A 56634-nucleotide genomic window follows, 5' to 3' on the forward strand; every position below is an offset into this window, starting at 1 on the left:
GAGCTGCTCATCCGTGAATCGTGCCTTCATTTGTCCGTCCTTTTGTTGGGCGGACTCTACACTAATCTGGAGGAGTTTTAGGGGCTCAGGTCACGGATCACACAGTGTCATCTATCGACCCTCCACAGCGCAGGATGTGAACGCCGTTTTTGCCATCACTGAAAGCGCGGTTCAACGCCTGAGCCCTTCCCCTTACGCGCCAGAAGTGGTGGCAACCTGGATGGCCAACCGCAGCCCAGACTATTACAAGGCCGCTTGCGCCGCAGGGGCGGTTTGGATCGCTGAGCTGGACCGTGAACCTGTGGGCTACAGTCAGGGCGTCCCGGGTGAGATCCTTCGCCTGTTTGTGGCAAGCCAAGCCTCGGGGCGTGGGATTGGTCGAGGCTTAATGAAGAAAGCGCTGGCGCAGGCTTTGCAGCGCGCACTCGTAGGCGGATACACGCAGCCCGTTCAGGAAACTGTACCAAGCACCACACGTTGTGTCCGCGTGTCCTCCAGCCTGGGTGCCGTATGCTTTTATCAAAAATGGGGATTCCGCGAAGTTGCACGCGGCTCTGTCCCGGGTCGTGAGGCTTTGCCTGCCATTGAGATCGTCCGGATGGAAGCGGAATTCCCTCTGTAGCTGCCGCGTTCACCACGCGCCGCCCCTTTCGCCCAGACCACCAACGTCTCCCGCCCCCTGCCCCTGCGCTCTGCTTTTGCAGATCACCGGTTCAGGCGTTGGGCGTGGCACCGGGCCTTTGGCCCGGTGCCACGCCCAACTGGCCAAGGGGATTTTACATCCCCACAGGCCGGGCGGGAGGAGTTCGATTGCATCTTTTCAATAGGTCGTGTATTGAGACGTAACTGCAGCTGAAGACCGTCCAAACGCGTGATCAAATATCCTACATCAAGTCGGTTTCGATATCAGCTTCCGTTCTTAAAAACCGCGGATACCTCTTTGAAACGCCTGCCCAGATAGTAACGCACATTTCAATCTTCGCCCTACATCAACAGGTTAGCCGCCCCGTCCACAAAGACCCGAGGTCGCAGTATCAACCCTTCCAAAAGCTGGCCTGACACCTATCTGCGGAATGCGGTAGGCACGTTTGGTCTTGTGCCAACACTCGCAGAATGTCGTGAAAGGTCTTCGACAGTTCCAGAAGTTGGGCCTCACACCGAGCGGTAAGGTTCAATGCGTATCGTATTTCCCTATCCGTCAATTTCAGCTCAACTCGGCCGTCCTCAAGCCGACACTCATGAAAATAGTAGAGGTCATGACACCTCGCGCAAGCGGTGACGTAAGCATGAAGCATCCACATCCCCTTGGATGCCAAAGTACCACTCAGCAAATGATGGGCCAAATGTTCAGTTACGCAATAACAGCCGCCAAACAGGCCGTGTTGATCGCTGGAACGGTTGCCAGCAACCAGTCTTTGAGCGCATTCCATTGCGCGCCATCAGACGCGTCTATCGCGTCGCTCGCAGTGTCCAACATGATGCGACCGGCCCCATACTCAGCAAAGGCACAATAGATCACGTGAGACAGGCAAGGCAGAATGCGGTCTCTTGCTTGCGCGTCCGTTTCTGACATGTTCCAAAGCCGAGGCAAAGCTGCAAAGATTACTGGGTAAAGCGTTTCCCGGTGGTAGAGTTTCTCCCAAAACAGATCCTCCGCTAACCCGTTGTCCCAGCGCACCAAAAGCTGATTGAGAACGCTTGAGACGTCTTCGACGCCGCAAGCACCCGGTAGGCAACGCCAAATCTCATGATCCAAATCTATTTTCAACGATCAAAGCGTGCCTGAATTGCCAGAAAACGATTGGACGACATAAACGTAAAAAACCCGCAGGACGTGCAGGAGTATCCTTTATGTCCAATTTGACCATAACCACTACTCTAGTGGCAGTTCAAAAACCGCTGTGGCAAGTTGCAGCGCCCGTGCGTTCTGGTCCGCACGTCCTGAACCAAGCCCCATGTGGTCGATCTCAACCCAGAGGAAATACGTGACAACATCCTGAATGCTATCCCCGTGTTGGCGCATCTTGATCGCCTGCGACATATAGCGATCATACTCATCCTCGAAGGGTTGGCCCTTCCAGCCTCCCATAATTTCACTGAGGCCAATTGGGTCCCAAAGGGTCCAAGCCAGCTCCCTCGCCTTCTCGGCAACACCGATGGATTGTTCCATGCGCCTTTACCCACGTTTGATGCAACCGCGCCGTCTTGTGCTAAAAAAAGCTCCCGCACGGTTTCGCGTGCGGGAGCTTTTTTCACCAACCCACTGGGTTAGATCAGAACCCCTGCGGGGTTGGGTGATCTTTGTAGATCTCGATGATCTTGGCCACGGCCGCTTCGGGTGCCAGCTCTTCGCTTTCGCCGCTACGGCGCGACGTCAGTTCGACCACGCCGTTTTTGAGACCACGAGGCCCCACGGTAATGCGCCAGGGCAGACCGATCAGATCCATGGTCGCGAATTTGCCACCGGCGCGTTCCTTGCGATCATCATACAGCGGATCAAGTCCGGCGGCGGTCAGCTGCGCGTAAAGGTCATCACAGGCTGCATTGGCGGCCTCGTCCCCTTGTTTGAGGTTCACGATCCCACAGTGGAACGGGGTAACACCTTCGGGCCAGATGATGCCATTGTCGTCGTGGTTGGCCTCAATAATGGCGCCCAGCAGGCGAGACACACCAATGCCGTGACTGCCCATGTGCACAGGTTGTGGCTTGCCTTCACTCGCTTGAACAGTAGCGCCCAGCGCTTCGGAGTATTTGGTGCCAAAGTAGAAGATCTGGCCGACCTCAATCCCGCGTGCCACGCGACGGCGCTCTTCGGGCACTTCGTCAAACAGCGCCGCTTCATGAGTTTCATCAGTGCGCGCGTATTTGGTGGTGAACTCTTCCAGCACGCCCTGGCACTCTTCAACGCTGTCGTAGTCAATCTCACGATCGCCAAAGGTCAGATCGGTAACCGCGCTGTCATAGAAAACTTCACTCTCGCCTGTTTCAGCCAGCACCAGGAATTCATGGGTATAGTCGCCACCGATGGGACCACCATCCGCACGCATCGGGATCGCCTGCAGACCCATGCGTTCATAGGTGCGCAAATACGTCACCAGATGGCGGTTATAGGCATGCAGCGCATCTTCCTTGGTCAGGTCAAAGTTATACCCGTCCTTCATCAGGAACTCACGGCCGCGCATCACGCCGAACCGCGGGCGGATCTCGTCGCGGAATTTCCACTGGATGTGGTAGAGCGTCAGCGGCAGATCTTTGTACGAGCTGACATGGGCGCGGAAGATGTCGGTGATCATCTCTTCGTTGGTCGGGCCAAACAGCATGTCGCGATCGTGGCGGTCATTGATGCGCAGCATCTCTTCGCCGTAGTCATCGTAGCGCCCGGATTCCTTCCACAGCTCTGCAGGCTGCATCGTTGGCATCAACAGCGGGATGTGACCGGCGCGCATCTGTTCTTCGTGCACGATGCCTTCGATCTTTTTCAGAACCTTAAAGCCCAGCGGCAGCCAGGAATAGATCCCAGCCGAAGATTGTTTGATCATACCAGCGCGCAGCATCAACCGGTGGCTGACAATCTGGGCCTCAGAAGGGTTCTCTTTGAGAACCGGCAGGAAGTAACGGGACAGGCGCATCTTGGCTCCATCAAATGTGTCTTGAGGTTTGAGGAGTGGTTTAGAAGCTGCGTGCACGCGGGGCAAGGGCGGAGATACGCAGGACAGCATTGGCAGGCGCGACAGGATTGCGCTAGACTCGCGTCAAAGGTGATTTGACGGGCGATGGAATTTGAGGCTGTGCTGAACGCAAACATGGAAGAGATAGTGCGTGAAATCCTTCTGGATTTGGACGAAAACGAAGACGCAATCGGAAAAAACGAACCCAAAGAATTCCCTCCCATGCTCGGCCTTGGAGACGGGAACGTTGTCTATGTAACACGAAAGACAGTAGAGCTCGCGAACCGACTGCGTCGTGCAGTTTATTCAATAGAAACAGATCCCAAACAATTCTTTACGCATAAAGACTTCAAAAACGTTGTGGAGCACGCTGTCGCCAATACCCTTCTCGAAGTTAGGACAGGCGGAAACACTGAAGAAAACTGCCAGTCGTTTTTAAAACATTTCGAGAACTATGTCGGCGACTCGATCGACAAAATTAAGGACCAGGGTGGGCGAGAGTACTGCTTTGGCTGTTCGCTGGTTAGCGAACCAAACGTATCTCCCTTCGATATTGGGTCTGTGCGATTTGAACCGCGTGCAGTTTGGTTGGAACGCAAATCAACCGAAAAGCGCACTTCCAAAATAGGGGCACGCAGCAGGGTTATCGAGATCACTCAAGGCGAACTACCATCACAAATATCATCATCTACCAAACGGCGAATTTTGAGACATTGGAACGGAGAAACACTTCGTCCCCGGCGCCCCTCCAAAGACTCATGCACAGAGGGGTCGATCCTTAACGCCGTAGGAGAATTTCCCTATGTAAGCACTGTAACAATGCCCGGCCTTGGAAGTGATCTGAGCTACACACGCGCGCCAAAGGCAGTCCAAACAGCTCTCACCGGGATTTCTTTGATGTGGACACAGCCCTCAAGTGCGCTTCAAGGGCTATCGTTTTCATATCGCGCAGAGCAGAGAGACAGCCCCATTTTGTTTTTCACAAAAAGCGGCTTAGCGCTCGGAGGGGTGCATCAATACGTTAGGCCCTACGCCTCTTACATAGACGAAACACCGTTTGAAAAAATGCTAACAAGGTTTGACCCCGTTCTTAAATCCGTGGGGGATGTAATTGAGTGGAATTTGTCGCCAAAGGGTCAATACTCGAATCCAGCTGTTCGCGGTGTGCTTTCCCAAGCGCTTTATTGGTTTCGAAACGCTTGCATTGCCGAAATGGACCTTGTGGCAATTACGGGATTTGCAACCTGTTTGGACATCCTATCGCTAGGTCAATATGAGACTCAACGCTTGGCCCTTATCAGCAAGATGTGCGAAGCCGATCCCGACAGCGAATTTCTGAATGACGGAACGACCATCAAAGAGTTCTTAAAACGCGTATTTGACGGGCGCCGGAGAATGCTTCACGGCCCATTCAGCGGCAGCGGAACGCAAAAGTGGGACGACCAGTTTACGCAGGACTGGATCGAAGTTAGGTCCCAAGTCGAATACCTAGCAAGGTCGTGCTTAGTCGGATGCTTAGATTGGGCTTTTCGTAACCCAAGCCAAGATACCCCAAATAGCTTTGTAAAATAAGCGTTCAATGACAAGTCCCCGCGCCTGACTTTAGGGAGGTGCAAAGCGCCTTCGTCGTACTGAAAGCACGCCTATGGCGTGACGGGAAGGTCAGGCGTTGCCCGCCTTTGGCGGGCTGGGTGCAAGGAAACTACCCCATCCCCAGCAAATCCCACTCTGTCCCCGGCTTATCCACGCCCGTCTGATCTGCGGGACTTGCAACCGGGGGCGTGGTCGGGGAGAAATGGCGCGTGGATTTGTAAATTTAGCCTCAAGGAGCCGTTATGGCCTTGCCTGCGAAGAAACAGTTTCAATATTGGGGCGTTGCGGCGGTGGTTTTTGCCGTGGTCATGTGGGCGCTTGGCGATGTGCTGCTGCCCTTTATCCTAGGCGCGGCGATTGCCTATATGATCGACCCGGTCGCCGACCGGCTGGAAGACTGGGGCCTGTCGCGCACCGGGGCGACGGCGGCGATTACCATTGGCGCGCTTGTGGTCTTTTTGCTGGTCCTGCTGATCGTGCTGCCGACCCTAATTGGTCAGATGATCGATCTGGTGCGGGTCCTGCCAGATGTGCTGGGCAATCTGCGCAGTTTCGCGCAAGACCAGTTCCCGCAGATCTTTGACCAGCAAAGCCGGATCCATCAGATCCTTGAGACCTTTAGCACGACGCTGCGCGAGAAATCCGTGGTGATCCTTGAGACCGCGCTTGGCTCGGCGGTGTCCTTGTTGAATGTGCTGGTGCTGTTGGTGATTGCGCCCGTGGTGTCGGTCTATCTGTTGTTAGACTGGGACCGGATGATCGCGCGTATTGATGCCTTGCTGCCGCTGGATCATGCGCCGGTGATCCGCAAGTTGGCGGGTGATGTGGACGCGGTGATTGCCTCCTTCATTCGTGGCATGGGCACGGTCTGTCTGATCCTGGGCACCTATTACGCGGTGGCTTTGATGGCGGTGGGGCTGAACTTTGGCCTGGCGGTTGGCTTTGTGGCGGGGCTGGTGACGTTCATCCCCTACCTCGGCTCCTTGATTGGCGGCGCGCTGGCCATCGGGCTGGCGCTGTTTCAATATTGGGGCGCGATCGAGGTTGTGGATGGCGATACGATCACCCATGCCACCGACTGGTTCCGCATCGGCGTTGTCGCGGCGATTTTCATTGCAGGTCAAGTGGTTGAGGGCAACTTCCTCACCCCGAAACTGGTCGGAAATTCGGTCGGTCTGCACCCGGTCTGGCTGCTGCTGGCCCTGTCGGTGTTCGGCGCGCTGTTTGGCTTTGTCGGCATGTTGGTCGCGGTGCCGATTGCGGCAGCCCTTGGGGTTCTGGCGCGGTTTCTGGTGGATCAATATCTGGACAGTCGCCTGTATCGGGGCCTGACCATTCACGAACGTCTGGCCGAGGAAATCGCAGAGGCGGCGGCCGAGGACGAGGCCTGAATGGCCCAACAGCTCAGCTTTGATCTGCCGACAAAACCGGCGCTGGAGCGGGAGGACTTCTTTGTAGCGCCGTCGAATGCGATGGCGGTGGCTTTGCTTGATCCGGCGTTTCACTGGCCCAGTGGCAAGATGGTTCTGACCGGACCCAAAGGTGCAGGCAAAACCCACTTGGCCCATGTCTGGGCGCGCCAGTCCGGGGCTTGGGTTATCCCTGCCCATGCCTTGCCCCATGAGGACATCGCCACCCTCTCCGAAGGTCCGATGGTAGTAGAAGACGTCCCCGATATTGCGCTGGACCCCGCCGCACAAGAAGCGCTGTTTCACCTTCACAATCTGGTGCTGGCGGCAGGTCATGCCCTGATGATGACCGGCCGGCCTGCGCCAAACCATTGGTCGCTGACCCTGCCCGATCTGCAAAGCCGGGTGCAGGCGGCAACCCACGCCGAATTGCAGGCCCCCGATGATGCGTTGCTCGCGGTGGTGCTGGCAAAACTGTTCAATGATCGCCAGATTGCCCCAAAACCCGACGTGATCCCCTATCTGGTGGCCCATATGGATCGCACCTTTGCGGAGGCCGCACAGATTGTCGCCCGGCTGGATCAGCTGTCGCTTAGCGAGAAGCGCAGCCTGTCGCGCCCCTTGGCCATCCGGGCGCTGTCGGATCTGGCGTCACCGGGGCAAGATGAGCTTCCCCTCGAATAATGCACAGTTTATGGGCAAATGCGGTGGCCTGCCCAAAAGTTTCACGCTAGTTTGAGGGTGATATGACCCTGCCACGAATCCCGGATCTGCCATGAACGAAGCCTCCGAAATTGCAACAGATTGGGGAGGTTACGGCCCTCCGTTGTTTAACAACCCGGATGTGCGCGCCCTGTCGCGGGTGGGTGTGGTGGATGTTGGCTCCAACTCGGTGCGGATGGTGGTGTTTGACGGCGCGGCGCGCAGCCCCGCTTATTTCTTTAACGAAAAGATCATGTGCGCGCTTGGCGCGGGCCTGTCGGAAACCGGTAAGCTGAACCCCGAGGGGCGCGAACGGGCCTTGGCCGCGATGCAGCGGTTCAAGCTGTTGGCGGATGGGATGAAGCTGCCGCATCTGACTGTGGTCGCCACTGCTGCGGTGCGGGATGCCCAGGATGGCGCCGATTTCTGCGCCGATGTGTTGCGCGAAACCGGCTTGGTGATCCATGTGATCGACGGCCCGGAAGAGGCGCGCCTGTCGGCGCAGGGCGTGCTGCTCGGCTGGCCCGGTGCCTATGGGTTGATCTGCGACATCGGTGGCTCCTCACTGGAGCTGGCCGAGATCCAGGACAATACGGTGGGCCGGCGCGTGACCTCAGATCTCGGGCCCTTGAAGCTGAAAGAGATCAAGGGCGGCAAACGCGGACGCCAAGCTCATATTGACGCTGTTGTCAGCACGTTGAAAACACAGATGGGTCCCCAACGCGACCGATTGTTTCTGGTTGGCGGCAGCTGGCGCGCGATTGCCCGCATCGATATGGAGCGGCGCGGCTATCCGTTGAAGGTCCAGCATGAATACCGGATGTCGGTAAAGGCCGTGCAGGCCACAGCGAAATACATTGCCAAGGCGGATCTACAAGAGCTGCGCCGGACCTGTGGAATTTCCAGCTCGCGGATGTCGCTGGTGCCCTATGCAGCCGAGGTTCTGTCGCGGCTGGTCAAGACCTTCAAACCGCGAGACATCGCCATCTCAAGCTATGGCATCCGCGAGGGGCTGCTGTTTGAACAGATGCCACAGGCGTTGCGCGACCGTGACCCTCTGATTGAGGCCTGCCGGTTTGCCGAAGACAAGGACGCGCGCCTGCCCGGTTTTGGACGTGCGCTTTATGATTTTGTGCTGCCGCTGTTTCCCCGCGCAGATACATCCAAGAAACGGCTGATCAAAGCGGCCTGCCTGCTGCATGACGTGAGCTGGCGCGCCCATCCCGATTACCGCGCCGAGGTCTGTTTTGAGAATGCAACCCGTGCCAATCTTGGCGGTCTGCGCCATTCTGAACGGGTGTTTGTGGGCCTTGCACTGACGTCGCGCTACAGCAAACGCCGCCCGGCCGCGCGTTTTCGGCAGTTGTTCGATCTGATCGACGACAAGCAGCGCCAAGAAGCAGAAATCCTGGGACGCGCCATGCGTTTCGGCGCCATGCTGGTGGTCAGCACCGACACTGAAATCGGCACGTTCAAATGGCAGCCACGCAAAAAAGTGCTGGAGCTGCGGCTCGACAAAAGCACCGCGCCGATGTTCACCGAAACGGCAGAGGCACGGTTCAAATCGCTCTGTGACGCGCTGGACGCCGAAGGATCACTGCGCGTCGGCCGTTAAGGTGATTTCACGGGTCTCTACGCCCGGTTTTCGGGGCGCAACGATGCGGTCTGCGCCCTAGATCTCGATATCTGTGCTGTCGTCCTTGTCGTCCCGGAGCGGGTCATCACGCTGTTTTTTGCGGATGATGATATCGCCGTTGGGCAGCATCTCGGGCAGCTCATAGACATTCCAATCCTCAACCTTGGCCGCGATATCGGCCAAGGCAGGCCCCATGGTGGAGAGGAATTCGCCCATGGACGGACCGATCTCCCCCATCAACTCCTGAACGCCCTCCAGCGCGGGTGCCATCTCATCCCGCAGGCCACGCAGGAACAATTCGGCGCCTCGTTCCATCAGGGAGCCACCGCTGTCAGCCTCCGCTCCGGCTTCGGGCGCGTCATTGGAGAACAGGCTTTGAGCATGGGCCTGGGACGGCGTCAGGGCTGTTGTTGATAGGGTCAGCGCGGCAAGGATCGTCGCGGACAAAAGCGCATGGCGCATAGGCTGAAACAGGTCGATCACGGTCTGCTCTCCTCTGTGAGGTTGGTGCAAAAGATCATGCGCCCTATATAGGCCGATTGCGCCGGTATTCACAGATGATTTCGCGGGGAAATCGCCGCTGCACGCGCCCACTGTCTGCCTTTGAGTGTTATGCCCGCCAAAAGGGTTTAGCCGTCTCACGCAGCACATCCGCGCGGGTCAGGCCTGCATCCTGCAACGCACTGTCAGGCGCATGCAAAAGATCACGGGCCAGCATGCGACGATATTGGATCCGCTGGATATAGAGCGCCAAACCGTGTGCCTGCGGGCAGACAGGCGTTGTGGATTGCGGAAACGGGCGTGGGAAAGCGATGACCTGCGCCATGGGCCTTATGTCCTTTTCTTCACACTGATGTCTTGTGAGCTTGGTATATCTTGTGGATTATTGGAGAAAAATCGAATTATTCGCACATAATTCGTGAGGAATAGGAACATACGGATTGTCACATCTTCCGCCACTCACCGCCCTGCCCGCCTTTGAAGCCACCGCCCGGTTGGGGTCGGTCACGGCGGCGGCCAGCGAGCTGGGGCGCACCCATGGCGCGGTGAGCAAGCAGATCAAACATCTGGCGGAAGACCTGGGCGGTGATCTGTTTCGCAAATCTGGCACCGGGCTGGTTCTGACTGAACGCGGGGCGCGGCTGCAGGAGGCGTTGTCACCGATGCTGCGCAGGCTCGGGGAGCTGGCGACAGAGTTGCGCCGTGGGTCTGAACAGCAGGTGTTGCGGATTGCAGTTGGCGCGACCTTTGCCACCCGCTGGCTGACCCCGCGCCTGCCCCGGTTTTATGCGACCCACCCAGAGGTGGAGATCACTTTGCTCATGTCAGGTTTGGTTGCCGGGCAGCCGCGATATTCGGGCCAGGATTTCGACATATTGCTGAGCTATGACCGTTTGCGCGGCCCGGTTGGGCCCGGCTTTCATACGGTGGTCATGGGGGATGCAGCCTATGGCCCTGTCTGCGCGCCTAACTACCCGTTTGAACCGAACGCGGCCGGGGGCCAGGTGGCGATGCGCTTCAGCCATGCCGGAGGGCCATCGGCCTGGGCGGCGTGGGAAGAGATTTCCGGCCGTCAGATCCACAGCCCCGAGATGCGCGAACACCCGCACCATATTCTGGCACTGGAGGCTGCCGCTGCTGGCATGGGCATGGCATTGACCGAACGGCGTTTGGTCGCACAGGACCTAGAGCAAGGACGCCTGATCGCACCACTGGGATTTGTGCACGGTAAGGATGGGTTCCTGGCGGCCTTGCCCAACCATCGCCCCGCGCCACAAGCGGCAGAGTTGTTCCTCGATTGGTTAAGGCAAGAGGCACGGGCGTAAGACGCGCCGTTTTGGATGTCTCGCCCAGCCGCAAACAAACCCTCCCGCGCCCGCAGGTGCCTGCCTGCGGCATGACCCCTTGGCGGCCTTGGGCCGGGCAGGCAACCCTGACGGGTTGCCTGCCGCGCGGACCCTTTGGGTCCGCGCCACGCCCAACGGGAACCGCTGTGCTCTGGCACAGCAGGTGACGGGCGGGAGGGCACGATTGCGAACGCGTTCGCAGGCCGCTGTTGTGTTCAGTTGATCTGAAGATCCAGCGTCACGGGAAAGTGGTCCGAGGCCTGCAGAAGCGCTGTGCGCAAGGCAGTATCGGCATAGATCTCCGCATCGTCGAACGGGTGCCAGATCCGCCACTGTGGGTCATGCCTGCGCAAACCGGGGGAGATCATCACATAGTCCAGCAAAGCGCCAAAGAACCGTTTTCGAACCCGGTCAAAAAACCGCGCAGTTGCGGGCAAGCCGGTTGGCCTTTGCTGACACAGGATCTGTGCGTGGGGGTCAAAGAGCTCTTCCCCCATAACAATTTCAACCGAGGATCGACCAAACAGCGCCTCATATTCATCCAGACCTGGGCCATCATTTAGATCGCCCATCACCAAAAGGTCGTGGCCCTGTTCCAAATGCCAAGCTACCCTGCGGCGCAGCCAGATCGCCTGGGCCAATTGCTTGCGTCGATTGGCAATCGAGATCCGCATGACATCTTCGTCCGTTCGCGCGCCGTGTGGCGCCTTGGACTTCAGATGGGCGCCAATCAGCTGCAGTGTCTGACCGCCAGGGGTGGTGATCTCCAGCTCAAGCGGTGGTTTGGAGAAACGCACCTCGTCCACCTTTTCGTCCACGTCCAGATCGAGTTCGAACACGCCATCAAACTGCGGTGCACTGGCGTGGCTGCGTGGGGTGTGACGCGCAGTCAGCACGTCCGGGTCATAAAGCAGCGCGATCTCTTGCTGGGTGTCATTGGCAAAGCCGATTGCGGCCCGTCGCGCGCGGATGCCAGCCCAACTGGCAAAATGTTCCAGCGCGCGAATGGTGTTTCGACTGCGTCCCGTATCCGGGGCCTCCACCACCAGAACCGCATCAGAATCAATCGCTTGAAAGACGGTCGCCAACGCAGCGGCTTGTTCGGCACGTGTGACGTCAAACCGGCTTGAGCGTGTTCCATTAAGGATCAGCGCATCGTCCCGATCAAACAGGGTGGCGAACCATTCGACATTATATGTGGTGAGACGCATGACCACCGCAGCCGTTAATCTGATCCCAGGCGCGGTTGATGTCGATCATCTTTTTCTCCGCCAGGCGCACCGCCTCTTCGGGCACCCCGCGTGCCATCATGGCATCGGGATGAGTTTCGCGCACCAGGCGGCGCCAGTGTTTGCGGATCTCATCCTTGGAGGCCGTGGGGCTGACGCCCAGCACCGTGTATGGGTCGCGCGGAGCATCCGGCACAAACCGCGCGCGCAGGGCCGAGAATTGCTGAGATGTCTGACCAAAGATTTCGCTCACCTCTTCCAGAAAGGCGTTTTCGCCGGGGTGATAGAACCCGTCCGCCATGGCGATGTGAAACAGACCTTCCATCAGATCACATAGCGTGGTCGGGTCATCGGCAAACATCGCCTGGATGCGACGGGCATAATCTTGATAGCCTGCAACATCTTGGCGGGCGAGGTTAAAGACCTTTGCCGCGCCTGCTTCATCGCCCGGAGCAATACGAAACACCTCGCGAAAGGCCGTCACCTCATCCCGTGTGACCAGCCCGTCAGCCTTGGCCATCTTGGCCCCCAGCGCGACAACCGCGATGGCAAATCCGACCGAACGTTCAGGCGGTGTGCGCAGATGTTCGAACACCTCAGACAGGCTTGCGCCCTTGGCCAGGGCGGACAATGCGTCGGATATGCGGGTCCAGAGTGACATGTGGTGATCATATCTGCTGGCGAATGTGATGTCAGTGGCCAAAGCGTCGCAAAGCGGGGAAAACTGTGCTGCCGATCAACGTGCGTGCTTTGATGTCCGTGCGGTCACAAGATGCGCAATCCGTGAGGTGTGTCGATCTCAGCCCTTAGGCCGGGCGCGCCGACCTCAAACACCACGCGATTGTCTGTGATCCCTAGAGTTGTTTGTAATTCAATGGCTTGTGGGTGGAACACAATCAGGCGACGCAATCGGCATCCTTTTGGAGACAGCCGTGCGGCCGGATGTGATCCTTGCCAGGACAGCACGGCGGGAAATAGATTATCATAGGGAAGACGGCCGCAGTCCGGCACAAACATCTGCCAGCGCAAATCACCGCGCGCCAGCGCGATCTGTGACCCGGCCTCCGGCCAGCGGGTGGCGGCCTGTTGCGGGAAATCCGTGCGGCAGGCCCAGTTCGACAGGTGGGCGGGGCCGGAAAATTGGTCCAAAGCGTACCAACAGGGGCTGTATTCAGGAACAACGTCGGGCTCTTTTGCGATAGCCTCAATATAAATCCCGCCCTCAAGGTGGAGGAGCGCGTTATGGGTGCCAAAGACCGCATGCTGGCCCCCGGGCTGCATTGCAACCCCAAGGGCCTGTTCCACATGGCCCCGTGCATCCGCCAATGTCTCCCCAGCGACAACCAAATGATCCAATTCTAACATCAACCTACCCTCAGTTCATGAGTTTTCGGAACTCGATCATGAAGGTTTTAGCAAAAAAGCCAAGGGCCCCCTCCCGCCCGTCGCCTGTCCCACAAAATGTGAGACGGCTTGCGTTGGGGGTGGCGCATTTGCGCGCTCGGACGAGCGCGCAAATGCGCGGCAGGCGCGCCGGGGTTTCCCCGGCGCGCCTGCCGTGCCCAAGGTCGCACAGAAGCTGTATGTGCCAAAGGCATGTACAGCTGCGGGCGCGGGAGAACGTCCCTGCCCGTGCCCAGACGTCGCGTGTGTTAGGCGCGGGCTTCGCGGATCAGTTTGAGGATATCCTCAGCCGCTTCCGGAATATTGGTGCCGGGGCCAAAAATTGCCTTCACACCAGCACCATAGAGGAACTCATAGTCCTGCTGCGGGATCACGCCACCGCAGATCACGATGATGTCGCCTGCGCCCTGCTTCTTCAGCTCTTCAACCAACTGAGGTGCCAGTGTCTTGTGCCCCGCTGCCTGAGACGAGATCCCCACAACATGCACGTCATTGTCGATGGCGTCTTGTGCGGCCTCTTCCGGCGTCTGGAACAGCGGACCTACGTCCACGTCAAAACCGATATCGGCAAAGGCGGTTGCAATCACTTTGGCCCCGCGATCATGCCCGTCCTGCCCCATCTTAACTACCAACAGACGCGGGCGGCGGCCCTCTTCTTCGGCGAAGGTCTCGATGGATTTCTGGATGGCGGCAAACCCTTCGTCGCCCTCATAGGCTGCGCCATAGACACCTGCCAAAGTCTTCACCTCCGCCGAGTGGCGGCCGAATTCCTTTTCCATTGCCATGCTGATCTCTCCAACAGACGCCCGTGCGCGGGCGGCTTCGACGGCGGCTTCCAACACATTCCCCCCCTCTTTGGCGCGGCGCGTGACTTCGTCCAGGGCGGCCACACAAGCCGCCTCGTCCCGACTGCTGCGGATCTGGTCGAGACGCGCGATCTGGCTTTCCCGTACCGCAACATTGTCCACATCCAGAATGTCGATCGGGTCTTCTTTGTCTTTACGGTATTTGTTGACGCCGACGATCACCTCTTCGCTGCGATCAATCATCGCCTGGCGACGCGCGGCACTTTCTTCGATCCGCAATTTCGGCATGCCCGAGGCGACGGCTTTGGTCATGCCCCCCATGTCCTCGACCTCTTCCATCAGGGCCCAGGCTTTTTCGATCAGATCATTGGTCAAGCTTTCCACGTAGTAGCTGCCCGCCAGCGGGTCGACCACATTGGTGACGCCGGTCTCTTCCTGCAGGACCAGCTGCGTGTTGCGGGCGATGCGGGCCGAGAAATCCGTGGGCAGCGCAATCGCCTCATCCAGAGCATTTGTGTGCAGGCTTTGGGTGCCGCCCAGAACCGCCGACATCGCCTCATAAGCGGTGCGAACCACGTTATTGTACGGGTCTTGCTCCTGCAGCGACACGCCCGAGGTCTGACAATGGGTGCGCAGCATTTTGGAGCGTTCATTCTTGGCGCCAAAATCGGTCATAACCCGGTGCCACAGGGTCCGGGCTGCGCGCAACTTGCCGATTTCCATGAAGAAATTCATCCCGATGGCAAAGAAGAAGGACAGGCGGCCGGCGAATTTGTCGACATCCATTCCCGCATCCATCGCCGCGCGCACATATTCGCGCCCATCCGCCAGCGTATAGGCAAGCTCCTGCACCAGGTTCGCGCCAGCTTCCTGCATGTGGTAGCCGGAAATGGAGATCGAATTGAATTTCGGCATCTCGTTAGAGGTATATTCGATGATGTCCGAGATCAGCCGCATCGAGGGTTCGGGCGGGTAGATATAGGTGTTGCGCACCATGAATTCTTTTAGAATGTCGTTCTGAATGGTGCCGGACAACAGCGCCTTGTCGTGACCCTGCTCTTCGCCTGCGACAATGAAGGACGCCAGAATTGGGATCACCGCACCGTTCATGGTCATCGAGACCGAGACTTTGTCCAAGGGGATGCCGTCAAAGAGGATCTTCATATCCTCGACACTGTCGATGGCAACGCCGGCCTTGCCCACATCGCCTTCCACCCGCGGGTGGTCGCTGTCATAGCCCCGGTGGGTTGCCAGATCAAAAGCGACCGAGACACCCTGTTGGCCTGCCGCCAGATTACGGCGGTAAAATGCGTTGGATTCCTCGGCGGTGGAGAAGCCGGCGTATTGGCGGATCGTCCAGGGACGGCCGGCATACATTGTGGCTTTTACCCCGCGGGTAAAGGGGCCTTTGCCCGGCAAGGAGCCCATATGAGGGAGCTCCTTGGTGTCATCTTCGGTATATAGCGGCTTGACCTCGATGCCTTCGAGCGTGTTCCAGGTCAGGTCGTCAAGCGGGCGTCCGCGCAGCTCTTTTTCAGCCAGATCCCGCCAATCGTCGGTTTTGGTCATTGGGCCTTCCTCGTGTCAATGTTCTGCGGAATGTTTTTGAATCTCCCGCTTGGTCTTGGTTGTCTTCGGCAATCCGGGCGAGCCCATCGGCTCCAGCCACCAGCCACATGATATCGTCGGCGTAGGCCTCGCGCAGGAGCGCGGTTTGCTCGGCATTGAAGGGGCGCCACAGGCCAAATTGGTCCGCCAGTTTGGCCGCATCCTGATCCATCAAATAGGCCGACAGTTCCTCCACACGCGGAGAGCGCGCCAGACGGATGCGAGCGTGGGCACGCGGGGCACGCATGCCGGTCATCGAGCTGAGCTGCGCATTGGGGCGTCCGCCAAAGGTTTCAAAAGGTTGCACCCAGATGTTCACGTTTGGTAGTGCGGTTGCGATATCGGTGATCACATCGCGCCAGCTGCGCTGCGACTTGGCATAACGGTCCAGCATGTCTTCGGTTGGGAAAGGAAAGCCGCGCGCCACACCATAGGTCAGCGCCGAGGTCCAATAGTGATCAAGGGCGCGGATATTGACCACGATGTCGGTCAACTCCCCATCAAAGGCGGCGCCAAATCGGTTGAGACGGTCGCCCGCATCCGCATAGAGCGTGCCCAGATGCAGGTTCTGGCGCATCGAGCCGAGGATGTTTTCATCCGAGACCACCAGCTGGTCAAACCCCGTGGCACGTTCGGCGGCAAGTTTCAGTTTGATGCGTCCCCGTGCGCGCTGGTTGGCGTCGCCCTTGGGCAGCAGTTGTGGCCCCGGCAGGACCCCTTGGAACAGGCCAGAGCGGGTCACCTGCGGCCCCCAATAGGCGATGCCGTCATGGGCGGTTTGCGCGCGGTTCTGGCGCATATATTCCTGGAATGTCGTGGTGGCGCAGCGATGGGCGCCGATGTGCAAAAACACTTTCATGGTCGGACCGGTCCTTCTGCCGGAGGCTGTCAAAGCAGCAAAGAATGCGAAACTGTTGCCAGCTTGTTCCGCAGGTCCTTCCAGGATGGTTAACACCATGTGTTTTTTTCGGGGCTTCTGCACATCGCCCATCGCATTTTGGTCATCATGGCATATATTGGAAACAACAGGAGGACCCATGAGACCCCTATTACCTATTGTTTTGACTGCTTTTCTCAGCCCTGTCTTGGCCCCTGCAACTTGGGCCAGTGACGCCACAATGCCGCCAGAAGACGCCTTGTTTCTGGAGGAGTTTGATTCAAATTTGAACGAATTTTTATGGAAAAAGCGCCCGATTGTTGTTTTTGCGGACTCCGATGCGGATCCGCGATTCCAAGAACAGCTGGAGCGGCTACGGTCGCAGGAAGATGCGCTGCGGGAACGGGACGTGGTGATTTTGACCGATACGGATCCAACTGAGCGGTCGGAGCTGCGGCGCAAATTGCGCCCACGCGGCTTCCAATTGGTGTTGGTTGGCAAGGATGGCGATGTCAAACTGCGCAAGCCGTCTCCATGGACAGTCCGGGAATTGAACCGGACCATCGACAAGATCCCATTGCGGGTGCGCGAGATCGAGGAGCGGCGGGGCGAGTAGATCACTTGCCGTCCCCCCGCGCATAAAACAGCCAGCGGTTCTCGCTGTCGACGACGATCATCGCCTGTTCTTCGGGATCAAAAACCAGGTCGGCGTTTTCATCCAAAAGCGCCTGCCGGTAATAGGTCTGCAAGGTTTTGGTCATACAGTTCTTGGCAGCGACACCAGATGACACCAGCCCTATCCCCCGGTGCAGGCTGACATTCATCAGCTGTTCGGTGACTGAATTCGGGCTTTCCCCCTTGATGTCAAAGAACACTGGCAGGTCCTCATCCAGCACCCTCTGTACCTTTTGCAAGGTCCGCGCACGGGTAACGGTTGATGAAATCCGGGTGGACTTCAAATCAAAGACAGCCGCAGAACAGCCGATGTCCGCGTAGAAATAAAGGGTTTCTCCCAGGTTCACCCAATCAGAAAGCCGGGTACGAACGTCGTCTTCTTTTTGTTTGGAACACCCTGCAATCACAAGCAAGATCAGCCCGGCACCAACGGCGCGTGCAGCGGTTCGACCGCGTGCGGCCACCCGTTGCCGAGCCCTGGCCAACGACCAGGACATCTTATTGTCAGGCACAACACCCCTCCATTTACTCGGACAGGGGCAAACAGAGCGCCCCCGATAATCCCCAGACCCACCAAGGTCTTTCCCAAAGGTAAATGCTGTTTGTTTACAAGGGGTTAAAGGTAAAATTTTACGTAAACGAATTTGTGCAGGTCTGGCTGCGCGCAAAATCGGCGGCCGCGCCGCGCGCCCATGGGATATCGGCGCGAGAATATCGCGTGAAATCCTGGGGTTAGAGAGCGCGGCGCAGGTCATGGCTTTATTCGAACTCCATAATCACGTCGTCAACGGCAAGGCTGTCACCGGCAGTCGCGTTAATTTTAGTTACGACACCCTTTTTTTCTGCCCGCAGAATGTTCTCCATTTTCATGGCTTCGACGCTGCACAGCGCCTGCCCCTCTTGGACTTCGTCGCCGACCGCAACATTGACCGCGACGATCAGGCCCGGCATGGGGCACAGGAGCAGCTTGGAGGTATCCGGTGGCAGTTTCTCGGGCATCAGCTGCGCAAGCTCTGCCTGACGCGGGGTGCGCACATGGACCTTTAGCTCGGCGCCACGGCTGCGGATGGTGAAGCCATGGGTGATCTTGCCCACTTTCATCACCAAAGGCGCGCCGCCTGCGGCCACCACGGCCAGCTGGTCACCCGGTGTCCAGTCCGAGGTCACGCGGATGGTATTGCCATCCTCAAACCGAACCGTGGATCCGCCGGGATCTGCGTCGATGGACATCGAATAGGTCTGCCCCTGCAAGGCAACGACCCAATCGGTGCCCACTTTGCGTTCGTGATTGTCCATCCGGCCCGACACCTGGGTGCGGCGGATTTCGGCGACGCGGTGCATGGCGGCACAGGACGCGGCGATGCGTTTCAGGTCGGCTTCGGGCAGGTCTACTCCGTCAAACCCGTCGGGATATTCCTCGGCGATAAAGGCCGTGGTCATATCGCCCGAGACGAATTTTGGATGGTCCATCACTGCCGACAGGAATGGTAGGTTGTGGCCAATGCCTTCGACTTCAAAACTGTCGAGCGCCACGCGCATCGCCTCGATCGCCGCATCGCGGGTTGGAGCCCAGGTGCAGAGTTTGGCGATCATCGGGTCGTAGAACATCGAGATCTCGCCGCCCTCATAGACGCCGGTGTCGTTGCGGATCACCACGTCGCCTGCATCGCCAGGTGCCACGCCCGGCGTATATGCTGCGGTTTCCGCCGGAGGACGATAGCGGGTCAGACGCCCAATGGAGGGCAGGAAGTTGCGATAGGGATCTTCGGCATAGAGACGGTTTTCAATGGCCCAGCCGGTCAGTTTTACATCGTCCTGGGTGATGCCCAGTTCCTTGCCTGCGGCGACGCGGATCATCTGCTCCACCAGATCGACGCCCGTGATCAGCTCGGTCACCGGGTGTTCCACCTGCAGGCGGGTGTTCATTTCGAGGAAGTAGAAATTCTTCTCTCCGTCGACAATGAATTCCACGGTGCCAGCCGAGGCATAGCCCACCGCCTTGGCCAATGAGACCGCCTGTTCGCCCATGGCGCGGCGGGTTTCTTCGTCCAGAAACGGGCTCGGCGCTTCCTCGACCACTTTTTGATTGCGGCGTTGGATCGAACATTCACGCTCGCCCAGATAGATGCCATTGCCGTGGCTGTCGCACAGAACCTGAATTTCGATGTGGCGCGGCTGGGTGACGAATTTCTCGATAAAGATCCGGTCGTCGCCAAAGGAATTGGCCGCCTCGTTCTTGGAGGACTGGAACCCTTCGCGGGCTTCTTCGTCATTCCAGGCGATCCGCATGCCCTTACCGCCGCCACCAGCGGAGGCTTTGATCATCACCGGATAGCCAACTTCGTTCGAGATTTTGACCGCGTCTTCGGCGTCCTCAATCAACCCCATGTAACCGGGCACAGTCGAGACGCCGGCTTCCTGCGCGATTTTCTTGGAGGTAATCTTGTCCCCCATGCTTTGGATCGCACCCACCGGCGGACCAACAAAGGCAACACCGGCGTCGGCCAGAGCCTCAGCAAACTTGGAATTTTCCGACAGAAAGCCATATCCCGGATGCACCGCTTGAGCGCCCGAGGCATTGACCGCCTCCATAACCTTGTCGATAACAATATAAGACTGGTTGGCGGGCGGCGGGCCGATATGGATGGCCTCATCCGCCATTTCGACATGCAGCGCTTGCTTGTCCGCGTCCGAATAGATGGCAACGGTCTTGATCCCCATTTTGCGCGCAGTCTTGATGACGCGACAGGCAATCTCCCCCCGGTTGGCAATCAGGATCTTGTCAAACATCGGCTCTCCTTCGGCTCGTTGGTCTGAACGCAAAAAACGCCGCGCCCGGTTGTCCGGGCAGCGGCGCAGTTTGCGAATGTAGGTATGTGTGAGGTGTTGCGCGCCCTTTAGCAGCGGCGCGGGTATTCCTTGCAATAGATGACATTGGCCGCAGCCCCAACAGCTGCGCCTGTGACCAGGTTACCTTGGAGCAACGCGGACCCAACGGTCCCCGCTGCGGCGCCAACGACCGCCTGTTCGCCGGTTGTCTCACCACAGGCCGCAAGGCCCATGCTGCTGACGACGGCCAATGCCAACCAGGACCGCCCTTTTGTATCCTGCACTGCTTCGATCCTTTCTGCATCGTCCCGAGGGATGGCAGAGAGATTGCAGGATGCGAGACATCAAACAAGGGCACCCGGGCGGGCGCTGTCATCTGTGCGAAACTCTGCGCAAATGGCCCAGAGCGTGGGCGAAGCCCTGCCCAAATTGGCCTGCGCATAGGGTTTTTATCACCTAAAACGCCGGGGCGGCTGCTCCCGAAGGAGAAGATATGAAGCAGCCGTAGCCCCATTATCGGTGGCCCTTGCCGTCAAAGATTTCCGGGAAGGACGCGCGCGCAATGGCTTCGTCGATTTGCAGCTCGGCGTCATAATCGGTGGGATCAAAACCGTCTTTGTCGACGGCCACGACTTCGCGCCCGAACAGCCAGCTGAGCCGTCCGGCGTCGAGGTTGCCGCGCTCAAACGGCTCGGTGCCGAAATGTTCCCACAGCGCCAGCATAAAGCCTGCGTCGGCGCGCCGATCTGGGGGGCGGCGGTCGGGGAAACGTTCGCGCGGCGTCAAAGGGGTGGCCCCTTTGGGATTGGCGCGACGGATGATGAATTGGAAATCTGTGCCGGCCAGACGGCCGGGGAATCCGCGATGCTTTAGCATGGTGGTGCCTTTCGACCGGCACCCAGCGGAGCGGCGGGGGCCGGCCGCAGGGCCGGTCCCCTGAAGGGTTTATTTGTATTTGCCGGTGTAGGTCGGCTCTTGCGAGATGGGCTCGGGCTCAACCACAACGAATTCTTCTTGACGGTTGCCACAGGCGGCAACGGCAGCCAGAACGCCAACAACGGCGAACAGTTTGATGCTCTTGGACATTTCAGTCTCCTGGTAACTTGCGTGAAACTGACGAAACCTTGTGGCTCCGCGCGCCTCAACCAATGATGGTGGGTCGGCAAGACCGAACCCGCGGCAATGTTACATGAGCCATTTGCAAAATTACATACCCCCCGCACAAGAGGACGCGCCTGTGACGGCAAAGCCGCAAAAAACTGCCGACACTTAGAGAGAACCACCAGATTTAGAAGAGACATCAGAAGCCCCCCCCATATGCAAGTGTTCGCATCTGTGCTGTAGAGTTCGAAAAACTGGGTCGCTGACGGGTCCGTATCGCCAAAGGGCACCAGTCGATCCGACAAAGAGATCGCGATCCGTTCTGGTTGCAGCTGATGGGCCTTCACATAGGTCAGTGCGACAGTGGTACAAAGGTGATCCATATCCGCCGTCGTGCGGTCGATTTCAAAACTTGCTTTGGTGTGAGCAATCTCGGGTGCAATAAATCGAAATCTAAGCCACAGCTCACCAAGTGTTTTATCCTGTAACACTTCTGCAAGTTTTACGGCCTGCCCCGAGGGAACGGTGAAAATTTCATCAGCTGTTTGCGCACTTGCTGCGAGCGGCACAACACAACCAATAAGGGCAGAAAATGCTGTGGAAATCAGGGGAAATCCGCAGCCCCGGCACCCTGCAATAGGGCCTCCTCCAGCCGGGGCTGCAGGCGCTGCGCTGGCCGCGCGCGCTGTGCTGTAAAGGCGTGACGTGATCATGGCCGCGATTCGTCCCTGTTGTCAAACGCCGTGACCACGAATCGCGAGGAATTACGTGTTTTTACGATAGGTGACACGGAGTCCACGAACCGCACGCTTAGGTTGAAGTCGCATGCATTCCCAAGGGGATAAGTCACAGAATTATGACATGAGAGATACATTATTTCTTGCCCGCCCTACGATTCGAATGAGCCACCCAACGGCCGCGTTTGCTTTGATTCTCCAACAGATCAGAGATTCGGTCCGCCGTGCCCGGAGGAACTTTCCCAAGCACCCGCCCCCCTGCGGTCACGCGCCACCCCTGCCCCTGCGCCTCAAGGCGGACGACAGGAGAGTACCCACGCATAGATTGCAGCATCCGCCACATGTCCTGCCGGATTTGATGGGCCAGGCGCACGGGATTGCCCGCAGGCAAATCCGCCTGTGCGGCGACGTCAAACCGCGGCGGCTGTTCACAGCAGAGGGTGATCACCTCTCCTGTTTCGCTGTGTTCACGAAGGATATGCCACTTGCGGTTTCTCATAATTCAAAGCGGAATGTTGTCATGTTTCTTCCACGGGTTTTCGAGTTTTTTGTTGCGCAAAGACGCAAAAGCTCGGGCGACGCGGCGGCGGGTGGATTTGGGCTGGATCACCTCGTCAATGAAACCGCGTTCGGCGGCAACAAAGGGATTGGCGAAACGGTCCTCGTAGTCCTTGGCGTGGGCGGCGATCTTGTCTGCTTCGCCCAGGTCCGCACGGTGGATGATCTCAGTCGCGCCTTTGGCCCCCATCACTGCGATCTCGGCCGTGGGCCAGGCATAGTTGAAGTCCCCGCGCAGGTGTTTGGAGGCCATCACGTCATAGGCACCCCCATAGGCCTTGCGGGTGATGACGGTGACTTTGGGCACTGTGGCTTCGCCGTAGGCAAACAGCAGTTTCGCCCCGTGTTTGATCACACCGCCATATTCCTGCGAGGTGCCCGGCAGGAAGCCCGGAACATCCACAAGTGTGAGGATCGGGATTTCGAAGCAGTCACAAAAGCGCACGAAACGCGCAGCCTTGCGGGAGCTGTCAATGTCCAGACAGCCCGCCAGCACCATCGGCTGGTTGGCAACCACGCCCACGGTCTGCCCCTCAAGGCGCATGAAACCGGTGATGATATTGCCGGCAAAATCCTGCTGGATCTCGTAAAAATCACCTTCGTCGGCGACTTTGTGGATCAGCTCTTTCATGTCGTAAGGCTGGTTGGGGTTTTCCGGGATCAGCGTATCCAAGCTGGTTTCGATCCGGCCGGGTTCGTCAAAGAACGGACGCACCGGCGGCTTTTCACGATTGTTGAGCGGTAGGAAATCGACCAGACGGCGCACTTCGGCCAGCGCTTCAACATCGTTTTCAAAGGCACCATCGGCCACGGATGATTTCTTGGTATGGGTCGAGGCGCCGCCCAGCTCTTCGGCGGTGACAACTTCATTGGTGACGGTTTTAACAACGTCGGGGCCGGTCACGAACATATAAGAGGTGTCTTTGACCATAAAGATAAAGTCGGTCATCGCCGGGCTGTAGACTGCGCCCCCCGCGCACGGCCCCATAATGACAGAGATTTGCGGGATCACACCGGAGGCCATGATATTGCGCTGGAAGATCTCGGCGTAGCCCGCAAGCGCATCGACGCCCTCTTGGATTCGCGCGCCGCCGGAATCGTTCAGACCGATCACCGGCGCGCCGTTTTGGATGGCCATATCCATGATCTTGCAGATCTTCATCGCATGGGTGTCCGAGACCGAGCCGCCCAGAACCGTAAAATCCTGGCTGAAGACATAGACCTGACGCCCGTTGATGGTGCCCCAGCCGGTGATCACGCCATCGCCGGCCGGTTTGTTGTTCTCCATGCCAAAATCGGTGCAACGGTGAGAGACAAACATGTCGAACTCCTCAAAGCTGCCTTCGTCCAAAAGCAGCTCAATCCGTTCGCGCGCCGTCAGTTTTCCGCGCGCATGCTGGGCGTCGATACGTTTTTGTCCGCCGCCGAGGCGCGCATCGTTGCGCCGCTCGTTGAGTTCAGCAAGGATGTCTTTCATGGCCGGTATCCCTCTTAGATTCTGCGCCGACCATAGACCTGCCATCGCCGGGACCAAAGTTAAAACTCGCAAATTTGCAAATACTTCGCGGTGTAGTATTGCAAAGTTGAATAATTGCAAACCACACACCACTGCGACCAGCCTATTGAGCGCACGTCAGGCCCCATACACAGCCCCCTGCGCATGCGAGCACAGTATATTCGCTTCCCTCCCCGCGCGCTTAACGATAGCCTAACCCAAATCGTTTAGTTGCTTTGTTAAGCACAAAATCTCCTGCCGTGAAATGAGCCCCGAATGTCAGCCAAGACACCCCCACATATTGCCACGCTGATCCTGCTGACAGGCCTGGCCGCACTGAGTTTGAATGTGTTTCTGCCCTCGCTGCCCAGCATGGCCGCGCATTTCGAGGTGGACTACCGCGTCATGCAGCTGTCGATCTCGCTCTATCTGGCCTTTAGCGCCGTGGTGCAGATTGTTGCGGGCCCGATCTCGGACAAGATTGGCCGCCGCCCGGTGGTTCTGTGGTGCGGCGTTGGCTTTATGGTGATGACCCTTGGCTGTATCTTGGCCCCCAATGCGACCGCGTTTTTGGTGTTCCGTATGGGACAGGCGATCAGTGCGGCCATTCTGGCCCTGTGCCGCGCCTCCATCCGTGATGTGCATGACACCGAAAAAGCCGCCAGCAAAATCGCCTATGTCACCATGGGCATGGCCGTTGTGCCAATGTTCAGCCCGGCGATTGGCGGCGTGGTTGATCGTTACTTTGACTGGACCGCGAATTTTTGGATCCTGTTTACCATGGCGGGCGCAATCCTGGTGGTGGCCTATTTCGACTTTGGTGAGACGAAATCCAAAAGCGGCAAGACCCTGGCCGACCAGTTTCGCGAATACCCGGAGCTGCTGCGATCACCTCGGTTCTGGGGCTATTCACTGGCCGCGGGCCTGTCGTCGGGTGCGTTCTTTGCCTATTTGGGCGGCGCGCCTTTTGTCGGGACCGAGATCTATGGCCTGCGCCCCGATATCTTGGGCATTTTGATGTCCGCCCCGGCGATCGGCTATTTCTTTGGCAATTTCGCCTCCGGAAAGTTCTCCCAACGGGTGGGGGTGAACCGGATGATCTTTATCGGCTGTCTGGTCAATCTGTTTGGCGTCAGCGTCTCGGCCGCGTTGACGGTCACTGGGGTCGACAGCGTCTATACCTTCTTTGGGTTGATGAATTTTGTCGGGCTCGGCAATGGGATGGTGATCCCCAATGCCACCACTGGCGCGATTTCGGTTCGCCGGCACCTGGCCGGTAGCGCATCGGGACTGGCGGGCGCGGTGATGATCGGCGTCGGTGCTGTGCTGTCCGCACTGGCGGGACGGGTATTGGTTCCGGGCTCCACCGCCCTGCCCCTGTTGCTGATCATGGGCGCGACGGCTGTGGCGGGCGTGATATCGATCCTGATGGTGATGCGACGCGAGCGCCGCTTGGCACTGGCGCTTTGATCAGTCGGGCGTTCATGCGCCCCCTTGCCCTGCATGATTTGCAATTATACAGTTTGACGAATTGACATTTGCAAAGGCACACCGCCATGGCCACTCCAAAGCTCTATGCCGGGGCAAAGCTGCGTGAGATGCGCGCCAAGCTAAGCCTGACCCAAAAGGATTTTGCCGCCAAACTGGGGGTGTCCCTGCCCTATTTGAACCAGATGGAGAACAACAACCGGCCCGTCTCAACCACGGTTGTTCTGGCCTTGGCGCAGGAGTTCGGGCTGGATGTGACTGAATTGTCCACCGGCGACAGCGAACGTCTGGTCAGCGATATGCGTGAGGCGCTGGCTGATCCGGTCTTTGCCGAGACCATGCCACCACTGGCGGATCTGCGGCTGGCGGCCTCCAATGCACCGGCCCTGGCGCGGGCCTTTCTGGCGCTGCACCAATCCTATCGGCAAAACCACGAACGCCTTGCCTCACTGGATGAAGCTTTGGGGCGCGAGGATGCGCGGCTGCAGGCCTCCCCTTGGGAAGAGGTGCGCGATTTCTTTCACTACTGCGACAACTACATCGATGCCGTGGACCGTGCGGCAGAGTATTTCAGTCAGGACACCACAACCCCGACTGAGATCCGCGCCAAGGCCGTGACCGCGTTGGAGAACGCCGGGGTCACGGTTGCGCTGCAGGATATGGAGGGCGTGCGCCACTATGATCCCGAGCACAAGATCCTGCAGCTGTCGCAACTGGCCGCGCCCGAGACGCAGGTGTTCCATTTGTTGATGCAGGTGGCGCTGTTGCAGCAAAACGGGTTGCTGGAGGCGACGCTGGATTTCGCCAAATTTCAGAGCGAGGAAGCCCGCTCCATCGCCAAAATCGGTCTGGCAAATTATTTTGCCGGGGCGGCGCTGATGCCCTATGGTCGGTTTCTCGCCCATGCTCAGGAAGTGCGCCATGATCTGGAGCGGCTGACCATACGGTTTGGCGCTTCAATCGAACAAGTTGCTCATCGCCTGTCGACCCTGCAACGCCCCGGTGCCAAAGGGTTGCCGTTCTTCTTTGTCCGGGTCGATCAGGCCGGAACCATCACCAAGCGCCACTCGGCCACGCGGTTGCAATTTGCCCGTTTTGGCGGGGCCTGCCCCCTGTGGAACGTGCACCGCGCGTTTGAAACACCCGGTCAGTTCTTGCGCCAACTGGCTGCCACTCCGGACGGGGTGCGCTATATCTCATTGGCGCGGGATGTGTCGAAATCCTCGGGCCGGTTTGGAGCGCCGCTGCGTCGCTATGCAATTGCGTTGGGGTGTGAGGTCAAACACGCAAGCCTGCTGGTCTATGCGGATGGGATGGATGTTGACAATGCGGCAGCCTATGAACCCATCGGCATCTCCTGCCGGATCTGCGAACGCCGCAATTGCCATCAACGCTCGGTCCCGCCCTTGGAACGCCGCCTGCAAGTGGACACCAACCAACGCGGCACCTTGCCGTATGAGGTGAACTGAGGGGTTGTAGGCAACCAAAGCAATCAGACCCAACGGCGCGGTGTCTATCGCACCGCTGGGTCTGAATTATAGTGTTAGTCTGCGTCCAGAAGCCCGGAGCGGAAAATGAGGCCTGCAGCAACCGCACCGATGATTGGCGCCACGATAAACAGCCAGACCTGTGACATGGCTGTGCCGCCAACAAAAAGCGCCGGCCCGATAGAACGCGCGGGGTTCACAGAGACCCCGGTGACATTGATGCCCACCAAGTGGATCACCACCAGCGAAAGACCAATTGCCAGCCCTGCCATAGCAGTTGGCACCCCAGAGCCTGTCGCACCCAAGATGACAACGAGGAAGAGGAACGTGGCCACCACTTCAAAGATGAATGCAGCCTCTATCGCGTATTCGCCGAGGTAGCCCGCCCCCCAGCCGTTTTGGCCCAGACCATTGACGGCAACGGAATAGTCCGTTTTGCCAGACGCGATCATTAGCAGCACCGCTGCGCCTGCGATCCCGCCTGCAATTTGGGCAACGATATAGGGAATTGCTTCGCCGATCGACATCCGCCCCGATACGACAACACCTAATGTGACCGCTGGATTGATGTGACAGCCCGACACGCCGCCGATGCCATACGCCATACCGATCAGGGCCAAGCCAAAGGCAAAGCTGATGCCGGTGATACCAATTTCCGCACCGGCGATGACTGCAGCTCCGCACCCAAACAACACAAGCGTGAACGTGCCTAGAAACTCTGCTAGTGGTTTTTTCATCGTTAACTCCTCCGCAATGCCAGAGCGCGTCGCTCTGGTCTTGATCGCTAAAGCAGTTTGACCGCGAAACAACGGGGAATTTCGCGGGGCCATTAACATTGGTTTTGAACGCATTGCGGCGTTTGTTGGCGCAACGCGCAGTGGAAAGGCGCCCAATCCTTGGCTCACAGCCGACCTGAGCCGCACACCACCCCTCTACCAAAAGCGGCATCAAACCAAGGCTTCGATGCCACCCAAGTGTTCTCAAAAAGCTCTTACGCGGCAGAGAGGATCGACCAGATCTCATCCTTCAGGGCCGCGCGTTTTTTGCGCAGGATGGTTTCGGCCTCTTGGCTGATCGGCTCTGCGTTGACCTCGGCTCGGTGCACGGCGCGGTTGACCTCATGGTAGCGTTCGGTGAGTCGGGCAAACCGGCGGTCCGAGGCTTTTAGTGCGCTGATGACCGCTACTTTGTCCGGAAATTCGGCGGCCAGTTCGTGGGGCGTATGGGACATGGGCGTCTCTCCTCTTTGATCCTTCGCAGTGAGAGTACCGCCATGCCCCGCGGCGCGATTTGATCCGGGTCAAGGCGTTGCGATTTGTGCCTCGCCCTGGTTACCGCTGCGCCATGTTCCAGTTCGGATTGAACCAGGGTTCAGCGTTGGAGGATGGCAGGCGGCGGCCCAGGATGTGGTCGGCGGCTTTTTCACCGGTCATGATCGAGGGGCCGTTGAGGTTGCCGTTGGTGATCCGTGGAAAGATCGAGCTGTCGGCGACCCGCAGACCTTCGACGCCGATGACGCGGCATTCGGGGTCGACCACGGCCATTGGATCATCGACGCTGCCCATCTTGCAGGTGCCACAGGGGTGATAGGCGCTTTCGGCGTGTTCGCGGATGAACCCGTCCAACTCGTCGTCGCTTTGCAAATCATCGCCCGGCTGGATTTCATGTTTGATGTAGGGGGCCATCGCCTCTTGGCCAAAAATCTCACGCGTGAGGCGGATGCATTTGCGGAAATCCACCCAGTCCTGTTCGGTCGACATATAGTTGAAAACGATACTGGGCGCGGCGTTTGGATCTCTGGAGGCCAACGTAACCGCACCGCGCGAAGCAGAGCGCATGGGGCCCACATGGGCCTGAAACCCGTGACCTTCGGCGGCGGCCTGCCCGTCATAGCGCACGGCAATCGGCAGGAAGTGGTATTGGATATCCGGGTAGTCGACGCCCTTGTCGGATCGGATGAAGGCGGCGCTTTCGAACTGGTTTGACGCCCCCAGCCCGGTCTTGGTGAAGAGCCATTGTGCCCCCACCAGCGCCTTGCCAAACAGGTTCCAGTATTTGAACAGGGTGATCGGCTGGGTGCAGGCCCATTGGAAATAGAACTCCAGATGGTCTTGCAGGTTCTGCCCCACGCCGGGACGATCCGCGATCACGTCGATCCCATGCTCAGCCAGATGCGCGGCGGGGCCAATCCCGGAGAGCATCAACAGTTTGGGCGAGTTGAGCGAGGAGGCCGAGACGATGACCTCAGCATGGGCCTCGATCACCTCGACCTTGCCATTGCGTTCCACCTCAACCCCGGTGGCGCGACCGTCCTTGATGACGATCTTGCGGGCAAAGGCGCGGATCAAGGTGCAATTGTCGCGTTTTAGCGCCGGTTTCAGATAGGCGTTGGCGGCGGACCAGCGCTGACCTTTGTAGACGGTCATCTCCATCGGGCCAAAGCCTTCTTGCTGTTCGCCGTTATAATCAGCGGTCACCGGATAGCCGGCCTGTGATCCCGCCGCGACAAAGGCCGCGTGCAGCGGGTTGTCGCGAGGGCCGCGGGTGATATGCAAGGGTCCGTCGCTGCCGCGCCAATCGGGATCGCCGCCGTGGCCGCTGTCGTGCCAGTGCTCCATCCGTTTGAAATAGGGCAACACATCGGCATAGGCCCAGCCCTGCGCGCCGCTGTCGGCCCAGTGGTTATAGTCGCCTGCGTGGCCGCGCACATAGACCATGCCGTTGATCGAGGACGAGCCGCCAATGACCTTGCCACGCGGTGTCACCAGCTCGCGGTTGTTGAGGTTGGGTTCGGGCTGGGTTTTATAGCCCCAGTCGTAACGCGCCATGTTCATCGGATACGACAGCGCGCCGGGCATTTGGATAAAGGGGCCCGCATCGGTGCCGCCATGTTCGATCACAATCACCCGCTTGCCCGCCTCGGACAGGCGATAGGCCATGGCGCAGCCTGCGCTGCCCGCTCCCACAATCACGTAATCGGCGTTCATTTCGGCTCCTAGAAGAGTATTTGATGCAGGATGCGACCGGGCAACAGGGTGAAGGCGCCGGCCAGCAGCAAAGCGTAGATAAAGAGGTTGCGCATATGGCGACGGTGGGCCGTGATCTGCCCAAGGCGCGCGCATTTGATGGCCTGCCACAGTCCAACAAGCGTCAGAATGGACAGGAGGTGGATGGGTGAGAACGGCCCCAACAGGCGGATCTCATTGATGAAAAAACTGGAAACGGCAACCGCTACCATCAGGGACACCCACATCCAGCCCGCCACCCGGTGGGGCAAGGTCCCCTTGGGCAGTGCAAACTGTCCCACCCCCAGGCCAAAGGCAGCAAGTGCCGCATAGGCATGCAGGGGGATGGGCGATGTGGCCTGGGTGAGCGGGCCGAAGTCCATTAGAACGCGGCTTCCACGTCTCCCATGCGCACGTAGACCGATTTGACCTGGCTGTAGTGCTGGATCGCTTCTTTGGAGTTTTCACGGCCCACACCGGAGGCTTTTACCCCACCAAAGGGCGCTTCGACTGGGGCGTCATTGTAGGAGTTGATAAAGCAGCTGCCCGCCTCCAACGCGCCAATCACCCGGTGGGCCCGGCTGAGGTCGCGGGTAAAGACACCGGCCGACAGGCCAAATTCGGTGGCATTGGCGCGGGCGATCACCTCTGCCTCATCCTCGAAGTCAAGGACCGCCATCACGGGGCCAAAGATCTCTTCGCGGGCGATGGTCATCTCGTCCTTGACATCGGCGAAGACGGTCGGCGCGACAAAGAAGCCCTCCATCGCGGCGCGCTCCCCGCCACAGATCAGACGTGCGCCTTCGGCTTTGCCCTTCTCAATATAGCCCAGCACAATGTTCATCTGCGCCTCGGACACCATGGGGCCAAAGTTCGCCGCCTCATCCTGGGGGTCGCCTAAGACGGCAGTGGCGACGCGTTCTGCCAGACGGGCCAGGAATTTTTCCTTGATGTCTTTATGCACAAAGACGCGAGTGCCGTTCGAACACACCTGACCGGAAGAGTAGAAATTGCCGTTGATCGCACCGCCCACGGCGTTTTCGATATCCGCGTCGTCAAACACGATCAACGGGGATTTCCCGCCCAGCTCCATGGTGACGTGCTTCATGCCTTCGGCGGCGGCGGCATAGACTTTCTTGCCGGTGGGCACCGACCCAGTGAGGGAGACTTTGTCGACGCGGGGATCGGTGACCAGCGCGCCGCCGACCTGTCCCATCCCCTGGATCACGTTGTAGAGCCCGGCTGGCAGCCCGGCTTCATGCAGGATCTCGGCAACTTTGAGCGCGCACAGCGGCGTGGTTTCCGACGGCTTAAAGACCATGGCATTGCCACAGGCCAGCGCTGGCGCGCCTTTCCAGCAGGCGATCTGGGTCGGGTAGTTCCAGGCGCCGATGCCCACACAAACCCCCAACGGCTCGCGCACGGTATAGACCCAGTCCTCACCCAGTTGGATATGTTCACCGGTCAGGGTCGCGGCCAGACCACCGAAATACTCCAGTGCATCCGCGCCAGATGTGGCATCCGCGACCAGCGTCTCTTGCAGCGGTTTGCCGGTGTCATAGGTTTCCAGCACCGACAGTTCGTGATTGCGGTCACGGATGATGTCGGCGGCGCGGCGCAGGATGCGACCACGTTCGGTGCCGGTCATTTTGCCCCATGCGACCTGTGCGGCCTGCGCGGCCGTGATCGCCTGATCGACAATTGCCGGGGTTGCGGCATGAACGGTGGCGATCTGCGCACCAGTGGCGGCATAGATCACGGGGATCTTCGCGCCTGCGGTATCCTCGACATATTGGCCGTTGATGAAATGACTGGCGACAGGTTGAGCCGGATGCGTCATGTCGAATTCTTTCCTTGTTCAAACGTTCGCGCCGCGCGCACGCGGGCTGCTTGGGACGGTGCATATCGAAGAGACGTGACAGATGTCCACGTCGCTCGGAGATGAACCAAAACACGCCGCCCCCAACAGGGCGACGTGCATAGAATTTGGAGCGATCAGTGGACCGCTTCGATCTTGTCGAAATCGAGGGTGTTTTCCTCGGGCGATGCGGTGATCGCCATGACTTCGCTGCGCTTGGTGGCAACGATATAGATCAGGCAAGCCACATAAAGGCCGATCACCACGGCACCGATCCATTGGATCTGCAACCACTGGCTTTGGAAAGCGAGGGTCAGCGCAAACAGCACCGCCGCATTGCCGATCACATATGGCACGGTGCCAAACCGTTTGGCCGTAAGGTTCAGGTTGTCCGTGTACAGACGGATCAGCGAGTCAAACGAGTTGATCACAAAGATGATGCCCACAACTGCCATCGAGACATTGATCATGGTGGTCGTCGCGATAACGTTCAGGTGGTAATAGTAGAGCACCGAGAACCAGATTCCGAGCGGGATCGACGGGAAGATCAAGAGCGCGGCAAGCACCTGCCAGGTCTTCAACCCGCCGACAAAGCGCGAAGTAAACTGGCCGATCATGATGGACCATGCAAACCACCAGAACAGGTAGAACTCATGGTATTCGGTCAGCGGCAGCACGAATTTGTGGATATTGGCAAAGTAGCCGCCGATGTTGGAGGCGGTCCCCAAGAATTCGCCAAAGCCCATGCCCGCATAGGCCCACATGCCCAGGATCAAAGTCAGGAACAGCGCAGTTGAGCCGACCGACAGGATGCGCACATATTTGATATCCGTGGATGAGAACGCCGCAAACAGGATCACCAAAAAGGTCACCACATAAAACGCCGGGATCACGGTTTCGCCGTCGCCAATAAAGGTCGCGTAATATGGCAGGTAGACAAGGAACAACGCCCCGGTAAAGGCGCAGGTGCCGATGATGACGATATTGTTGATCAGCTTCACCAGCGGGATTTCAAAGAACTTCACCCGCGGTTCGATGACACAGAAATAGAACGTCGTCAGGAAGTAAAAGCCCCAGATCAAAAAGCCCCAAAAGCCAAATTCAAGCGCCAGCGGGTTGGTGAACCCATAGGCCGGCTCGGTCGCGGTATCCGCATAAAGCGGGAAATCCCAGGCGAGCGGGAACATGATCAGCCCCACATCGAGGCCAGAGGTGAAAAGGATCGCGACAAAGGTGAACAGCGGCACCGGCGTGACACCCACAACCGACACGTTCCACCATTTCACAGTGCAAAAGATCACCAGCGCAAACGCCAGCAAGATCCCGAATGAAATCAAAAGGGTCATCAAGTCCTCCCCGTTTATGGGCTCTTCGCGCAGGATCACGCGGGCCATTTTGTGGACTTGGCCCCACGATATATCAGGTTTTCTAAATTAACCAAAATATTTTTTGAATGATCATTTAAGTTTTCATATTACCCCTCAAGCATTGAAACCGCCTCTCAATCCGGTAAAACTTGGCCCATGGGCAGAAAACGAATTCGCGACATCCGCAATAAAGAACTGATCGAGGCGACTATTGTCGCGGTGCACCGCCACGGGTACGGCGTTGTTACCATGGCAGAAATCGCGCAAGAGGCCGGGGCGTCGGCGGCCTCGATCAATTATTACTTTGGTTCAAAGGAAGGGTTGATGGAGGCCACGATGCGCCATCTGTTGACCAAGCTGAAAGTGGCCATGATCCAAGGCTACACCGGGACCAAAACGCCCAAAGAGCGGCTTTATGCGGTGATGGATGCCAATTTCGCAGACGATTTATATACGGTGGAACGGTGCAGCATCTGGATGCAGTTCTGGGCAAATGCACCCTACTCTCCGCGTTTGTCACGGCTGCACAGAATCAACCGGGCCCGTGTACGTAGCCATTTTTTGGCGGAACTCAGCCAACTGTTAACCGCTGATCAGGTGGAGCCAGCCCGTCAGGCCTTGCAGTGTTACATGGATGGTGTGTGGTTGCAGGCTGCGCAATCTGACCAGTCGGTGGACCCAAAGACCGCACGCGCCGCGGCGCATCAGGTGGTTGATCTGGTTATTCGCTGACCATCAGCTCGTGGGTTTGCGCTGGTATTTCAAAACGCGCCCGCCCGGCAAAAAGCGCAGCGTCAACACATCTTCTTCCAAGCTTTCAATCTCATAACACAAACCGCCTGAAACATCCTGGCTCCAACTATAGAGGGCCAGCCCGTCAATCTCGAAATCAAGACATTCGTCAGAAATAGAAATGAATTCCTGATGGGTGACCGCACCCAGATAAGCATTCCTCCGGGTGGCACCATCCACTATGAAACTGTCGTTGGGGTCCATCTGAGACACCCATGTTCCCTGCAAGTCGACCAAGACTTCGTAGGCTGTATCCGCTGAACGGCGCTCAACAAATTCGACCGAAACCTCGATTGTGCTCAGAATTTCCACGTCAACCCGCGCCGATATGCGAGCAGGTGCGCCACGATGCAAACGTGTCAGGGTGCGTACGACCCCGCGCGGTGTGCTGTCGGTCAAATGGGTGATCACCTCATGATCCTGCCCGACAAAAGAGCACAGAATGCCACGTGACGGCTGTTGGCGGCACGTCTGGAAAACCGCGTTTATGGAGACAACTGGCACTTCTTCCCTTTGTTGTACACGCAGGAAATCAGAAAGGTTGACCGAAAAATCAGTTGTCCCTCGCCCGACGTCCACGCGGGCAAAATCCTTGGGGGCCAGGCGTTGAGTGTGACACTCCTGGCTGCCGGTTCCGGAAAAATCCTCATTCGAGGCGCAGAATTTAATAGAGTTGTGCAAAAACTGTTCATCCACACCCAGCAGGCGAAAATAGACAAACCGTGAATTCAGATCTTCGTCCAGCAAAAATTCACAGGTAGATTTGGCAACAGGGTGCCAGCCAACGGTACGCCACGCGTCATGGCTTTTACTGGCAATGGCGACGTAGTGATCCTGTGCGGTGTCATTGCAGACGTGGAAACCAGCCCAAGCAGACGCCGGGATCAGCGTTAGGATCACCAGTAGCATTTTTCTGAAAAAACAATGCATTGCACCCTCCTAGGCAGGGCGAGACGATATTGCGGATTTGTAACAGAACTGCGACGGTTTCAACCGGGACACGACAAATCTATACCACAAAAGCTTTATAAATTGTGATGCTCTCTGTGCTTTGTTGACGTCACGGAAGCTTGGCAGCGACGGCCGGTGGCGTCACTGACCGTCGTTTCAGGACCGCTTCGCGCCAGCTGATGTAGGTGATGCAAGTCAGGATCAACAGACCTCCGACGACCACCCAAATGTCCAAGGCTTCGCCAAAAAACACCGTGCCAATCAGCGTCGCCCAGACCAGCTGCAAGAAAGTCACCGGCTGGGTTGTGGTGACCGGAGCGGCCTGAAAAGCGAGCATCATTGTGTAGTGGCCGGTCGTTGCAAAACAGGCCACCAGAAACAAAAGCCCGAGATCGGCGGTGCTTGGCGGGACCCAATCGGCCAGAGCAAATGGCGCCAGCGCGATCGGCACCCAAAGCGACAGCATCGCCACAACCATCGTAGGCGTGGCATCCCGCATCGCAAGCTTGGCCATCAGGTGGGATACGCCAAATGTCAGCGCGGTGGCCAGCATCGCCAGATGCCCGAAAGAAATCTCACGCACGCCGGGGCGCAGGATGATCAACGCTCCGATAAACGCCACGCCAATGGCTGCCATCCGGCGAAACGCCATCCGCTCCCCCAAAACAAGCACTGCGCCCACGGTGATAAAAATCGGGCTGAGGTAGCCAATGGCGGTGACTTCGGCCAGGGGGATATGGGCCATCGCATAGAACCATCCTCCGACTCCAACGCCATGCAACAGGCCGCGAGCGCCCAAGATCATATGCGCCCGCCGTGTCCAATGGGCGCTCAACAGGCTGCGCGCCACCGGCAACAGAAACACCAGCCCGAGAACATAGCGCAGAAAGGCGGTTTCATAGGGGGGCAGTCGGCCATCCATGATCTTGATCACCACTGTCACGGCGACAAAATTGACACCGGTGACAAACATCCAAAACACCCCGCGCAGAGGCGAGGTATCAGGCGGCATAGCAGCAGCGTCGGTCATGGTCGTGTCTTTCGCAGTCAGGAGGAGGCACGCGGCGCTTAACATGATCAATAGTTTTGCGAAATGGACAAAGTCCTTTCGGTACAATGTTTCTGGCACCTACCCTGCAGATCTCGACCTGCCCGTGGGCTGCTCGGTTCACCCCAGCAGCAGGCGTGCCGCAATGGTCCACATGACCAGACCCACCAATGCATCTAGCACCTGCCAGGCCCGGGGAAGCGCAAAGAGCGGCGCGGCGAGACGGGCACCAAAGGCCAGCGTCAAAAAGAAAGTGACACTGGCCGTGACGGCACCAAGCCCGAAACTGGTTGGATCGTCATATTGCGCCGCAATGGCACCCAGCAGAACCACCGTATCCAGATAGACATGCGGATTCAGCCAGGTCAGCGCCAAGGCGGTGGCCAGAACCGGCCACAGGGGCTGCGCTTCACTTGTATCTGCTGCCAAAGCCTCACCACCGCGCCAGGCCGACAGGAAGCTGCGCAGCCCATACCACAGCAGGAACGCCGCACCGCCAAACCGCATGGCGGCTTCAAACCAGGGAACAATCTGGGTCAACGTGCCAAAGCCCAAGATACCCGCGGTGATCAAAATCGAGTCCGAGGCCGCGCAGGTCAAAGCAACCGCCAACACATGCTGACGGCGCAGCCCCTGACGCAGAACAAAGGCATTTTGCGCGCCGATGGCAACAATCAGGCTGAGGCCGAGGGCAAATCCTGCATAGAGGCTGGGGGTCATGGCGGGGGTCCTTGTGGTCTTGTCCATTCTTCGTGTTGGGTTTGACTACCGGGACTAGTCGACTTAATCCAATTAAAACATCTAACCGTAGATTAGGATTGCTAATGCAACTGGATCAAAACCAACTGGCGGCGCTGGCCGCTGTTTTGCGCTTTGGCTCATTTGAACTGGCGGCGCAGGATCTGCATGTCACCGCTTCGGCCATCTCACAACGGATCAAAGCTCTCGAAGAACGGTTGGGAGCGACAGTGGTTCATCGGGGGCAGCCCTGCACAGCCACGCCAGTAGGTGCGCGATTGGCCAAACATGCCGAGGATATCGGGGTGCTGACATCTGCATTGCAGCGCGATCTGGGGTTGGATCCGGGGCAGCGGCCATCGCGGATCCGGGTGGCGGTGAATGCGGACAGTCTGGCAACTTGGTTTGTGGCGGCAATGGCCGAATGCGAGGGGATGTTGTTTGATCTGGTGATTGATGATCAGGATCACAGCGCCAACTGGCTGCGCCGGGGAGAGGTATCCGCAGCGGTCACGGCCCTGTCCACGCCAGTTGCGGGCTGTGACATGGCCAAGCTGGGCGCGCTGACCTATGAGGCGACGGCAAGCCCTGCCTATATGGCGCGTTGGTTGCCTGAGGGGTTAACCGAAGAGGCACTGTGCAAGGCCCCCTGCCTGGTCTTCAACCAAAAGGATCAACTGCAACGACGCTGGCTGGAGATCTACGTGGGGACAAGTGTGGCTCCACCAGAACATTTTCTACCCTCCACCCAAGCCTTTATCGATGCGGCACTGGCCGGGGTTGGCTGGGGGATGAACCCACAGATGCTGGTGCGCGATCTGCTGAGGGAGGGTCGCCTGTGCCAGTTGACGTCGGACAGCACGCTGGCTATCGACCTCAGCTGGCAGGTGAGTCGGGTGATGGCCCCGGCGCTCGCACCGCTGACCACAGCAGTTCAGCGCGCGGCGCGAGCGGGGTTGGTTCAATAAGGCCGCAATGGACGGTCGTTAGTGCAGAACCTCCAGTTGGTCGCGCAATTGCTGGACCGAGGCCGCCGAGTTCTGGCTGAGGGAGCGGATTTCGCTGGCCAGGATCGAAAACCCCAAGTCCTGCTCCCCTGCCCGAGCGGCTTCGATTGAAGCGTTGACCGGAATCATAACAACCGCCTGGCTGATCTGTTCAATCTGCGTCACCGATTTAGAGATCACATCCCGGTTCACTTCGCTACGGTTGCAGCGTTCCTGGACCGCGAAGTCCAGCGCGCGCCCGATGCCGGCCACAACCTCGTTCAGAGTTCCCAACGGGGTTGAGGCCACAAATTACGCCAGCGCGACCAAACGGCTTTCGTTGCGATTGCTACCACTACCATCAGGCTCCAGACTGCGCGCAGCCTTGAGCAATTTGTCCAACTGCGCTTCTTGCGCCGGGGTGATCGCCTGCACCGCCTGCATCGCGTCCAGAACCGCGGGCGGCAATGGGCTGTGGGCGCGGGTTAGGGAAATCCTGCCTGCAATCTCTGAAAACTCTTCCACCGATTTGGTATAAGCCTCGATACCGAGGGTTTTCTGTTCATCACGGCAGCTGTCGAGCAGCACGATCATCACAATCCGGTGGGACAGCATTCGCATTTTGCCACACAGGGTGATCAATTGCCCAAGCACGGCTTCGGCCTGGGTGTCGTCCTGATCCACAGGCATATTCGTATTCCTTCGTTCACAAAGCCACAGCGCACCCTGCCGGAGGAAGAACAGGTTGCGTTCGCACACGCCGCAGGAACTGCGCTAGGTAGAATAGGTAAAGCTGATCTAAAGGTTCTTGCCGCGCGGGCGGAATAATCTTGCTTTGACAAAAGAATTTCAAAAATGCACAGGTTCGCGTCCAATAAAGGGGCGACAAACCAGCGAAAAAGCATGCAATATCGGAATAAAAATAAAAGCCCGCCAAAACCGGCGGGCTTTTAAAAGTCGAATGGGAAGGCTGTTACAGCTGCTCCATCACCTCATCCGAGGCTTCAAAGTTGGTGGTGACGCGTTGCACGTCATCATCATCTTCCAATGCGTCCACCAGCTTCATCAACTTCTGCATGTCTTCCAGACCCAACTCGGTTGTGGTGGTAGGCTTCCAGATCAGCTTGGTCGATTCAGACTCGCCCAAGTCGGCCTCAAGCGCGCTGGAGACGTCGTTGAGATCCGTGTCCGCACAATAGATCGTGTGGCCCTCATCCGAGCTTTCGACGTCTTCGGCGCCCGCTTCGATGGCTGCCATCATCACGGTATCCGCATCGCCAACCGAGGCCGCATAGGTCACTTCGCCTTTGCGGTCGAACATGAACCCAACGGAGCCTGTTTCGCCCAGGTTGCCGCCGTTTTTGGTAAAGGTCGAACGCACAACAGAAGCGGTGCGGTTTTTGTTGTCGGTCATGGTTTCAACGATGACTGCAACGCCATTGGGGCCGTAGCCCTCGTAGCGGATCTCGTCATAGCTTTCTGCGTCGCCGCCCACGGCCTTTTTGATGGCGCGTTCAATCACATCCTTGGGGACCGATTGGCTTTTGGCTTCTTTTACAGCCAGACGCAGACGCGGATTTTTGTCCGGGTCGGGGTCACCCATTTTGGCTGCGACGGTGATCTCTTTGGCCAGTTTCGAGAAAAGTTTGGAACGTGCGGCATCCTGGCGACCTTTGCGGTGCTGGATGTTTGCCCATTTGGAGTGGCCTGCCATGGTGCATCCTTGCGTTAATAGTCTGGTATATCCGAATTGGCGTTCATATAGCCGCCCTTTGCCCACGCTTTCAAGGCCTGCCCGCATCACACGGCCCCTCTGTGCAGGGACAACCTGTGCCGATGGCCCCTTGTTCCGCTGCGCGCCAGCAGTAAGGTGGCGCCATGAGTTATGATCAATACCTGTTGTTCGGCCTGTTTGGCGTCGTCTTTGGCTTGTTGCTATGGGGGCGCTATCGTTACGATCTGGTGGCCTTTGGCGCGTTGATGGTGGCGGTGGTCCTGGGTCTGGTGCCCACGAAACATGCCTTTGACGGGTTTGGCCATCCCGCCACATTGGTTGTGGCGCTGGTGCTGATCGTCTCGGCGGGGTTGGTGCGCTCTGGCGCGGTCTATCTGATCACCCGCAGCCTGGTGGATGCGGGGCGCAGCCTTGGGGCGCATATCGGGATCATGGGCGGGGTTGGCGCGGTCCTGTCGGCCTTTATGAACAATGTCGCGGCACTGGCGCTGTTGATGCCGGTGGACATTCAGACCGCGCGCAAGGCGGGGCGCGGGCCAGGTCTGTCGCTAATGCCCTTGTCGTTCGCCACCATTCTGGGCGGCATGGCCACGCTAATCGGCACCCCGCCCAATATCATCATTGCCAGCATCCGCGAAGAGCAGCTGGGCGAACCGTTCCGCATGTTTGATTTTGCCCCCGTCGGTGGGATTGCTGCCGTGGTCGGCCTGCTGTTTGTGGCATCGGTTGGCTGGCGGCTGATCCCACAGCGCGATGATGGCGCGGGCGAGGCCACGCATATTGCGCCCTATATTGCCGAACTCACGGTGCCTGAAGGATCGGAGCTGATCGGCAAACGCCTCGGCTCCCTCTACCCAGAGGCCGAACAGGCGGATGTGGCAATTCTGGGCCTGATCCGTCAGGGCACGCGCCGGTATGGCCGCGCAACCGGCGCCACGCTTGAAGAAGGCGATACGCTGGTTCTGGAGGCCTCCCCCGCGGCGCTGGATGAATTCCGCTCGGCGCTTTCGTTGAATTTCTCGGACGCGGCGCGGCAGGAAAAGCTGGATGCCGTCGGCGACGGGTTAGAACTGGTTGAGGTCGTGGTGCCTGAAGATGCCCGCATCACAGAGCGTACCGCGCAATCCGTGGGGCTTGCTTGGCGACAAAGCACTGTTTTAATGGGACTGTCGCGGCAGGGCAAACGCATCACCGGCCACATTCGCCAAAGCGAGATCGAACCCGGCGATATCCTGCTGCTGCTTTGCCCACGTGGACGCACCCGCGATGTGATTGAATGGCTGGGCTGCCTGCCTTTGGCCGATCGCGGGTTGGACGTGACCGCGAATGACAAGACGTGGCTCGCTATTGGGTTGTTTGGCGCGGCGGTTCTGGCGGCCTCACTGGGGCTGGTCTATCTGCCGGTGGCGTTGGGGCTTGTTTTGGTCGCCTATGTGCTGACCGGGATCCTGCCGATTGCCCAGCTCTATGACCATGTGGAATGGCCGGTTGTGGTGCTGCTGGGATCGATGATCCCGCTGGGTGCGGCGCTGGAAAACTCGGGCGGGACCGAGATCCTGGCGCAGGGGTTGATCACCCTTACCGACGGCCTGCCCGCCTGGGGCATTCTGGCGGTGCTGATGGTGGTGACCATGACGCTGTCGGATGTGTTGAACAATACGGCAACCGCGATTGTGGCCGCGCCCGTGGGCATTCAGATGGCCAACACATTGGGTGTCTCGGCAGATCCATTTTTGATGGCGGTGGCGGTGGCGGCTTCTGCTGCATTCCTGACCCCAATCGGGCACAAGAACAACACGCTGGTTCTTGGGCCGGGGGGCTATCGTTTTGGCGATTACTGGCGGATGGGGTTGCCGCTGGAAATTCTGGTGGTTGTTGTCACCATTCCGGCGATCCTGATTTTTTGGCCCATGTAGGCAATACTGTGATCCGTTTGGCTGGCTCTCGTCGGCTCAGCCAAACAGCATCGATGCAAAAGCAATTGCCAATCCGCCGCTCAGGACAACAGCGATAAAGGTAGGTATGGTCTTCATAGTCCGGGTTCCTCGTTCAACATACTGTGCCCTTTATATAGGGGTAAAATACGTCGGTTCAGGGGCAGGAATTCCGGAGGTTTGGGCGGTTTTTACGGGGAATTTTGTGCAAATTCGCGCTTAAAGCGGCCAAATGATGGGGATGAGCAGCGAGGCCAGCAACCCAACGCTGAGGTTCAGCGGAATGCCCACACGCAAGAAATCCGAGAATCGATAACCGCCGGGACCATAGACCAGCATATTGGTCTGGTAGCCAATAGGCGTCGCAAAGGACGCCGAGGCCGCGACCATTACCGCCACCACCAGCGGGCGCGGATCGAGCCCCATCGCCTGCGCCAGACCAACTGCGATGGGCGTGACTACAACCGCAACCGCATTGTTGGAGACCAGCTCGGTCAGCACCGAAGTCAGCAGATAGACCGCCCAGACCACCAGGAACGGCGGCAACATCGACAGGCCCGGTGCAATGGCATTGGCAATCATGCTGACCGCACCAGAATGTTCCAGCGCCGCCCCAATCGCCAGCATGGCAAAAATCAACGCCAACAAGCGCCCATCGACAAAGGAAAACGCCTCATCCGCGTCGATACAGCGGGTGGCCAGAACAACCGCAACTGTGACCACGGCCAGCAGCAGGATTGGTGCCACGCCAAAGGCCGCCAGCAGAACAATCGCAAAAAGCGACAAGACCGCAATCGGCGCGTGGCTGCGACGGTAGGCGCGTTGCGAGGGCTGAGAGACTTCGGTCATGTCCATATCTGCGGCCAGGCGTTGAATGTCGCTTGGCGCGCCTTCCAACAGCAGGGTATCGCCCACCCGCACCACAAGGTCATCGATCTGCACACCGATGTTCTGGTTCTTACGGTGCACCGCAAGCACATAGACACCATAGCGACGGCGCAGGCGCAGCGCGCCCAGCGAGCGCCCCACCATGCGGCAGCCCGGTGTGATCAGCACCTCAACCGTATTGGTTTCCACCGCCGAGACCTGATCGACGCGTTTCAGCTCTTTGTTGCTTTGCAAGCTGAGGAGTTCGGTCATTTGGGTACGCAATACCACCCGGTCACCGACCTGAAGCTCCACGCCTTTCAGCTCACGTCTGAGAGAGACATCGCCGCGCACCACATCGATCAGCCGCACACCTGGACGTTTGAACAGCTGAACGCCTGTGACTTCGCGCCCGATCAGGTTGCTGTCCGGGGGGATCACCGCCTCGGTAAAGAATTTCATTTTGGAACGATCGCTGAGCAGCATCGCCATACTGTCGCGCTCTGGCAGCAGCTTTGGCGCGATAAAGCGCAGGTAGATCATGCCCCAGACCACCAGCACCAGCCCCAGCGGCGTGACCTCAAAAATCGTAAACGGCTGCAGGCCTTGCGCGCGGGCAACCCCGTCGACCAAAAGGTTGGTCGAGGTCCCGATCAAAGTCAGCGTGCCGCCCAGGATCGCCGCATAGGACAAGGGGATCAGCAGTTTGGAGGCCGACACGTTTAAGGTACGCGCGATCTGGATAAAGACCGGGATCATCACAACCACGACCGGGGTGTTGGAAACAACGGCAGAGGCCGCAACCACAAAGGCCATCAACATTGCGATGGCCATCTTGGGACTAACTTCGGCCTTTTTGCGCGCCAATTGGGTAAAGGCATCCAGCGCACCGGTACGCACCAAAGCCCCCATCAGGATAAACATCGCGGCGATGGTCCAGGGCGCGGGGTTTGCCAGCACCGGCAAGGCAGCCTCATACGGCAAAACACCGGTCAACAGCATCAGAGAGACGCCAAGCAGAGCCACAACCTCGGTGGGGTAAATCTCGCGCAGAAAACCAATAAACATGATCAGCACAATGGCCAGCGCGATCACCGCATCTGTCGATGCTCCAAGCTGAAGAAAAGTCATTACCCGTCAATTCGCCCAGATTGTTGTACATATAAAACACCCAGCAAAACCGCTGTGCAGATCACCGGAACCACTTAGGCCGTTGTCGACAGTGAAGGATCCCACCCGGCGGAGCAAGCGCTTCTGCCGTAACGGAGGCAATTGCAACCCCAGCATGTGGATCTGCGCCGATCGCTTGTGCGCGCACGCCGCGCGCCAGCGCGGCGCCCGGCCCAACCGGGGAGGCACATTCTGTGAATGGTCCGACACGGGCGGGAGCATTTCTCGGATCACGTTACAATTGGTGCCTAGATCGCGCTGCTGGGTTGCAACAGACCGCCTTGGCGCACCATGCGCACTTTGGTTGCAGCACCCGTGCGATCATCGGTTTCCACATAAACGCCAGACAGGGTGGCCTCGCCTTCAGCCGGGGTAAAACGTCCCTTTGGCATGCCGGTCAGGAACCGCCGCATGGGTTCGGTTTTTTCCATACCGATGACCGAGTTATAGTCACCACACATGCCTGCATCCGTCAGATAGGCGGTGCCGCCCGGCAGGATCTGCGCATCGCCTGTGGGCACATGGGTATGGGTGCCCACCACGAGGGAGGCTTTGCCATTGCAGAAATGACCCATCGCCATCTTCTCGGATGTGGCTTCGCAGTGCATATCGACAATGATCGCCTGTGCCAGCCCGCCCCGCGGGTGGGATTTCAAAACGCTTTCGACTGCACCAAAGGGATCGTCAAAGGCGCGCTTCATAAACACCTGCCCCAGTGCCTGCAGCACCAAAACTTTGCGCCCGCCGGGTGCCGTGAACAGGCGGTGCCCGCGACCGGGTGCGTTTTTGGCAAAGTTCAGCGGGCGGATAATGCGGCTTTCGCTTTCGATAAACTGCAGCATGTCTTTTTGGTCAAAAGCGTGATCGCCCAGCGTCAGACAATCCACCCCGGCCGCCAAAAGCGCCTTGGCATGTTCACCATTGAGACCCATGCCATTGGAGGCGTTCTCGCCGTTCACAATGACAAAATCCAATTTCCATTCGTCCCGCAGTTTGGGGAGATCTTCGATGACGGCCTTGCGCCCAGCGCGGCCCATCACATCGCCTAGAAACAAAATACGCATGCCCCTTCCCTACGGAGTGCGCGGCGGGGCAGCAAGGGGCCGTGGGGCTGTGACGCGGATTTTTCGCGGATACCGTGTCAGTTACGGCTAAAATCGTGGATCGATGCCTCGGTCACGATCAGATCAAGCGGTTGATCGGTGGGTTCCAGCGGCAGATCCTGCGCCTCTTGCGCAGCAAAAGCAAAGCCGATGGCAAGGGTCGAACGTTTGGCACGCAGCATTTCTAGCGTGCGATCATAAAACCCACCGCCATAACCCAGACGCCCTCCCGACCTATCAAAGGCCACCAGCGGCACAATCAGGATTTCCGGTTCAAAGAAGTCATCCACCGCAGGCACCTGCGCGCCAAAGGGACCGTCACGCAAGGCGCAGTCCGGCTCCCAACGGCTAAACCGCAGAGGCTGCCCTTCCCCCATGATTACCGGCACGCCAACAGGTCCGTGCGCCGCGGCTTCGGCCATTGCGACCAAAGGGCTGATCTCGCTTCGGATCGGCATGTAACCCGCAAGGGGGACACCGCGATAGCCCGCCAACACCTCCGACAGGTGCCCAGCCACGCCGGGAGGCCGCGTGTCATGTGCCACCTTACGGCGCGCAAAACCTGCCTTGCGGGCAGCGGCCTTTTGTGCGGCCAGATCTGAGCCTTGATCCATATCCCACCTATCCCCGCGTTACAAAAGGACCGTTGCCGCCAGCCCCAGAAAGGCAAAGAAGCCAACAACATCCGTCACCGTCGTCACAAAGGCCCCGGACGCCAGCGCCGGGTCCACGTTCAGCCGGTCCAGAATAATCGGGATCAGGGTCCCGGCGAGGCCAGCGACGACCAGATTGATCACCATTGCGACCGCGATCACCGCGCCCAGCGCCGGAGACCCAAACCACAAAATACCAACGATCCCCATCACAACCGCAAAGATCACCCCGTTGACCAATCCCACCAAAGCCTCACGCCGGATCACTCGCCAAACGTTTGACCCGGTCAGGTCGCGGGTGGCCAAGGCGCGCACAGCCACAGTGAGCGATTGTGTGCCAGCATTGCCCCCCATGGAAGCCACGATAGGCATCAAAACGGCAAGTGCAACAAACCCGGCAATCGTTTCCTCAAACTGGGCGATCACCAGCGAGGCGAGAACCGCAGTCACCAGATTAACCGCAAGCCAAGGAAAGCGGCGGCGGGTGGTGTCGGCCACTTTGTCCGAGAGCGAGCTTTCGTCGCCCACGCCGGCCAGTCGCAGAATGTCTTCTTCGTGTTCTTCGTCCAGAACCACCATCGCATCATCGATGGTGATCACCCCAACCAGTCGGCCTTCGTTATCCACCACGGGGGCAGAAATCAGGTGGTATTGGTTAAAGGCATAGGCCACGTCTTCTTCGTCCATATCGGCGCGAAAGATTTCAAACGTCTCTTCGGTCAGATCCAGCAGCAGCACATCCCGATGCGTGGCCATGATCCGCCCAAGGGTGACATTGCCCACCGGATGCAGGCGCGGGTCCACAACAACCACGTGGTAGAATTGTTCCGGCATGTCCTCATGCGCGCGCATGTGATCAATCGCCTGGCCCACGGTCCAATGGTCCGGGGCCATGACCACCTCGCGCTGCATAAGGCGGCCGGCCGAGTTCTCGGGGTAGCGCAGCGATTGTTCGACCGCGACCCGGTCGGAATCTTTCAGCGCATCCAGAATGGCCTCTTGTTGCGGCTCTTCCAGATCCTCCAGAAGGTCGACAACATCATCGCTTTCCAGCTCACGCACCGCTTCGGCGAGAACATGCGGGTTGAGGATTGCAATGACCTCTTCGCGGATGCTTTCATCCAGTTCCGACAGAATGTCGCCGTCAAATTCGCGGTCATACAGCTCAATCAGGCGACGGCGGTCATAGGCGTTGATCTGTTCCAGAAGGTCAGCGATGTCGGCCGCATGGAGCGGATCCATCAGCGCGCTCAACTGGTCGCGGTCGCGCGCGTCCACAGCATAAAGGATCCCGACAACCAGCTTGCGGCTCAGTTCAAACGGCTCATCTTTGGTGTCATCGAAAACGGCTGTCTCGTTGTCGCTGCTCATTTGCGCTGCCCCCGTTTTTCTTTGGTACAGGATAGAAGAAGCAGTTACCGGAAAACAATGACAATACCACGATTTACCGGCACCATGGTCGCAGCTATCCTGCGGTCTGCGCTTTGGCAAGGAAAGGTCATGATGCGATGCGTGAAGAATTTATCCTAACCGGTCAGGTGCTTTCTTTTGACGCATCGCCATTTGAGGCTGACGCGCCAACCGATGCCGCCCGTCTAAGCGATGCGGTTCTGGTGCGCGACGGCAAGGTGGTGGAGCTTGGCAGCCGCGCCGACTTGCAAGCACTGGCGCCCGAGGCCCCGGTGCGCGATCACGGTCAGGATCTGGTTCTGGCAGGTTTTGTCGATGCCCATGTGCATTTTCCACAAACAGCCATGATCGCCAGCTGGGGCAAGCGGCTGATTGACTGGTTGGGCAGCTATACTTTTCCGGAAGAGATGAAGTTTGGTGACAGGGCCTATGCGGATGAGATCGCCGGACGTTATCTGGATCTGACCCTTGCGCATGGCACCACCACCGTGTGCAGCTTCTGCACCATCCATCCCGAAAGCGTCGATGCGTTTTTCACCGCCGCCCAGGCGCGTGGGCAGCGGGTCGTCGCTGGCAAGACCTGTATGGACCGCAATGCCCCCGAGGGGCTGCGGGACACGGCGCAAACCGCCTATGATCAAAGCGCGGCATTGATTGACCGCTGGCACGGGGTGGAGCGTCTGGAATATGCGGTCACGCCGCGGTTTTCCCCGACCTCCACACCGGAACAGCTGGAGGCCATGGGGGCCCTGTGGAGGGCCCATCCCAGCTGTTTGATGCAAACCCACCTGAGCGAGCAGACGGATGAGATCGAGTGGGTCAAGTCGCTGTTTCCGACCGCGCGCGATTATCTGGATACGTATGAGATGTTTGGCCTGTTGGGCGCGCGCGGCGTCTATGGCCATGCCATTCATCTGGAGGAGCGCGAACGTCATCGCTTGCGCGAATTTGGGGCCGCATTGGTGCATTGCCCGACCTCCAACACCTTTATCGGCTCGGGCCTGTTTGACATGGCGGGATTGATGGCGGAAGGGCAGCGCATTGGTCTGGCGACAGATACGGGCGGCGGTTCCAGCTTTTCCATGCTGCGCACCATGGCGGCGGCCTATGAAATTGGTCAGCTGCGCGGACGTCCGTTGCATGCAGCAGAACTGTTGTGGCTGGCCACTCAAGGATCGGCCCAGGCGCTACGTATGGAAGACAAGATCGGCAATATCGCACCGGGTATGGAGGCGGATATAGTCGTGCTTGATCTTGCCTCAACCCCGGCGATTGCACAACGTAGCGCAGGCGCGCAGAACCTGTGGGAGGCGACGTTTGCCACCATCATGATGGGCGATGACCGCGCTATCTCTCAGGTCTATGTCTCGGGGCACCCCCGGCAGGAAGGGCGCTGACGCGCCCTAGCCTTCGGCGAAAGTATTTTTGAAAAGATGAAAGGGTGCGGTGTGTGATATGCTCGCCTAGCTCATAGCAGCAAGGTCAGATGCGCGGGCAGTGTGACGGGCGATCAGTGCTTCAAGGTCAATGGTGGTGATTTGACCATCGGCCACAATCTGACGTCCTTCAACAAAGAGATGTTTGACGGTTGAGGCCCCTGCCAGAACCAAGGCGGCGGGATCCCAACTGCCGCTGGCGGCCACAGTATTCCTGTCCCAGATCGCCAGATCCGCACGTTTTCCGACCATAATGCGTCCACATTCGGGCCGCCCGAGCACATCGGCACCGCCACGGGTGGCCATCTCCAGCGCTTCATATGCGCTCATGGCGTCCGCGCCATTGGCAACCCGTTGCAGCAACATCGATTGCCGCGCTTCACCGATCAATGAGGCAATGTCATTGCTGGCAGAACCATCCACGCCCAAACCCACCGGCACGCCTGCATCCCGCATTGCACGCACTGGTGCGATGCCGGAGCCGAGGCGGCAATTGGAACAGGGGCAATGGGCGACGCCGGTGCGGGTTCTCGCAAACAGGTCAATTTCTGCCCCGTCGAGTTTCACGCAATGTGCATGCCAGACGTCATCGCCGGTCCAGCCGAGATCTTGGGCGTATTGGCCCGGACGACAGCCGAAATTGGTCAGGGAATAGGCGATGTCTTCCTCGTTCTCGGCCAGATGGGTGTGCAGCATGACGCCTTTGTCGCGGGCCAAAATCGCGGTATCGCGCATCAGCTCGCGGCTGACCGAGAACGGCGAACAGGGCGCGAGGCCCACACGCAGCATTGAGGCCTCGGAGGGGTCATGAAATGCGTCGACCACCCGGATCATATCGTTGAGGATCGCGGCTTCGCCTTCGACCAAAGTGTCCGGCGGCAGACCGCCATCGCTTTCCCCAATGCTCATGGCCCCGCGGGTGGGTTGAAAGCGCAAACCGACATCTTGTGCAGCCGCGATGGTATCATCAAGGCAGGCACCATTGGGATAAAGGTAGAGGTGATCGGAAGAAAGCGTACAGCCCGACAACGCCAGTTCGACCAGCCCAAGCTGGGTGGAAAGGTGCATGTCTTCGGGCGTGAAGCGCGCCCAGATTGGATAGAGCCGCTGCAGCCAGCCAAAAAGCAAGGCGTCCTGTGCGCCCGGCACTGCGCGGGTCAGGTTTTGATAGAGGTGGTGATGGGTGTTCACCAGTCCCGGTGTCACCACGGATCCCGCTGCTGAAACGGTGGTGCCGGTGGTGGTGAGCCCCTGCCCCACGGTTGCGATCTGCCCGCCTTGGATCAGCACGTCGGCATTGCGCAGAACGCGTCGTTTGTCGTCCATGGTGACGATGTAATCGGCGTTCTGCAATAGAACTTCAGTTGGCTCTGCTTGCCGCATACCTACACTCCTTTTTGCGCGCCCGCTTCGGTAAGAAGTGTAGTTAGGATCCGACAGAAGACGGGCAAAGGACACGGATCGGCGGTGTTATAGACCGCCGATTACCTGTGGCTCAAGCCTTTTGCAAAAGCGCCAGTGCGGCCGCATGCAGTTCTGGGGTTGCGGCGGCAAGAGCACGTCCGCCGTTATGCGCAGGCTTACCGTCCCAATCGGTGACAATTCCGCCTGCGGCCTGAATGACGGCAATCGGCGCCTGGATGTCATAGGGGTTGAGGCGGGATTCAATCACCAGATCCACCTGACCAGCGGCCAGCAGCGCATAGGCGTAACAATCCATGCCAAAACGGGTCAATTTGACCTGCGCCGAGACACGTTCAAAGCCCGCGCGATCCTCGGGCGTGCCAACTTCGGGGAAGGTGGTGAACAAGATCGCCTGCGCGAGATCTGTGTTCTGTTTGGTTCTGAGTGGGTTCGGGCCAAGCGGGCCGGACATTTCCGCCAGATCGGGCGTACCGACAAAGCGTTCGCCGATGTAGGGTTGGTCGATGACCCCCAGAAACGGGCCATTTTCATCCGATAGAGCGATCAACACGCCCCAGGTCGGTGTGCCGCTGATAAAACCACGGGTGCCGTCGATCGGGTCCAGAACCCAGGTGCGACCGGACGTGCCGTCAACATTTGGAAATTCCTCGCCCAGGATGCCGTCATTGGGGCGAAACTCTGCCAGCACAGAGCGCATTGCCTGTTCGGCGGCGCGATCGGCGACCGTGACTGGATCAAAGCCATCATCCAGCTTGTTCTCGGCGGCTTCGGGCAGATTGCGAAAGGACGGAAGGATTGCGGCGCGGGCCGCGTCGGCCAGCTTATGCGCAATGTCTAGATCGGAAAGGGCGGCTCGGGTCATACGGCACGCGTGCCACCGAACCGCCCAATTTACAAGTGCAATTCCCCCGAAACGAGAGTGTTATTTCGAGGATGTCACCTTAACAACGTTGCTTATGCAACGTCGCTGAGAACGCGCGCCAGTTCAAACAGGCGACGACGTTGATTTTCCGGAATCGCATAATACGAACGCACCAGATCCAATGCTTCCTTATCGGTCATCAGATCGTCAGGAACCTTACCACCTTCTGTGGTTTGCTGGTCGTCCTGCAGCCCATCAAAGAAGAAGCTGACTTGTACTTCCAGTGCATCAGAAATATCCCAAAGTCTTGAGGCACTGACGCGGTTGGCGCCAGTTTCATATTTCTGAATTTGCTGGAATTTGATTCCGACCTTCTCGGCCAGTTGTTGTTGCGTCATGCCAATGAGCCATCGGCGATGACGGATTCTCTTTCCTACATGTACATCCACAGGGTGAGCCATGGGATTCTCCTAGTCGTTTTCCACCGCGGAAGTATCAGATCACAGCCGAAGCTCGCCACTCCGGACCCACACCCGAACTAACGCCGCCGACTAGGAATTCCCCACATTCCCTAATCTGAGACATACCACATCCTTAAGTTTACGCTCTTTACGGTTGAATACAAGCTCCGATGCCCGCCAATGCCGGGTGACCAGAACAAGATAATGATTTTCCATGGGAAAATTTGCGAGATATCGTATTCGCCTAGAAGTGTAACAGCGGGATAACGCTTTGCCGCAGCGCAAAAGGAAACAACCTCTGTTAATCTTTTCCGCGAATCACAGCCCTCGGACAGGCGCAACTCAAGGATGACTTATGATGCAGGCATATCAAGTTTCAGCGCCGGGAACCGCCAGATTGGTTTCACTCCCTGAACATGCGCCTGGACCGGGTCAAATTGGAGTTCGCATCGCCGCCTGCGGTCTAAATTTCGCGGATTTATTAATGATCAAGGGCACTTATCAGGATACACCACCCCTGCCCTTTGTTCCAGGCCTGGAAGTCGCCGGTTGGGTCACATCGGTCGGCGCAAATGTGACTGAACTTGAGCTCGGCATGCGGGTCGCCATCTTTGGCGGGCAAGGTGGGTTGGCGCAATACGGTGTGTTTGACGCTGCCCGCGCCGTTCAACTGCCGGATGCAATGGGGTTTTCTGAGGCGGCGGGATTTCAAATTGCTTATGGAACAAGTCTTCTGGCCTTGGATCATTGCGCGCGTTTACAACCGGGAGAGACGCTTTTGGTGACCGGCGCCGCGGGCGGTGTTGGTCTGACGGCTGTCGAAATCGGCAAGAAAATGGGCGCCCGGGTGATTGCCCATGCGCGCGGGGCCGAGAAATTGGCGGTGGCCAAGGCGGCGGGCGCGGATGTGTTGGTGGAGGCCAGTGACGATCTGCGCAGCGTGGTCAAAGAGCTTGGCGGCGCGGATGTGGTTTATGAAACCATTGGGGGTGACGTCTGGACCGCAGCCTTTCGCGCCACCAATCCCGGCGGACGTTTGCTGCCGATTGGATTTGCCGGAGGTGACGTGCCGCACATTCCGGCCAATCACCTATTGGTTAAAAACCTTACAGTTATTGGGCTCTACTTTGGCGGGCTTTTGAAATCACACCCGGAGGTGGTGCAAAATGCCTTGGCCAAACTGTTTGGCTGGTTCGCGGACGGCAGCATCCGCCCCCATGTCAGCCATGAGATCCCATTGGATCAGGTTGCGGATGCGCTAGAGCTTTTGCGCAGCCGCAAGTCCACCGGCAAGGTGGTCATAACAATGGCAGGGGACGCGGCCCCCTAAGCCAAATGATCAAACCGCAAGGCGCAAAGAGGTCGGGCGCATGTCCTTGAAGCTTTGCCGGACCAGATTGGCCAGCTCTTCGATATAGGGTGCATGCCCCTTGCCGCCGCCATAGAGGTTGATGCGCTGCATCGGCAGGGTCGGCAGCGCGCCATTGGACTCGACCAGTTCCTGGTGGTCGGGCTGGGTGCCTTCCAGCAAAACCCCGATGGCCAGATCCGCGCTGATCGTGGCTTCAACCGTGCGATCGGAATCGCTGTCGATGGCCATCTCCCACGGGATGCCCGCATCATCTAAAGCTTTGACCGCGATGCCGCGGAAAATACAGTTGCGGCTGAACCCCAGTTGCAGCGGTTGCTGGCGCCATGTGGTGCCACCCGGGGCGCCAATCCAGCGCAGTGGCATTTCATGGATCACCTCGGCCCCTTCATGGGCGCTGCTTTCGGTGGTAAGAATGATGTCAAAACCACCGCGCGTGAACTCTTCCTTCAGGTGGCGGGTATTGGTGGTCACCAGATTGACGCGCACACGCGGGTAACTTGCGTTAAAGAGCTTCAGCACCCGTGGGATCACCGGGTGAACCACATCATGGGGCACACCGAGCGCGACCTCTCCCTCGAACGCCTGATCCGTCAGCCGCGCCATGACCTCATCATTCAGAGCGACCATGCGCCGGGCATAGGCCAGCATCTGTTCACCGGCCGAGGTCAAGGCAATGGTGCGTCCGCTGCGATCCAGCAATTGCAGGTCCAGCAGCTCTTCCAGCCGTTTGAGCTGCATGGAGACCGCAGATTGAGTGAGATGCAGATAGCCCGCAGCCCGTGTAACCCCGCCATTGTCTGCGACCGCGACAAAGGAGCGAAGTGTGGTGATATCCAAATTTCGAACCATCACGCCTCCTGATGTAATTCATCAAAAACATTCGTTTTTAAAATCTGTCACGTTTTGCCATATGTATCAAGCAAATTGATGAAAGCGAGAAACGCATCAAATCTGAATAAGGAGTTTACCCATGGCTTATCTCTCAACTGCACAATCCCTGCGCCCAGCACGGCGTTCTATCTTTGCTCTGATCGGCGACCTGACCGCGCTGTATCGCCAACGCCGTGAACTGGCGCAAATGTCTGATGTTGAACTGTCTGACATCGGTCTGACCCGCGCCCAGGCCGAGGCCGAAGCTGCGCGTCCGATCTGGGACTTCCCGCGTCGCTAAGTGCCTTTGATGACACAACACCCCAAGGGGTGGCGGTGATCGCCATCTCGGCTATATTTGCCAGATGTGCAAACTTGCATATCTTTTAAGTGTTTTGATGCCGCATCCTTGCGGAAAACACTTGAACCTTGCCCCACTTCCCCCAATATCTGTTGCAACGCCGTTGGGATCCTCCAACGGTTGGATTTTATGCGACGGAGACCATTGAACATGGCACAATTTGACCACATCCGGTCCGCCGCGGGCACACGCGCGGCAGAGATCGATCAGGGCCTGCGCGCCCATATGAACAAAGTTTACGGCACAATGTCGGTTGGCATGCTGATCACCTTTGCTGCGGCTTGGGCGATTTCCAACCTGGCCGTCACCAGTGACCCGGCAGCGGCTGCAGCGCAGCTGAATGCCAATACTTATCTGACCAGCCTCGGCTACGCGCTGTTTGCGTCGCCTTTGAAGTGGGTCATCATGTTTGCACCGCTGGCCTTCATCTTTGGCTTTAGCGCTGGCATCAACCGCCTGTCCGCCGCCGCGGCACAGCTGGTTTTCTACGTCTTTGCAGCCGTAATGGGCCTGTCGATCTCCTGGATCTTCCTGGTCTTTACCGGTCAGTCGATCATTCAGGTCTTCCTGATCACATCCATCGCCTTTGCCGGTCTGTCGATGGTGGGTTACACCACCAAGAAAGACCTGACCGCGATGGGTACTTTCCTGATCATGGGCGTGATTGGTCTGCTTGTGGCTTCCGTCGTCAACATCTTCCTTGCGTCTTCGGCGCTGGCCTTTGCGATTTCAGCCATTGGCGTTTTGATCTTTGCGGGCCTCACAGCTTATGACACTCAGAAGATCAAGAACACCTATCTGGAAATGGCGCATTCTGCGGATCAAGAATGGCTGGGCAAAGCCGCCATCATGGGCGCGCTGAGCCTGTATCTGGACTTTATCAACATGTTCATGATGCTGCTCCAGCTGTTTGGCGATCGCGAATAAGCGACACACAAAAACCAAATGAGCGAGGGGCGGGCCAGTTGGACCCGCCCTTTTCTTTTTCGACCTTTCCAACATTTAGACCTCCCCCCACTTACAAGGAGCAGAGGCCCCCCCCTCTGACGCACCGATGAAGATTTCCCCCTTGCCCGCAGCGCATGCCGCGCGTTTGGTTCCTTTGCTGACCGATTTGCATCAACTGCATGTCGACCATCAACCTGGCCGCTATATTGCGGACCCTGACGAGGCCGCATTGATCCAATGGATCGAACAATGGCTGAGCGCGAAAAACATGCATGCGCTGGTTGCCGAAAGCCCCATGGGTGCACTGCTGGGATATGTCATTTATGAAGTGCAGCATCGCCCCGATTTGCCGATTGTGAAAGGCGGGACAACTTACGTGTTGCATCACATCGCTATCACCACCGCCATGCGGCGTATGGGAATTGGCAAAGCACTGGTGGGCGCGGTGCGCAAGGCAGCTGAGGACGCCGGGGCGCGCTCCTTGGCCACCACCTATGCGCCGTTCAACGCGGCCTCGGCAGGGTTGATGAAGGCGATGGGACTGGAGCCGAGCGTTATCTATGCGGACATGCGGTTCTAAGGCCGCTAGCCGTGCAAGGGACGCACGGCAACGGTTGTTGGTTGCAGGGCCGCAGGCACCACGGTCGTGGCGCTGGGGTAGCGCACAAGCGAGGCCTCAGCCACCATCACGGTGGCCACCAGGACGAGAAAGACAAACAAACGTTTCATAGCCAAAACTCCACGCAGCCAGGCCGGTTATCCGTCGCTGAAGCCACAGGAAACAGGCGGGCCAGTCTAGCCTGTGCCATATTGGCTCTTATTCCGTTTCTTTTACCATTGTTTAATAGATCCCATTTGAGACAAGCCGCCCCGGATCTTGTCTTGTAGGTCACCGGGCCCAAATAGAAAAAGGGCCGCGCCCCAGGCACGACCCTTTTGATAATCCGAACCGGATTAGAAGGCTTACTTGATTTTGCCTTCTTTGTAGTCGACGTGCTTACGCACAACCGGGTCATACTTACGTACAACCATTTTCTCGGTCATGGTGCGTGCATTTTTCTTGGTCACGTAGAAGTGGCCCGTGCCCGCGGTCGAGTTCAGGCGGATCTTAATAGTCGTCGGCTTCGCCATGGTGCTTCTCCTGCGTCCGAAAAGGCAGGGGCCTCTCGGTAAATTCCATATGAGCGTGCGCTTTTAAACGTAGGGGGCACGGAGTCAAGTGGTCTGATGGGGAATTTCCACGGATTCATCCACATTCTTTGGCCAAGAATCGGGATTTGACAAACCCTGTGGACCGAGCGACGGACTCCAAGTTTGTCCTCCAGTCGACCTTACGAAGTTTGTGTGGCAAACTTGTACACCTACGGGACAGCAGCCTTTCAGAGGTGATACCACGAATGGCTGGTTCGAGCCCATAGCTCCAGATACTGCACCTCGCGCGAATAGCTGAGCAGCGTTGATTGTCGACATTGGCGTTTGAAAGGATGCTCCAAAGCCGAAATTTACCGACGCCCTTGGTTGCTGCAACACAGCCCGTCATTGCGGACATTCATAGAAAACATAACGCCGAGGAAGCATTGTCGAAAAATTACTTTTCGCTTAATCCCTAGGTGCGCTCGTTGCGCTGAGGATTGGACCTTTGAGCACTTTGTTTTGCCCGCCGTAGGCAGCCACCAACTTCTGCTGATCCGCCCGAGCTAGAATATCAATATTGACCGGGTGTTCCTGCAATTGCTCACAAAGTTTGTGCTGCATTTGATCTAAAATCTCTCGGTTTGATGGGTCTTTAGACAAATCTGTTCGTTCGAAGGGGTCCGCCTCAAGATCAAAAAGCATAGGCGCGTAGCCGACAAAAAGGCATAGTTTGAAACGCCCCTTGCGAAGCATGAAGGCCCCGCTCGGAGATCCTGCCGCATGATATTGCGAAATAACGGCCCTGTTCGGATCGCTTGGCTTTGACGAAATATGACCTAAATGATCTGGGTCATCGCGGATACCGGTCAAGGTAGCAGCAATATCTGTCAGTGAAACAGGAGTATTACAAACATCGCCGCGCGTTTTGCTCGCAGGAGCATAAATTAACGGAACCCCGACGCTGTCTTCGAAAAATGTAGATTTCCCCCACATGCCGCG

56 protein-coding genes and 1 pseudogene (1 of these 57 only partly in view) are annotated in these 56634 nt (G+C 58.2%); 17 read left to right on the top strand and 40 right to left on the bottom strand.

The genetic code is table 11. The annotated features are described in order from the left end of the window. Positions 1-136: 136 nt before the first annotated feature. A complete protein-coding gene (locus tag KMP13_RS16995) occupies positions 137-622 on the top strand; it encodes a GNAT family N-acetyltransferase (RefSeq protein WP_215267173.1) in 486 nt (161 codons plus the stop codon). Positions 623-1351: 729 nt separating this feature from the next. Here KMP13_RS16995 and KMP13_RS17000 read toward each other — a convergent pair. From KMP13_RS17000 to proS, 3 genes are all read right to left on the bottom strand, one after another. Further along, positions 1352-1756 (bottom strand): hypothetical protein, encoded by a 405-nt coding sequence (locus KMP13_RS17000; RefSeq protein WP_215267174.1) that lies wholly within the window; start codon positions 1754-1756, stop codon positions 1352-1354. A 117-nt stretch (positions 1757-1873) separates the two neighbouring features. Beyond that, on the bottom strand, positions 1874-2170 hold the full coding sequence (locus tag KMP13_RS17005; RefSeq protein WP_215267175.1) for a hypothetical protein: 297 nt from the start codon (positions 2168-2170) through the stop codon (positions 1874-1876). A gap of 103 nt (positions 2171-2273) precedes the next feature. After that, a complete protein-coding gene (gene proS / locus KMP13_RS17010) occupies positions 2274-3629 on the bottom strand; it encodes a proline--tRNA ligase (RefSeq protein WP_215267176.1) in 1356 nt (451 codons plus the stop codon). 144 nt (positions 3630-3773) lie between these two features. Between proS and KMP13_RS17015 the strand changes: the two genes are divergently transcribed. The 4 genes from KMP13_RS17015 to KMP13_RS17030 all read left to right on the top strand — a co-directional run bounded on the left by KMP13_RS17015 (position 3774) and on the right by KMP13_RS17030 (position 8987). Next, the gene (locus KMP13_RS17015) at positions 3774-5240 is read left to right on the top strand and encodes a hypothetical protein (protein ID WP_215267177.1); all 1467 of its coding nucleotides are present in this window, start codon (positions 3774-3776) and stop codon (positions 5238-5240) included. Between the two features lie 263 nt (positions 5241-5503). After that, entirely contained in the window at positions 5504-6652 is a 1149-nt protein-coding gene (locus KMP13_RS17020) for an AI-2E family transporter (RefSeq protein ID WP_215267178.1), read from the top strand. Next, positions 6653-7354, top strand: a complete 702-nt coding sequence (locus KMP13_RS17025; RefSeq protein ID WP_215267179.1) for an HdaA/DnaA family protein — start codon at positions 6653-6655, stop codon at positions 7352-7354. Between the two features lie 91 nt (positions 7355-7445). After that, a complete protein-coding gene (locus KMP13_RS17030) occupies positions 7446-8987 on the top strand; it encodes a Ppx/GppA family phosphatase (RefSeq protein ID WP_215267180.1) in 1542 nt (513 codons plus the stop codon). Positions 8988-9044: 57 nt separating this feature from the next. Here the strand turns inward: KMP13_RS17030 and KMP13_RS17035 are convergent, their stop codons facing one another. Beyond that, on the bottom strand, positions 9045-9491 hold the full coding sequence (locus KMP13_RS17035) for a hypothetical protein (protein WP_353055727.1): 447 nt from the start codon (positions 9489-9491) through the stop codon (positions 9045-9047). A 127-nt stretch (positions 9492-9618) separates the two neighbouring features. Beyond that, the gene (locus KMP13_RS17040) at positions 9619-9834 is read right to left on the bottom strand and encodes a DUF1127 domain-containing protein (RefSeq protein ID WP_215267181.1); all 216 of its coding nucleotides are present in this window, start codon (positions 9832-9834) and stop codon (positions 9619-9621) included. A gap of 115 nt (positions 9835-9949) precedes the next feature. On the opposite strand from KMP13_RS17040, the gene KMP13_RS17045 reads away from it, so the two are divergent. Next, complete coding sequence (locus tag KMP13_RS17045) at positions 9950-10834, top strand: LysR substrate-binding domain-containing protein (RefSeq protein WP_215267182.1); 885 nt, start codon at positions 9950-9952, stop codon at positions 10832-10834. A 236-nt stretch (positions 10835-11070) separates the two neighbouring features. On the opposite strand, the gene KMP13_RS17050 is transcribed toward KMP13_RS17045, so the two are convergent. The 5 genes from KMP13_RS17050 to KMP13_RS17070 form a co-directional block, all read right to left on the bottom strand. Beyond that, positions 11071-12066, bottom strand: coding sequence for an endonuclease/exonuclease/phosphatase family protein (locus tag KMP13_RS17050; protein WP_215267183.1), 996 nt, complete (start codon positions 12064-12066; stop codon positions 11071-11073). Continuing rightward, complete coding sequence (locus KMP13_RS17055) at positions 12047-12745, bottom strand: molecular chaperone DjiA (RefSeq protein WP_215267184.1); 699 nt, start codon at positions 12743-12745, stop codon at positions 12047-12049. The genes KMP13_RS17050 and KMP13_RS17055 overlap by 20 nt, the downstream gene beginning before the upstream one ends. A 104-nt stretch (positions 12746-12849) precedes the next feature. After that, a complete protein-coding gene (locus tag KMP13_RS17060) occupies positions 12850-13449 on the bottom strand; it encodes a VOC family protein (protein ID WP_215267185.1) in 600 nt (199 codons plus the stop codon). A gap of 287 nt (positions 13450-13736) precedes the next feature. Further along, positions 13737-15863, bottom strand: coding sequence for a methylmalonyl-CoA mutase (gene scpA / locus KMP13_RS17065; RefSeq protein WP_215267186.1), 2127 nt, complete (start codon positions 15861-15863; stop codon positions 13737-13739). After that, complete coding sequence (locus KMP13_RS17070) at positions 15829-16761, bottom strand: hypothetical protein (RefSeq protein ID WP_215267187.1); 933 nt, start codon at positions 16759-16761, stop codon at positions 15829-15831. The genes scpA and KMP13_RS17070 overlap by 35 nt, the downstream gene beginning before the upstream one ends. Positions 16762-16939: 178 nt before the next feature. Between KMP13_RS17070 and KMP13_RS17075 the strand changes: the two genes are divergently transcribed. Further along, entirely contained in the window at positions 16940-17395 is a 456-nt protein-coding gene (locus tag KMP13_RS17075; protein WP_215267188.1) for a DUF4174 domain-containing protein, read from the top strand. 1 nt (position 17396) lies between these two features. Here the strand turns inward: KMP13_RS17075 and KMP13_RS17080 are convergent, their stop codons facing one another. The 7 genes and pseudogenes from KMP13_RS17080 to KMP13_RS17105 all read right to left on the bottom strand — a co-directional run bounded on the left by KMP13_RS17080 (position 17397) and on the right by KMP13_RS17105 (position 24156). Next, positions 17397-17966 carry a hypothetical protein gene (locus KMP13_RS17080; protein WP_215267189.1) on the bottom strand — a complete coding sequence of 190 codons (570 nt, stop codon included), beginning with the start codon at positions 17964-17966 and terminating at the stop codon, positions 17397-17399. A gap of 247 nt (positions 17967-18213) precedes the next feature. Further along, positions 18214-20244: an acetyl-CoA carboxylase biotin carboxylase subunit gene (locus KMP13_RS17085; RefSeq protein WP_215267190.1), complete on the bottom strand. Its 2031-nt coding sequence runs from the start codon at positions 20242-20244 to the stop codon at positions 18214-18216. Between the two features lie 107 nt (positions 20245-20351). Beyond that, on the bottom strand, positions 20352-20567 hold the full coding sequence (locus KMP13_RS17090) for a hypothetical protein (RefSeq protein ID WP_215267233.1): 216 nt from the start codon (positions 20565-20567) through the stop codon (positions 20352-20354). Positions 20568-20796: 229 nt separating this feature from the next. Further along, positions 20797-21159, bottom strand: coding sequence for a hypothetical protein (locus tag KMP13_RS17095; RefSeq protein WP_215267191.1), 363 nt, complete (start codon positions 21157-21159; stop codon positions 20797-20799). A gap of 69 nt (positions 21160-21228) precedes the next feature. Further along, positions 21229-21369 carry a hypothetical protein gene (locus tag KMP13_RS17100; RefSeq protein WP_215267192.1) on the bottom strand — a complete coding sequence of 47 codons (141 nt, stop codon included), beginning with the start codon at positions 21367-21369 and terminating at the stop codon, positions 21229-21231. 236 nt (positions 21370-21605) lie between these two features. Further along, a pseudogene (locus KMP13_RS20665) lies at positions 21606-22097 on the bottom strand (DUF6497 family protein); the annotation flags it as partial. Between the two features lie 526 nt (positions 22098-22623). Continuing rightward, a complete protein-coding gene (locus tag KMP13_RS17105) occupies positions 22624-24156 on the bottom strand; it encodes an acyl-CoA carboxylase subunit beta (protein WP_215267193.1) in 1533 nt (510 codons plus the stop codon). A 294-nt stretch (positions 24157-24450) separates the two neighbouring features. On the opposite strand from KMP13_RS17105, the gene KMP13_RS17110 reads away from it, so the two are divergent. Next, positions 24451-25644 (top strand): multidrug effflux MFS transporter, encoded by a 1194-nt coding sequence (locus tag KMP13_RS17110; protein ID WP_215267194.1) that lies wholly within the window; start codon positions 24451-24453, stop codon positions 25642-25644. Between the two features lie 86 nt (positions 25645-25730). Next, a complete protein-coding gene (locus KMP13_RS17115; RefSeq protein ID WP_215267195.1) occupies positions 25731-27131 on the top strand; it encodes a helix-turn-helix domain-containing protein in 1401 nt (466 codons plus the stop codon). A 74-nt stretch (positions 27132-27205) separates the two neighbouring features. Here the strand turns inward: KMP13_RS17115 and aqpZ are convergent, their stop codons facing one another. The 6 genes from aqpZ to KMP13_RS17145 all read right to left on the bottom strand — a co-directional run bounded on the left by aqpZ (position 27206) and on the right by KMP13_RS17145 (position 33358). Continuing rightward, on the bottom strand, positions 27206-27886 hold the full coding sequence (aqpZ, locus tag KMP13_RS17120; RefSeq protein WP_215267196.1) for an aquaporin Z: 681 nt from the start codon (positions 27884-27886) through the stop codon (positions 27206-27208). Positions 27887-28140: 254 nt separating this feature from the next. Then, positions 28141-28380, bottom strand: coding sequence for a YdcH family protein (locus tag KMP13_RS17125; RefSeq protein ID WP_215267197.1), 240 nt, complete (start codon positions 28378-28380; stop codon positions 28141-28143). 100 nt (positions 28381-28480) lie between these two features. Next, on the bottom strand, positions 28481-30136 hold the full coding sequence (betA, locus tag KMP13_RS17130; protein ID WP_215267198.1) for a choline dehydrogenase: 1656 nt from the start codon (positions 30134-30136) through the stop codon (positions 28481-28483). Between the two features lie 8 nt (positions 30137-30144). Further along, complete coding sequence (locus KMP13_RS17135) at positions 30145-30537, bottom strand: DUF2306 domain-containing protein (protein WP_215267199.1); 393 nt, start codon at positions 30535-30537, stop codon at positions 30145-30147. Then, complete coding sequence (betB, locus tag KMP13_RS17140; protein ID WP_215267200.1) at positions 30537-31994, bottom strand: betaine-aldehyde dehydrogenase; 1458 nt, start codon at positions 31992-31994, stop codon at positions 30537-30539. The genes KMP13_RS17135 and betB overlap by 1 nt, the downstream gene beginning before the upstream one ends. A gap of 155 nt (positions 31995-32149) precedes the next feature. After that, on the bottom strand, positions 32150-33358 hold the full coding sequence (locus KMP13_RS17145; protein WP_215267201.1) for a BCCT family transporter: 1209 nt from the start codon (positions 33356-33358) through the stop codon (positions 32150-32152). A gap of 177 nt (positions 33359-33535) precedes the next feature. Between KMP13_RS17145 and betI the strand changes: the two genes are divergently transcribed. Continuing rightward, positions 33536-34111, top strand: a complete 576-nt coding sequence (betI, locus tag KMP13_RS17150; RefSeq protein WP_215267202.1) for a choline-binding transcriptional repressor BetI — start codon at positions 33536-33538, stop codon at positions 34109-34111. A gap of 3 nt (positions 34112-34114) precedes the next feature. Here betI and KMP13_RS17155 read toward each other — a convergent pair whose 3' ends face one another. The 3 genes from KMP13_RS17155 to KMP13_RS17165 form a co-directional block, all read right to left on the bottom strand. Next, positions 34115-35101: a DUF1036 domain-containing protein gene (locus KMP13_RS17155; RefSeq protein ID WP_215267203.1), complete on the bottom strand. Its 987-nt coding sequence runs from the start codon at positions 35099-35101 to the stop codon at positions 34115-34117. A gap of 130 nt (positions 35102-35231) precedes the next feature. Further along, a complete protein-coding gene (locus KMP13_RS17160; RefSeq protein WP_215267204.1) occupies positions 35232-36152 on the bottom strand; it encodes a DMT family transporter in 921 nt (306 codons plus the stop codon). Between the two features lie 138 nt (positions 36153-36290). Beyond that, positions 36291-36890, bottom strand: coding sequence for a LysE/ArgO family amino acid transporter (locus tag KMP13_RS17165; protein WP_215267205.1), 600 nt, complete (start codon positions 36888-36890; stop codon positions 36291-36293). 104 nt (positions 36891-36994) lie between these two features. Between KMP13_RS17165 and KMP13_RS17170 the strand changes: the two genes are divergently transcribed. Next, the gene (locus KMP13_RS17170; RefSeq protein ID WP_215267206.1) at positions 36995-37876 is read left to right on the top strand and encodes a LysR family transcriptional regulator ArgP; all 882 of its coding nucleotides are present in this window, start codon (positions 36995-36997) and stop codon (positions 37874-37876) included. 18 nt (positions 37877-37894) lie between these two features. Here the strand turns inward: KMP13_RS17170 and KMP13_RS20845 are convergent, their stop codons facing one another. The 3 genes from KMP13_RS20845 to KMP13_RS17185 form a co-directional block, all read right to left on the bottom strand. Further along, positions 37895-38203 carry a methyl-accepting chemotaxis protein gene (locus KMP13_RS20845; protein WP_215267207.1) on the bottom strand — a complete coding sequence of 103 codons (309 nt, stop codon included), beginning with the start codon at positions 38201-38203 and terminating at the stop codon, positions 37895-37897. Between the two features lie 3 nt (positions 38204-38206). Further along, positions 38207-38584: a hypothetical protein gene (locus KMP13_RS17180; protein ID WP_215267208.1), complete on the bottom strand. Its 378-nt coding sequence runs from the start codon at positions 38582-38584 to the stop codon at positions 38207-38209. A 283-nt stretch (positions 38585-38867) separates the two neighbouring features. Beyond that, positions 38868-39608, bottom strand: a complete 741-nt coding sequence (locus tag KMP13_RS17185) for a YebC/PmpR family DNA-binding transcriptional regulator (RefSeq protein WP_215267209.1) — start codon at positions 39606-39608, stop codon at positions 38868-38870. Positions 39609-39772: 164 nt separating this feature from the next. On the opposite strand from KMP13_RS17185, the gene KMP13_RS17190 reads away from it, so the two are divergent. Then, the gene (locus KMP13_RS17190) at positions 39773-41545 is read left to right on the top strand and encodes an SLC13 family permease (RefSeq protein WP_215267210.1); all 1773 of its coding nucleotides are present in this window, start codon (positions 39773-39775) and stop codon (positions 41543-41545) included. Between the two features lie 237 nt (positions 41546-41782). Here KMP13_RS17190 and KMP13_RS17195 read toward each other — a convergent pair whose 3' ends face one another. The 4 genes from KMP13_RS17195 to mgtE form a co-directional block, all read right to left on the bottom strand. Then, entirely contained in the window at positions 41783-43561 is a 1779-nt protein-coding gene (locus KMP13_RS17195; protein ID WP_215267211.1) for an SLC13 family permease, read from the bottom strand. A 287-nt stretch (positions 43562-43848) separates the two neighbouring features. Continuing rightward, positions 43849-44664, bottom strand: a complete 816-nt coding sequence (locus KMP13_RS17200) for a TIGR00282 family metallophosphoesterase (RefSeq protein ID WP_215267212.1) — start codon at positions 44662-44664, stop codon at positions 43849-43851. A gap of 77 nt (positions 44665-44741) precedes the next feature. Continuing rightward, positions 44742-45317 (bottom strand): 5-formyltetrahydrofolate cyclo-ligase, encoded by a 576-nt coding sequence (locus KMP13_RS17205; protein ID WP_215267213.1) that lies wholly within the window; start codon positions 45315-45317, stop codon positions 44742-44744. Positions 45318-45335: 18 nt separating this feature from the next. Further along, the gene (gene mgtE / locus KMP13_RS17210; protein WP_215267214.1) at positions 45336-46727 is read right to left on the bottom strand and encodes a magnesium transporter; all 1392 of its coding nucleotides are present in this window, start codon (positions 46725-46727) and stop codon (positions 45336-45338) included. A gap of 137 nt (positions 46728-46864) precedes the next feature. Between mgtE and guaD the strand changes: the two genes are divergently transcribed. Beyond that, entirely contained in the window at positions 46865-48163 is a 1299-nt protein-coding gene (gene guaD / locus KMP13_RS17215; RefSeq protein WP_215267215.1) for a guanine deaminase, read from the top strand. A 66-nt stretch (positions 48164-48229) separates the two neighbouring features. Here the strand turns inward: guaD and KMP13_RS17220 are convergent, their stop codons facing one another. The 3 genes from KMP13_RS17220 to KMP13_RS17230 all read right to left on the bottom strand — a co-directional run bounded on the left by KMP13_RS17220 (position 48230) and on the right by KMP13_RS17230 (position 50950). After that, positions 48230-49585, bottom strand: coding sequence for an 8-oxoguanine deaminase (locus KMP13_RS17220; RefSeq protein WP_215267216.1), 1356 nt, complete (start codon positions 49583-49585; stop codon positions 48230-48232). Between the two features lie 112 nt (positions 49586-49697). Continuing rightward, a complete protein-coding gene (gene hisN, locus KMP13_RS17225) occupies positions 49698-50489 on the bottom strand; it encodes a histidinol-phosphatase (protein WP_215267217.1) in 792 nt (263 codons plus the stop codon). A 92-nt stretch (positions 50490-50581) separates the two neighbouring features. Then, positions 50582-50950: a helix-turn-helix domain-containing protein gene (locus tag KMP13_RS17230; RefSeq protein WP_215267218.1), complete on the bottom strand. Its 369-nt coding sequence runs from the start codon at positions 50948-50950 to the stop codon at positions 50582-50584. Between the two features lie 358 nt (positions 50951-51308). Here KMP13_RS17230 and KMP13_RS17235 point away from each other — a divergent pair, with 358 nt between their 5' ends. Further along, complete coding sequence (locus KMP13_RS17235; protein WP_215267219.1) at positions 51309-52280, top strand: NADPH:quinone oxidoreductase family protein; 972 nt, start codon at positions 51309-51311, stop codon at positions 52278-52280. Positions 52281-52289: 9 nt separating this feature from the next. On the opposite strand, the gene KMP13_RS17240 is transcribed toward KMP13_RS17235, so the two are convergent. Further along, positions 52290-53171: a LysR family transcriptional regulator gene (locus KMP13_RS17240; RefSeq protein WP_215267220.1), complete on the bottom strand. Its 882-nt coding sequence runs from the start codon at positions 53169-53171 to the stop codon at positions 52290-52292. Between the two features lie 121 nt (positions 53172-53292). Here KMP13_RS17240 and KMP13_RS17245 point away from each other — a divergent pair, with 121 nt between their 5' ends. The 3 genes from KMP13_RS17245 (at position 53293) to KMP13_RS17255 (ending at position 55081) form a co-directional block, all read left to right on the top strand. After that, positions 53293-53493 (top strand): DUF1127 domain-containing protein, encoded by a 201-nt coding sequence (locus KMP13_RS17245; RefSeq protein ID WP_215267221.1) that lies wholly within the window; start codon positions 53293-53295, stop codon positions 53491-53493. 210 nt (positions 53494-53703) lie between these two features. Further along, complete coding sequence (locus KMP13_RS17250) at positions 53704-54480, top strand: Bax inhibitor-1/YccA family protein (protein ID WP_215267222.1); 777 nt, start codon at positions 53704-53706, stop codon at positions 54478-54480. 127 nt (positions 54481-54607) lie between these two features. Further along, a complete protein-coding gene (locus KMP13_RS17255) occupies positions 54608-55081 on the top strand; it encodes a GNAT family N-acetyltransferase (protein ID WP_215267223.1) in 474 nt (157 codons plus the stop codon). A 5-nt stretch (positions 55082-55086) separates the two neighbouring features. On the opposite strand, the gene KMP13_RS17260 is transcribed toward KMP13_RS17255, so the two are convergent. The 3 genes from KMP13_RS17260 to KMP13_RS17270 form a co-directional block, all read right to left on the bottom strand. Next, a complete protein-coding gene (locus KMP13_RS17260; protein WP_215267224.1) occupies positions 55087-55230 on the bottom strand; it encodes a hypothetical protein in 144 nt (47 codons plus the stop codon). 234 nt (positions 55231-55464) lie between these two features. Further along, on the bottom strand, positions 55465-55632 hold the full coding sequence (rpmG, locus tag KMP13_RS17265) for a 50S ribosomal protein L33 (protein ID WP_215267225.1): 168 nt from the start codon (positions 55630-55632) through the stop codon (positions 55465-55467). Between the two features lie 468 nt (positions 55633-56100). Further along, on the bottom strand, positions 56101-56634 hold the end of the coding sequence (locus KMP13_RS17270) for a sulfatase-like hydrolase/transferase (protein ID WP_215267226.1). It continues 867 nt past the right edge of the window; only the last 534 of its 1401 coding nucleotides appear in the window; its start codon lies off the right edge, out of view — the gene reads right to left on this strand; its stop codon occupies positions 56101-56103.

The sequence above is a fragment of the Epibacterium ulvae genome, assembly GCF_018678075.1.
Taxonomy (GTDB): Bacteria; Pseudomonadota; Alphaproteobacteria; order Rhodobacterales; family Rhodobacteraceae; genus Epibacterium; species Epibacterium ulvae_A.

Coding starts and splice junctions, on each gene's coding strand:
- KMP13_RS17255 (WP_215267223.1), top strand. CDS start 54,608: ATGAAGATTTCCCCCTTGCCCGCAGCGCATGCCGCGCGTTTGGTTCCT.
- KMP13_RS17100 (WP_215267192.1), bottom strand. CDS start 21,369: ATGTCCAAGAGCATCAAACTGTTCGCCGTTGTTGGCGTTCTGGCTGCC.
- scpA (WP_215267186.1), bottom strand. CDS start 15,863: ATGACCAAAACCGACGATTGGCGGGATCTGGCTGAAAAAGAGCTGCGC.
- KMP13_RS17025 (WP_215267179.1), top strand. CDS start 6,653: ATGGCCCAACAGCTCAGCTTTGATCTGCCGACAAAACCGGCGCTGGAG.
- KMP13_RS17095 (WP_215267191.1), bottom strand. CDS start 21,159: ATGCTAAAGCATCGCGGATTCCCCGGCCGTCTGGCCGGCACAGATTTC.
- KMP13_RS17170 (WP_215267206.1), top strand. CDS start 36,995: ATGCAACTGGATCAAAACCAACTGGCGGCGCTGGCCGCTGTTTTGCGC.
- betA (WP_215267198.1), bottom strand. CDS start 30,136: ATGAACGCCGATTACGTGATTGTGGGAGCGGGCAGCGCAGGCTGCGCC.
- KMP13_RS17160 (WP_215267204.1), bottom strand. CDS start 36,152: ATGACCGACGCTGCTGCTATGCCGCCTGATACCTCGCCTCTGCGCGGG.
- betB (WP_215267200.1), bottom strand. CDS start 31,994: ATGACGCATCCGGCTCAACCTGTCGCCAGTCATTTCATCAACGGCCAA.
- KMP13_RS17030 (WP_215267180.1), top strand. CDS start 7,446: ATGAACGAAGCCTCCGAAATTGCAACAGATTGGGGAGGTTACGGCCCT.
- KMP13_RS17235 (WP_215267219.1), top strand. CDS start 51,309: ATGCAGGCATATCAAGTTTCAGCGCCGGGAACCGCCAGATTGGTTTCA.
- KMP13_RS17250 (WP_215267222.1), top strand. CDS start 53,704: ATGGCACAATTTGACCACATCCGGTCCGCCGCGGGCACACGCGCGGCA.
- KMP13_RS17145 (WP_215267201.1), bottom strand. CDS start 33,358: ATGACCCTTTTGATTTCATTCGGGATCTTGCTGGCGTTTGCGCTGGTG.
- KMP13_RS17125 (WP_215267197.1), bottom strand. CDS start 28,380: ATGTCCCATACGCCCCACGAACTGGCCGCCGAATTTCCGGACAAAGTA.
- rpmG (WP_215267225.1), bottom strand. CDS start 55,632: ATGGCGAAGCCGACGACTATTAAGATCCGCCTGAACTCGACCGCGGGC.
- betI (WP_215267202.1), top strand. CDS start 33,536: ATGGGCAGAAAACGAATTCGCGACATCCGCAATAAAGAACTGATCGAG.
- KMP13_RS17055 (WP_215267184.1), bottom strand. CDS start 12,745: ATGTCACTCTGGACCCGCATATCCGACGCATTGTCCGCCCTGGCCAAG.
- KMP13_RS17070 (WP_215267187.1), bottom strand. CDS start 16,761: ATGAAAGTGTTTTTGCACATCGGCGCCCATCGCTGCGCCACCACGACA.
- guaD (WP_215267215.1), top strand. CDS start 46,865: ATGCGTGAAGAATTTATCCTAACCGGTCAGGTGCTTTCTTTTGACGCA.
- KMP13_RS17200 (WP_215267212.1), bottom strand. CDS start 44,664: ATGCGTATTTTGTTTCTAGGCGATGTGATGGGCCGCGCTGGGCGCAAG.
- KMP13_RS17245 (WP_215267221.1), top strand. CDS start 53,293: ATGGCTTATCTCTCAACTGCACAATCCCTGCGCCCAGCACGGCGTTCT.
- KMP13_RS17005 (WP_215267175.1), bottom strand. CDS start 2,170: ATGGAACAATCCATCGGTGTTGCCGAGAAGGCGAGGGAGCTGGCTTGG.
- KMP13_RS17085 (WP_215267190.1), bottom strand. CDS start 20,244: ATGTTTGACAAGATCCTGATTGCCAACCGGGGGGAGATTGCCTGTCGC.
- KMP13_RS17240 (WP_215267220.1), bottom strand. CDS start 53,171: ATGGTTCGAAATTTGGATATCACCACACTTCGCTCCTTTGTCGCGGTC.
- KMP13_RS17015 (WP_215267177.1), top strand. CDS start 3,774: ATGGAATTTGAGGCTGTGCTGAACGCAAACATGGAAGAGATAGTGCGT.
- KMP13_RS17190 (WP_215267210.1), top strand. CDS start 39,773: ATGAGTTATGATCAATACCTGTTGTTCGGCCTGTTTGGCGTCGTCTTT.
- KMP13_RS17230 (WP_215267218.1), bottom strand. CDS start 50,950: ATGGCTCACCCTGTGGATGTACATGTAGGAAAGAGAATCCGTCATCGC.
- KMP13_RS17220 (WP_215267216.1), bottom strand. CDS start 49,585: ATGCGGCAAGCAGAGCCAACTGAAGTTCTATTGCAGAACGCCGATTAC.
- hisN (WP_215267217.1), bottom strand. CDS start 50,489: ATGACCCGAGCCGCCCTTTCCGATCTAGACATTGCGCATAAGCTGGCC.
- aqpZ (WP_215267196.1), bottom strand. CDS start 27,886: ATGAAAAAACCACTAGCAGAGTTTCTAGGCACGTTCACGCTTGTGTTG.
- KMP13_RS17195 (WP_215267211.1), bottom strand. CDS start 43,561: ATGACTTTTCTTCAGCTTGGAGCATCGACAGATGCGGTGATCGCGCTG.
- KMP13_RS17110 (WP_215267194.1), top strand. CDS start 24,451: ATGTCAGCCAAGACACCCCCACATATTGCCACGCTGATCCTGCTGACA.
- KMP13_RS17260 (WP_215267224.1), bottom strand. CDS start 55,230: ATGAAACGTTTGTTTGTCTTTCTCGTCCTGGTGGCCACCGTGATGGTG.
- KMP13_RS17020 (WP_215267178.1), top strand. CDS start 5,504: ATGGCCTTGCCTGCGAAGAAACAGTTTCAATATTGGGGCGTTGCGGCG.
- KMP13_RS17075 (WP_215267188.1), top strand. CDS start 16,940: ATGAGACCCCTATTACCTATTGTTTTGACTGCTTTTCTCAGCCCTGTC.
- KMP13_RS17050 (WP_215267183.1), bottom strand. CDS start 12,066: ATGCGTCTCACCACATATAATGTCGAATGGTTCGCCACCCTGTTTGAT.
- KMP13_RS17205 (WP_215267213.1), bottom strand. CDS start 45,317: ATGGATCAAGGCTCAGATCTGGCCGCACAAAAGGCCGCTGCCCGCAAG.
- KMP13_RS17180 (WP_215267208.1), bottom strand. CDS start 38,584: ATGCCTGTGGATCAGGACGACACCCAGGCCGAAGCCGTGCTTGGGCAA.
- KMP13_RS17155 (WP_215267203.1), bottom strand. CDS start 35,101: ATGCATTGTTTTTTCAGAAAAATGCTACTGGTGATCCTAACGCTGATC.
- KMP13_RS17185 (WP_215267209.1), bottom strand. CDS start 39,608: ATGGCAGGCCACTCCAAATGGGCAAACATCCAGCACCGCAAAGGTCGC.
- KMP13_RS17060 (WP_215267185.1), bottom strand. CDS start 13,449: ATGTTAGAATTGGATCATTTGGTTGTCGCTGGGGAGACATTGGCGGAT.
- KMP13_RS17040 (WP_215267181.1), bottom strand. CDS start 9,834: ATGGCGCAGGTCATCGCTTTCCCACGCCCGTTTCCGCAATCCACAACG.
- KMP13_RS17115 (WP_215267195.1), top strand. CDS start 25,731: ATGGCCACTCCAAAGCTCTATGCCGGGGCAAAGCTGCGTGAGATGCGC.
- KMP13_RS17105 (WP_215267193.1), bottom strand. CDS start 24,156: ATGAAAGACATCCTTGCTGAACTCAACGAGCGGCGCAACGATGCGCGC.
- KMP13_RS17135 (WP_215267199.1), bottom strand. CDS start 30,537: ATGGACTTCGGCCCGCTCACCCAGGCCACATCGCCCATCCCCCTGCAT.
- KMP13_RS17165 (WP_215267205.1), bottom strand. CDS start 36,890: ATGACCCCCAGCCTCTATGCAGGATTTGCCCTCGGCCTCAGCCTGATT.
- proS (WP_215267176.1), bottom strand. CDS start 3,629: ATGCGCCTGTCCCGTTACTTCCTGCCGGTTCTCAAAGAGAACCCTTCT.
- mgtE (WP_215267214.1), bottom strand. CDS start 46,727: ATGAGCAGCGACAACGAGACAGCCGTTTTCGATGACACCAAAGATGAG.